Below are 55,853 nucleotides of genomic sequence, written 5' to 3'. Positions count from 1 at the left end.
AGCCGGCGAAGAAATCGGTGCACGGCCCCCCGCCGGGCTGCTGCAGGCGCAGCAGCTTCGGTTTCGATGACGGGGCTGAGCTCGGTCCTCATGGGCGCGACATGGCGGGGCTTGGGTTTCCTTCTAGCGCAGGCTCTGGCGAACGCGGGGGTCGAGGGTGGCGACGAGAAGATCGGTGAACAGCGTCGCCAGCACGTAGAAGACGGTGGTGACGAGGACCGTTCCGGTGACGATGGGAAAGTTTCGCACGATCACGCTGTCATAGACGAGCTTGCCGATCCCGGGCCTGGAGAACACGATCTCGGCGAACACCGCACTCGACAGCATGCTGCCGATGCCGATGCCGAGCAGGGTCAGCGTCGGCAGGATCGCCAGCTTGAGGGCGTAGCGGAAGGTGATCATCCGCTCCGGCAGGCCGAAGGCGCGGGCCATCTTGATGTGGTTCTCGCCCATGACTTCAAGCATCGAGGCGCGCACCATGCGGGCGATGTATCCGACCCAGCCGAGGCCTGCCGCCAGCGAGGGGAGCACCAGGTGATGCAATTGATCGAGAATGTCGCCGCGATCGCCGGCGCCGATGGCCGGGAACCATCCGAGCTTCACGGAGAAGGCGAGCATGGAATAGATCGCCACGACGAAGGACGGGATGGCGATGGTGCTCACCGACAGCACCCCCATCAGGTGGTCGATCCACGTGCCTTGCCGGATGGCCGCATAGCAGCCGAGCGGAATGCCGATCAAGATCGACCACGTCATGGCGCCGGCGATCAGCGCCAGCGTGAAAGGCAGCTGCTCCATGATGACGAGCGAGACGCTGCGGTTGCTCAGTACATCGCGCCCCAAATCGCCTTGCAGAACATTGGCGAAGAAATTGTACAACTGAACAACGAGCGGCTGGTCGAGCCCCATGCGGGCCCGGAAGGATTCGATCATCTGAGGCGTGGCCCTCGGGCCGAGGGCGACGGTCACCGGGTCACCCGGAATGACATAGATCATGATGAACAGGACGATCATGGCCGCGACCACGATCGCCAATGCTACGCCCAGTCGCTTGATCCCGTAGACCAGCATCAATCTGTCATCGCCGCCAGATCCTCGTCCTTGGTGAAGCGGGCCCGGCCTCCCGGTGAGGGAGACCGGCCAACGCGAGGTGCGTCCTAATTGGCCGTGAACTTGGAGAGCAGCGCGATCCCGTCCGGACGTATGGCGGCATTGATCTTGTCACTGGCGAGCGTGCCGACGGCTTCATGGGTGAGGAAGACGTAGTCGCCGGATTCCTCCATCAGGTCCTGCATCTTCTTGTACATGACGTCGCGCTTGGCATCGTCCGTCTCGCTGAGGGCGGCCACGTGCAATTCACCGAATTCGGGGCTGTTGAACCGCTCCCAGTTCCACACGCCGATCTGCTCGGGCGTGAACCAGGCGGTCGCGAAGCTTGGATCGGGCTGCATCGAGAAGCGGCCGATGATCAGCTGAATATCCTTCCAGGTGGTCCCGGTCTTCTCGTCGCCAAGCACCCAGAAGGTGCCGGAGTCATATTGCTGGATCGTCACAGTGATCCCGACCTCTGGAAGCTGTGCCTGCACGGCCTGCGCCGCGTTCACGAACTCCTGCTTGTTGAGGACGGAAAGCGTGAGCTCCATGCCGCCTTCCTTGCCCGCCTCCTTGAGGAGCTCCTTCGCCTTCTCCGGATCATAGCTGTAGAGGTTCTTCTCGCGATGACCGATAAGGCCCGGCGCGACGATCCCCGTGGAGGGTTCCGCCGCCCCGAAATAGGCGGCCTCGAGGACGGCCGGGACATCGATCGCGTGCTGGATGGCCCGTCGCACCTTCTGATCAGAAAGCGCTGGATTATCCTGGTTCATCCCCATCCAGACATAGGCAAGCGAGGGCTTTCGCACGAACTTCGCATTGGCTGGTGGTGATTTCAGATAGTTCGGGATGGCGCTGACACTGGTTGACGTGAAGTCGATCTCGCCGGCCTGGAAGCCGAGCTCGGCCGCCTTCTCGTCGTCGATCGGCATGATGACGATCTCGTCGAAAGCGGGCTTCTCGCCCTTCCAATCGGGGCTTGGCACCAGCACCAGGCGCTGCTTCGGCTGCCATTCCTTGATGGTGTAGGGGCCGGAGGTTGCCGGCGGCGAGGCCTCGAACCTGCCTCCGGCCTTGGTGACGGCTGCCTTCGACATGATGGCGCCGCTGCCGGAAGGAAGCGTGGAACTCCACAGCGGAGCGAACGGCTTCTTCAGGACGATGGTGCCCGAATATTTGTCCTTCACCTCGACATGGTCGAGATTGGCCCAATCGTCCTTGTAAGGAGATTCGGTCTTCGGATCGGCGATACGCTCGTAAGAGAATTTGACGTCCTCGGCCGTCATCTCCCCGAAGCCGTTGGTGAACATGATGCCGGGCTTGAGCGTGAAGTCGACGGTCGTGGGGCTCGTCTGTTCGATCTTCTCCGCGCCGTCCAATTCCCAGCCCCAGCTGTCGCCCGGCTTGAAGGAGATCAGGCGCGTATAGATCGCCTCCATCACGTCGCCCTCCGGCTGAGCCAGCCGGTAGGCGGGATCGAGAATTTGGATGTCGCTATAGGCGCGTGTCCTGAGAGTCTTACCCGTCTGTGCAAAGGCAAGGCGAGATCCGAAGGTCATCGCCGTCGTGCCGGCGGCCGTCAGTGCCAGCAGCTGCCGCCGTGTCAAACGTCCAATCATGTCCTCACCTCCCAAGGGCCAGCCTCCCTGAAGATGTTCCGGCCGTAGAATGGATACAATACCTTATGCGATCAAACATGATCGCGAGGCACATCTTCCGACCAATCCTGCGAAAAGGCCAGCTCACCATTTTCATAAGCATGCAGGCTGGCATCGATTTTGAAACTGTCGGCCTGCGCCTGCATGGTGATCTTGGTCACGGTGCGGATTTTGAAATCGCCTCGCTCATAGCGCTTCATCCACTCCACCTCGACGTGAGCCGACAGCGGGTCATTCGCCTTGATATGGTAGCGCTTATGGGCCTGCACCCCGACGCTCCAGTCGATGTCGTCATACCGGGTCATGCCCGAATTGCTCAGCCGTTCGACGGTGACCACGTCGGTGAGCAGATCCAGAATCTGCCGTGAAACATCGTGAGCGGGCTCGATCTGCGTGGTCCGCACGGGCTCCGACCATTCCGGCTCTGCGAAGGGCGTGAGCTGCGCATCATCCGCCCGCTCAGGTCTCACCGGCAGCAGCAGGGAGCTGGCGGCGCTCTCGATCGTCAGCGTCGCCGCCTCCGGCGAGGGCCAGATGATCGGCCAATAGCTGGTGGAGACCGCCAGCCTGATCCTGTTGCCCGCCTTGAAGCTGTGGGCGATGTCGTTGAGCGGGATGGAGACGTCATAGAACGTCCCCGGCTCAAGCGCCTCGAGCGCGGTGTCGCTGTTGCGATGGGTGAGATTGAGGATCCCATAGGTGATCCGCGACACCGCGCCATCCGGCAGCACCTCGCCGAGGGTGACGGCGACGACGGCATTGGGCTTATTCGAGGCGAGCTTCAACTTGAAGACGGTGGGTCCGAGGATCTCCAAGGTCGTGCCGAGCGGCGCGCTGTCGAAGACCAGAGACCCGCCGGCCTCGACGCGCTGGTCCCCCGCCTGGTCCGGCTCCAGCCCGTAGGGGCACCATCGCCCCGCAGCCAGACCGACCGTCTGCGGCGACGAGATCGTCAGAAGGGCGGCTGCGGGCTTTTCCCCCTCTTCGCCAATCAGACCCGCCCCCAAGGGACGGGTGCTGGTTTTGATCCGCGGTGACGGCCAGGTCTCTTCCGCGACCCAGCGTCCGGACCGCACTTCATACATGCGGCTCGGCGGATCGCTGTCCTCCATCCAGACCCGCAGCATGGGCTCGTCCATGATGCCGGTCTCGACATCCTTGAGCCACTTGTCCCACCAGCGCAGGGATTCCTGAAGAAACCCGATCTGCGGTCCCGGCTTGGCGAAATGCGGATATTTATGCGCCCAGGGCCCGATCAGTCCCTTGCGCGGGCCCTTCAGATTGGCGAGGACCCGGAAAATGGGATTGGAATACCCGTCGGCCCAGCCGCCGACCATGTAGACCGGGCATTTGACCGCGTCGTAATCTTCCGCGATCGAGCCATGCGTGTACAGATCGGTACGCCGCTGCTGCTTGTGCCATTCGAGCGGCCAGAGGCCTGAGCCCTTGAGCCGGTCCATCCAGATCTTGCGCCAGCTGTCGCCGACCAGCGCCGGATCCGGCGGCGTCGAGTTGATCGCGAACATGGTCGATCCCCATGTCAGCTTGTCCACCAACAGCGCGCCGCCCATGAAATGGATGTCGTCGCGATAGCGATCGTCGGTCGAGCACAGGGAAATCACGGCCTGGAGTGCCGAATGCTGTCGCGCGGCAATTTGCAGGCCATTGAAGCCGCCCCAGGAAATGCCGATCACCCCGACTCGGCCGGTCGACCATGGCTGCGCGCAGATCCAGTCCAGGATCTCCAGAGCGTCGTCTTGTTCCTGCTTCAGATATTCTCCGAGCAGAACCCCTTCGCTGTCGCCGGAGCCGCGGATGTCGACGCGCACGCAGGCATAGCCGTGGCCCGCAAAATAGGGATGGGTCAGCGCGTCACGGTCAGCCGTCCCGTCCCGCTTGCGATAGGGCAGATATTCGAGGATGGCGGGGACCTTGTCGGCCTCCGCATCCTCAGGAATCCAGATCTGCGCCGCCAGTCTGGTCCCGTCGGAAAGCGGGATGAAGACATCCCGGATGAGCTTTACCTTCCGCGGAAAATCATGGCGCACGGGCATGAACGACCTCTGGGTGGAATGAAATTTCAGCCTGAAACTTGAGGCTCATTAATCGAGCGTTCAACAGGAATGTCAAATCCGCGGCGAGATGTCCGCTACCGTGCAGAGCGGCTTGCAGGCGAGGAGAGGGCCTGGGCCGCCTCCATGACCAGGGGAGCGATGCGCTCCTTCGCATCCTTGAGCGTCCAGCGGGTGACGGGGACGGAGACCCCGACCGCGGCGACGGCGTCGTCCGCGAGTCCGAGGATGGGAGAGGCGATGTTGATGTCGCCGCGGAAGAATTCGCTGTCGGTGACCGCATATCCGGCGATCCGTGCCGCATCCGTCTGCGCGATGATCTCTTGCGGGTCAGTGAGAGTCATTGGCGTATAGGCGCGCAGCTCCGACTGCCGGATCAGCACATCGGCACGCGCCTTCGGCACGCCTGACAGATAGGCCCGCCCGGCGGCGCTGCAGAACAGCGGATAGCGGCTGCCCACGGGCAGCTGGACGGAGATCTGCCGATGCCCTGCAAAGCTTTGCACGAACACCATCTCGAGCCCGTCTGGTTCCGACAGATTGACGGTCTCTCCGAGCTTGATGTTCAGATCCAGCAGATAGGGATGGGCGGTCTCGATCAGCGGGCTGGTGACCATGTAGCGCATGCCCAGCTCGGTGACCCGCGGCGTCAGGGAGTACCGCTTGCTGCCGGCATCTTTGCGGAGATAGCCCAGCGCCTCAAGACTGTGGGCCAGCCGTTGCGCGGCACTTTTGGTGATGTTCGCCGCGACCGCCATCTCAGGCAGATTCATGCTCCGCCGCTCGATTCCAAAGGCCTCCAGGACCGCGAAGGCCTTTGCCAGAGACTGGTTGAACAAAGGCGACGAAGCATCCTGGGGCATGAAGCAGCATCTCAACAACATATCGCATTGCGATTTAACAATGCTGTTGCGCGATACGCAATCTTTTTGGATGATGGGGCAAATCTGATGGGGAGACTGCCATGCGGGCGAAGTTTGCGAGTTTTACGGAGCAGGAGCACAGGGCGCGGCTGGCCGAGGCTCGACGTCTGCTGAAGGAGCAGGGGATCGACCACTGCATCAGCATGGCCCCCGAATCTCTTTATTATTATGGCGGCTACGACAGCTGGGTCAGCGTGAACAGTCCCCAGGCTCTGATCTTCTCGGCCGACGACGGCGAGCCCACGATCATCCTAAGGGATACGGATCTGTCGCTGGCCTATGAAAGCAGCTGGGTGAAGGATATCCGTCATTACCGGCTGATGTTCGACGACGTCCCCGCGATCTTTGCCTCGATCGCGAAAGAGAAGGGTCTTCGCGGCGGCAAGGTGGCGATCGAGACCCAGTCTTATGCGCTCCCCCATTCCCTGGGACTGGCGCTCGCCAAAGCGCTCGCACCCGCCGAAATCGTCGACGCGACGGTGTTGCTCGGCATGCCGCGTCTGATCAAGTCGCCCTCCGAGATGGCGTATATGCGCAAGGCGGGCGAATACGCGCAAGCAGGACTGGAAGCGGCCCGTCGGGCCATGCAGCCGGGGATGTCGGAGATCGCTCTGGCCGGTGAGATCGAACATGCCATGCGCGCGGCCGGCAGCGACTATTGGTCGATTCCAACTGAGCTCGCGAGCGGCGAGCGCACCGCCGGTGGTCATGCAACCGCAAGGAACCGCATCATCGAACGCGGCGATCTTGTGCATCTGGAGTTTGCAGGCGTCGCGGCCCGTTACCATGCTACGGCGATCCACACCATGGCGGCGGGCGAACCGAGCATCCGCGCCCGCGAGGTCTATGACGCCGGACGCGAATCTCTTGCCGCAGGAATCGGCGCGATCCATGTCGGTGCGAACGTCACCGATATCGAGGAGGCCTCCCTCGAACCGCTGCGCAAGGCCGGGATGGAAGACGCCGCCGTCATGCGCTTCGGCTATGGCATCGGCGTCGCCTATCCCCCGATCTGGCTCGAACCCTTGCAGATCAGCCGTGGCTCGAACCAGATCATGCAGGCAGGAATGGTCTTCGTCCTGCACGCCTATCTCCAATTTCCCGATGAACAGCTCGGCATCATTCAGGGCGGCACCTATGCCCTGACCGAGCAGGGAGTGGAAATGCTCATCGGTGGCGGCGATGTCCCCCTCGAAGTGATCTAGCGATGCCCGTCGACATCGATCCCTTTCCTTCCGACGAAAGACTGCCGTCGCGTGCCGATGTCGTTGTCGTGGGGGGCGGCATCGTCGGCGTCTCCACCGCCCTCTGCCTGGCGGAGCGGGGCGTCAAGGTGGTGCTGTGCGAGAAGGGCGTGATTGCCGGTGAGCAGTCCAGTCGCAACTGGGGGTGGTGCCGCACCATGGGCCGCGATCCCCGCGAAGTACCGCTGATGCAGGAAAGCCTCCGGCTGTGGCGCAGCATGAATGAGCGGGTGGGTGCCGAGACTGGTTTTCGCCAGATCGGCACGCTCTACATCTGTCCCGACGAGAAGGCATTCGCCAAACGCGAGGCCTGGCTCCCCTTTGCCCGCGAGCATGGCGTCGACTCGCGCCTGCTGCGCGGAGCGGAGGTCAATCATTTGCTTGAAGGCTCGGCCGACAGCTGGGTGGGAGCGCTCTATACGCCCGGTGACGGCGTCGCCGAGCCGAGCATGGCGGTTCCGGCCATGGCGCTTGCGGCACGCAGACTCGGCGCGACGATCATGACTCACTGCGCCGTCCGCGGTTTGGATCTCAAAGCGGGGCGCATTGCGGGGGTCGTCACCGAAAAGGGGCGCATCGACTGCGACCGCGTGGTGCTGGCAGGGGGCGTCTGGTCGAGCCTGTTCTGCCGGAGCTCGGGCCTCCGCCTTCCGCAGCTGAAGGTCCTGGCCTCCGTTCTGCGCACGGCGCCGATCGCCAATGGACCCTCCACCGCGGCCTGGGGGCCCGGCCTGTCCCTGCGCAAGCGGCTGGACGGCGGCTATACGGTCTCCCACGGCAGCGTCGTCGCCGAGGTCGTGCCGGACAGCTTCCGCTATTTCAAGGAATTCCTGCCGGTCCTGCGCATGGAATGGTCCGGCATCTCGTTGAAAATCGGCAAGCCGTTCTTCGACGAATGGCAGTTGACCAAGGCCTGGTCACTGGACGAGACCTCCCCCTTCGAGACGCTCCGGACCCTTGATCCTTCGCCGGTCCAGGAGGATTTGCGCAAGGCGAGGGCCAATCTCGAACGGGCCTTCCCGGCCTTCAAGGGGGTTGCGACGGCCGGCAGCTGGGGCGGCATGATCGATGCGACGCCGGATCTGGTGCCGGTGATCTCGGCGGTGGAAAGCCTCGCCGGCCTGGTGATCTCGACCGGATTCTCCGGCCATGGCTTCGGCATCGGACCGGGGGCGGGCAGGCTGACGGCGGACATCGCCATGGGATCGGCACCTGTGGTCGACCCGACGCCGTTCCGCTTCAGCCGCTTCACCGATGGAACCGACATCACCCCGAAAGCGGGACTGTAATCATTCGCTGGAGGTCGCCCCGACCTCCGGCTTCTGTCGCAGTTGGGCGAGCAGCATCAGACCGGCAACGACCAGGGTGATCAGGATCAGGATTGTCGAGATCGCAGCAATCGTCGGGCTGACCTGATCGCGCAAGGACGTGAACATCTTCCGCGTCAGCGTGGAGGAGGGGCCTCGCGACACGAACAGCGCGATCACCACCTCGTCGAAGGAGGTGATGAAGGCAAACAGCGCTGCCGAGATCACCGAGGGCCGGATCTGCGGCAGGGTGACGGTGAGGAAGGCCTTGAGCCGCGAGGCTCCGAGGGAACGCGCGACCATCTCCTGTGCCATGTCGTAGCGCTGCAGCCCTGCGGCCACCAGGACAAACACGAAAGGCAGGGCAAGGACGCTATGCGCCAGGACCAGGCCGGTCAGCGTGTTGATCAGCGACATCCGGGCATAGAGATAGAAGACGCCGATGGCGATGATGATCACGGGCACGATCAGCGGCACGATGAGCAACGGCCGGACCGTCTTGGCGAAACGCGAATCCGAGACATGCAGGCCGTAGGCGGCGGCAACGCCGAGCGGAGTCGCCACGACGACCGTCAGGAGGGCGGCCTTCACCGACACCACGGTCGCGCTCATCCATTCGGTGCTGGAGAAGAAGGTTCGATACCACCGCAGCGACAGCTCGGACGGAGGGAATTCGAGGAATTCGCCCGGCGAGAATGAGATCGGGATGACGATCGCGATCGGAGCCAGCAGGAAGATGCTGATAAGGACCCCATAGGCATACAGCCACAAGCGCTGACGATGGGAGATGGTCGGATCTTCCATCATCTCAGGCGCGCCGCATCAGGCGTTCGACGGGAAGGATCTTCTGGATCGCCTTGAAAATCAGCAGCGTGACGACGAGGAGCACGACGCCCAGGGCCGACGCCGCCCCCCAGTCGGAATAGACCGTGGCGTTTTCGAGGATCTTCATCGACACGAGGTTGACCCGTCCGCCACCCAGGATCTGGGGTGTGATGTAGAAACCGAGGCAATAGATGAAGACGAGCAGCGATCCCGCCACCAGCCCCGGGATGGTCAGCGGTGCGAACACCGTGAAGAAGGCATGCCGCCGGGTTGCCCCGAGGCTGACGGCGGCCCGGACCAGCATCGGGTCCACGGACTTCATGGCCGCATAGAGCGGCAGCACCATAAAGGGCAGCATGATATGCACCATGCCGATGACGACGCCGGCGCTGTTATAGACGAGGCTCAACGGCTCTCCCGTGAGCCCGAGATTGACAAGCATCGTGTTGATCAGCCCGCGCCGCTGCAGCAGCACCAGCCAGGAATAGGTGCGCACCAGCGTCGAGGTCCAGAACGGCAGCAGGACGACGAGCAGCCCGAGGATCGCCATGGTGCGGGGAAGCTGCGACAGCAGATAGGCCAGGGGATAGCCGAGCGCGGCGGCGACGACAGTGACGATGAGGCTCAAGACGAACGTCGTCTGGAAGATGCTCAGATAGGCCGGATTCTCATAGAGTCGGATATAATTGACGGCCGTGAGGCCGTTGGGGCCGGTGAAGGAGAGCCAGAACAGCCAGCCCACCGGGATCAGCAGGATGATGGTGACGAGCAGCACCGCGGGCATGGAGAGCGCCAAGGTCCGCCACCGCTCGGCGCGGTCCGCGGCCTCCATCTCCTGCGCGGTATGGACCTTCATGTCGCAGCGTGCCTGGGCACGATGAGCGTGTCGCGGATGTGAAGCCCGACTTCGATCGGTTGTCCCCGCTGCGGCAGCGCAGCAAGCGTCTGCTGGTCGGTCGGCTGGCGCAGGAACACGGATTCGCCATTCTCCAGCGTGACGGAGATGAGCACGCTCTCTCCCTGGTAGACGCTGTCGCTGACGACACCGGCGAACCGGTTCCACTGGTCGTCGCTGCTGCCGTCGAGGATGCGCAGCTTTTCCGGACGCATGACGAGGAAGGCCTCGCCCACCGGCACGGCATGGCCGTTGCTGCGCACCGGATGGCCGTTCAACGTGCGGCCGCTTGCATCCCCCTGCAGGGCGATGACCGTGGCATCTCCGATGAAATCGGCAACGAAGCTGCTCCCTGGCGTCTCGTACAGAGTGCGGGGTTGCGCGATCTGCTCGAAGCGGCCGTGATTGATGACCGCGATGCGGTCCGACATGGTGAGGGCTTCGCGCTGGTCATGGGTCACATAGATCGTGGTGACACCCAGCGTCTCGTGCAGTCGCCGGATCTCGATCTGCATATGCTCCCGCAGCTTCTTGTCCAGGGCCGAGAGGGGCTCGTCCATGAGCAGCACGTCGGGCTCGAACACCACCGCCCGGGCGAGCGCCACGCGCTGGCGCTGGCCGCCGGACAGCTGGTCGATCGACCGGTCGTCATATCCATCAAGTTTGACCAGCGACAGCGCCCAGGCGACCTGTTCGCGGATCTTCGGCTTTGAGACGCCTCTGAGCTTGAGCGGATAGGCGACATTGGCGCCGACCGTCATATGCGGGAAGAGGGCATAGTTCTGGAACACGACGCCGATATTGCGCTTGTGCGGCTCCAGCATGGTCACGTCCTTGCCCCCGAAGCTGAGCGAGCCGGAGGTCGGGCGGATGAACCCTGCGATCACCATGAGCAGGGTGGACTTGCCCGAGCCGGATGGCCCGAGCAGGGTCAGGAATTCACCGGCCGCGATGTCGAGATCGACGCCGTCCAGGGCCTTGTAGGTGCCATAGGTCTTAACCAGGGAATTGACGTTGATCTGCAAGCCTGGGCGCGAGCTCGAGCCTTCTCGAAAAGTCATCTCATCCCTGTGAACGACGCCTGTTAGGTGCTGCGGGTTATGCTGACGTGGAAGGAGGAGTCGCGCAAGACGCCTCCTCCCGGCTTGGCATCACTGATTGATGAACGTCGCCCAACGCTCGCGGGCTGCGGCACCGTTCTCGCCCCACCAGTCGCCGCGCACCACCGCCTGCTTCTTGGCGTTCTCGGGCGAGGTGTTCAGGGACTTGGCCATTTCCGGCGTGATCTTGCCGGTATCATAGGCCTTCAGGTTGGCAGGTCCGTAATCGATATATTGCGGCAGGTTGGCCAGGATGTCGGCGGACACGGCGGTCGCCAGCGCCTTCATGGCGAGGTCCTTGTTCTTGACACCCTTCGGGATGACCAGGCAGTCGGCGATGAGCAGGCCCTGGTTGAAGGTGAAATCGAAGGGCGCGCCGGACTTCACGGCGGCACTGATGCGACCGTTCCAGGCACCGATCAGATCGACTTCGCCATCCGCGACGAGCTGTGCGGACTGTGCGCCCGAGGACCACCACACGGAGATATGCGGCTTGATCTTCTCCAGGCTCTTGAAGGCGCGGTCGAGATCGAGCGGATAAAGCTGATCGGGCGCCACGCCGTCGGCGAGGAGGGCGGCCTCCAGCACTTCAGCCGGATCGTTGCGCAGCGAGCGGCGGCCGGGGAACTTCTCGACGTCCCAGAAGTCCGCCCAGCTCTGCGGGCCGTCCTTGAACTTGTCTTTGTTCCAGCCGATGACGTTGGAGTAATAGTTCAGGCCGATATAGGTCTTCTGGACCACGGCGGGATCGAAGCCGTCCTTGTTGATGACGCTGTAGTCAAGGTCTTCGAACAAGCCTTCTGTCTGGCCCTGGGCGCAACCGTCGATCGTGAGCTCCGTGATGTCCCACAACACGCTGCCCGACGACACCTGGGCGCGGACATCCGCAAGCCCGTTGGTCGAATCTTCCAGGATCTTGATGCCGAGCTTTTCGGCGGTGGGCTGCCAGACGGCCTTGGACAGGGCTTCCTGGTAGTTGCCGCCCCACGAGGCGATGGTGATCTGGTCTTCGGCGAGGGCGGGCGTTGCGAGCAACGCGGCACCGGCCACGAGCAGGACAGCCCTCCGCGAGGCGCGAGACAGAATACCGGATCGAAGCATGGTCGAGACACTCCCCATTGATGATCCCGCCCTATTGATTTCTCACCCTGGGCACGTCGGATCGCATATCAATTCACGTTATCCGCTCGGCCAAGCAGGTCAACCGGGATATTGTAGCATGACAAATTGTCAGGTGGTCCAGATCTGATCCAGCACCCGCAGATAATTGCCGCTGTAGAAGGCGTTGATATCGGCGGTGCTCCAGCCCTTCGCGACGAGCAGATCGGTGATCTTGCCCAATTCGGCGTGTGAGCCGCAGTCGGAGGGATAGCGCGTGCGGACGTCGTTGCCGAAGGCTTGGGCGTATTTCGTGATCGCGGTCGGGTAGCGGTCGAGGGTCATTTGAATGACCGACGCGACGGAATCGAGGTCCGTAACGGCGGGAAAATCGGTCCCCATGGCCACGTGTTCGATGCCGACCAGGCCGACAATGTGCTCGAGCTGGCGGTAGAAATCCTCCAGGGCGGGCCGCCGCGAGGGATCGCCGTTCCAGCACATCGGACCATAGACGCTGGCTCCGATGAGACCGCCGGTGTCGGCGACCGCCTTGATCAGCGCGTCATGCTTGTTCCGCGGCGCGTCGGTGATGGTCTTGGAATTGGCATGCGTCAGCAGCACGGGGCGCGCGCTGAGGGCGGCCACGTCCATGGCGGTGCGATGGCCCACATGGCTGAGGTCGATGGCCATGCCGACTTTGTTCATTTCGGCGATGACCCTGCGGCCGAACAGGCTCAACGCCCCGTCCGCCGGCTCCAGGCAGCCGTCCCCAATGAAATTGCGTTCATTATAGGTGAGCTGCATCAGCCGCACGCCGAGCCGATGGAAGAAACGGATGCGGTCCAGCCGGTCGGCGATGCCGCGCATGTTCTGCCAGCCCATGATGAGGCCGATCTTGCCTGCCGCCCGCGCGGCATGGATGTCGGCCACCGTCTCGACGATGTGCCAGGGGCTGCCGGGCGCAGCGACCCGGGCGAGCCAAGCCGCGATGTCGTCGCTGACGCCCTCGAAATCCGCATTGAAGTCGGACACGGTGATGTTGACGGCCGAGACATTGCCGCGCCGCAAGGGTTCGTCGCTGTCGCAGCGGAACACCAGGCCATCGATGATCAGCGCCTGCTCGTGGATCCCCTTGGCGTTCACAGCACGGCCTCCGCCTTCGTCTTCGCGCGTGTTTTGAAATGTGGCATGACGTGCACCGCAAAGCGCTCGAGGGCGCCCATCACATCTTTGTGTGACGCACCGAAATCCATGTTCACCTGGATGTCGTCGATGCCCAGCGCATCATAGTGAGCGATCTTGTCGACGCATTCCTGCGCCGATCCGATGATCAGGCTCTTGCGGATGTCCTCCAGCGTCTCAGGCACGTCCAGCGGGATGATCGCGCCACCTTCCACGGTGCCCGGCGTGTCGAAGACATTGACGAAGCGGCGATGGTTCTCGAGCGCCAGCTGGAGCTTGTTCTGGGTATCGGCCTCGTTTTCGGTGACGAAGCCCATGCGCAGCATGGAATGCTTCTGGTTCAGCGGATTTCCGGCCGGCAAGGCGTTCAGGAACGCATGGGCTTGCTTGCTCGCCGCCTCGAAGGGATCGCGCAAGGGTGTCGTCATGACGTTGAAGCCGCGCTTCACCGAGGCATTGATCGAAGCCTCCGCCAGGGCTGCGACCCAGATCTTCGGGAAGGGGCTCTGGAAGGGCTTCGGCACGATCGTGATCGGATCGAACTTGTAGTACTTTCCGTCCCAGCCGACCTCTTCCTCCGTGAGCAGCTTGATCAGGATGTTCAGGCTTTCGTCGAAGCGCTCGCGGCTTTCCTCCACGGGGACGTTGAAGCGGTCGAACTCGTAGCGGAAGGCGCCGCGACCGACGCCGATCTGGATGCGCCCCTCGGTGAGACAGTCCGCTTGCGCAATCTCTCCAGCAAGCCGGCGGATGTCGTAGAAGGGCAGGACCAGCACGGCGCTGATCAAGGGGATCGACTTCGTCTCCGCGGCCACCCTGACGGCGGTGAGCAGGGGGCTCGGATGCACCAGGTAATTGATGAAGTGATGCTCCGGGATCGTCAGCGAGATGAAGCCGAGCTCCTCGGCGAGCTTGGCTTCCTCGATCATGTCCCGATAGAGCTGGGCTGCGGGATAGGAGAGGTCGGGATAGTAGCAGGGAAGGTAAAAGCCGAACTGCATGGAAGCCTCCGCGCTCGGCACCGTGAGGGACGGAGGGTGCTCGCAGCGAATTTGTATTGCGTTTGAACCTATGATCAACGAGATTTGCATGTCAATTTCAACATTGTCATGCCACAAGCCGCCCCTTCTGATGTGGACACCCGACTACAAAGGCCGCCACGGCAAGCTCTACGTCGCCATCGCTGACGCTCTTGCGGAGGATGTGGCGCGCGGCCGCCTCGCGCCCGGGGCTCGGCTGCCCACCCATCGCGAGTTGGCCTGGCAGCTGAAGCTCTCGGTCAGCACCATCAGCAAGGCTTACGCCTTGGCCGAGCGTCGGCATCTGATCGAGGGGGAGGTGGGTCGCGGCACCTTCGTGACCTCGCGGCCATCGGACCTGCCGCGCCTGGAGCCGAACCGCGTCCAATCGGATTTGATCGATCTGAGTTTCAACAGCCTGGTGGTTCTGCCCAGTCACCACGCCGCGATCGCGGATGCCATGCGCAAGGTCGCCGACAGTGGCAGGGTCGAGGCATTGGTGCCCTATCACCGCCCGTGGCTCGGCATGCCGGAACACCAGAATGCCGCGGCCAAATGGTTGTCGGGACTGGGTGTAACGGCCCAGCCCGAGGACATCGTAATCGTCAATGGCGCCCAGCAGGCGACGGCCGCCATTCTCAATGCGCTGACCGAGCCGGGCGACACCATCCTGCTGGAAGAGCTGACCGACCCGGGGATCCGTTTTCTCGTGGCCAACCGGCATCTGACGCCCAAGGGCGTCGCGATCGATCATCACGGCGTGATTCCCGACGCGTTCGAGGCGGCCTGTCGTTCGGGCCCGGTGCGCGCTCTGTTCTGCATCCCGACCCATCACAGCCCGACGCTGACCGTCATGCCCCTCGAACGGCGCAAGGAGATCGCCGAGATCGCGGACCGGCACGGGGTTGCCATCATCGAGAACGATGTCTGCGGCGCCTTGATGGACAAGCCGCTGCCCCCGATTTCGACCTTTGCCACAGAGCAGGGCTTTTATGTCACCAGCCTGTCGAAGATCGTCTCGGCCGGTCTGCGCATCGGCTTCATCGTGGCCCCGCCCGGGCGGGCGAAGGACCTGCTGCCAGGGCTTGCCTCGACAACCTGGATGGCCTCGCTCTTCGCCGTCGAAATCGCCTGCCGGCTGATCGAGGATGGGGTCGCGCGGCAACTGGCGGACGAACAGCGCGAGGAATTCCGCAAGCGACAATCCTTCGCGAATGACATCCTCAGCGGCTTCCAGATCGCCTCCCTGCCCACGGGACTGCATCAATGGCTGACGCTGCCGGAGAGTTGGCGCGCCGAAGGGTTCGTCTCGGCTGCCAATGCGCGCGGCGTGGCCGTCACGCCGGCCGAGGCCTTCGTCGTCGGGCATGGACCCTCGCCGCAGGCGGTGCGCCTCAGCCTCGGCGGCGCCACGGCCTCACGCGGTGAGCTGCAGCAGGGGTTGGAGGTGCTGGCCGAGTTGCTTCGCGGCAAGCGCCCGGCCGCATCGTTTCTGGTTCTTTGAGAAGGGGAATGGAATGTACGAGTTGAGGCACTACGTGCCCGCACCGGGAAAGGCGAAAGAGCTTCGCGACCGCTTTGCGAACGGCACCATGAAGCTGTTCGAGAAGCTCGGCTTCGAGGTGGTGGAATTCTGGGAGCATGCCGACGGCTCGGGTGAGCTGTGGTATGTGATTGAATGGCCCGACGAGACGACCATGCGTGCGTCTTGGGACGGGTTCCGGAAGAATGAGGAGTGGCAGGCCCTGAAGGCAAGCTCGGAAGCCGGGGGGCCGCTGACCGCCTCGATCACCTCGATCCCGCTGCAGGACGTGGATTTCTTCCGCCGATCCTGAGGACGATCCCACGCGCCTTGAGATCATCATCGACAAGGGCGCAGGGGAAGAGGGCGAGCGCTGCTGGGGCATGGTTTCGAAAGCGTCTTGCTGCTCTAATGATTGACAAGGCGAGGGCCGCCCCGGCAACCTGCGCCGCCGATGAGAAGCGAAGGGGAGGACTATGAGCGTTTCGTCAAAATTCCAGCCGATCGATTCATCCAAGATACCGCGTTACGCTGAGGTCGCGACCTTCATGCGCGCGGCCAAGGTGGAGATCGAAAAGCCGTTGGACATCGCCCTTGCGGGTGTGCCCCTCGATCTGGGTGCCACCTATCGCGTCGGCGCCCGTCACGGCCCCGCCGGCGTGCGGGAGGCCTCGCGCCTGATCCGTCAGGTTAATCCGACCACCGGGGTCGCACCCTATCGTCTCTGCAATATCGGGGACGTGGGCGATGCGCCGACCCATCCCTTGAGCGTCGAGCTCAGCGTCGATATGATCGAGGAGTTCTACAAGCGCATCCACGCCATCGGCGCGGTGCCGCTGTCGGTCGGCGGCGACCATGTGGTGCCCTTGCCCATCCTGCGGGCGATTGCCAAGGAACGGCCCGTGGGGCTGATCCAGATCGACAGCCATGCCGACACCTTCGACACCTTCATGGGCACGAAGATCAATCACGCGACCTTCGTCCGCCGCGGGATCGAGGAAGGGCTGTTGGATCCCAAACGCATCATCCAGATCGGACTGCGGGGCACCCGCTACGGCGACGACGACATCAACTACGGCAACGAGGCCGGCATTCGCATGATGTCGATGGATGAGTATGAAGACCTGGGCCGTGCGGCGGTGATCGACGAGATCAAGCGCGTGATCGGCGATGGTCCGACCTACATCACCATCGACATTGACGGCCTCGACCCGCGCGACGCGGCGGGCACCGCCGTGCCGGAACCGGGCGGCATTTCCATGCGCGACCTGCAGATGATCCTTCGCAAGCTTACCGGCGCGAACATCATCGGCGGCGACATCTGCGAGGTGGTGCCAGGGCTCGACCCGTCGGGGATGACCTGCGTCAATGCCGCGAACTTGCTGTTCGAGATGACCTGCCTGGCGGCCGTGGCGCGCGGGAAGTAGGCTGGCCGCCCCGGGGCAAGGCTTACCTCGTCCTTCGAAACGGCCCTTCGGGCGTCCGCAGGATGAGGTAAGCTGCTGCGGCGGTTTACAGCTTTGCCAAAATGGAAACCCTCATCCTGAGGAGCAGCTGCAAGCTGCGTCTCGAAGGATCCGTCGCGACTGTCAAGGGACGTTCAGGGGAGCTGACTTCCCCTTCGTCGCCGTCGGATACCCCCGGACGATCGCCTCGCGCTCGGCATGCGGGAGCACGAGGTTGACGTCCTCGAAACCGGCGGGTGCGAGTTTTTCCACTGCGTCGATGACCCGCTCCGGGCCGCCCTTGCGGTTGAGATGGACGATCTCGGCCGTTTTCGGCAGCCGCTCGCGCTCATACTCGTAGAGGCCCTGGCGCGGATGGCTGGAACGGGCCAGGGCATCGGCCAGTGCGCGGGCATCGAGGATCGCCTGCGACGCTCCATTCGAGCCCACCGGATACATGGGATGGGCGGCATCGCCCAGCAGTGTCACGCGTCCGAAGGTCCAGCGCGGCAGCGGATCGCGGTCGCACATGGGATATTCGAAGATCTGCGATGTCGCGGCCACCAGCCCCTCGATATCGACGCCGGGGATATGGAAGCGGCGGGCGAAGGACATGACCTCGGCGCGCGGTGCCGGCCGTGACCAGCTGTCCTTCGGCGGCGGTGAGACGGCGGCGTCGGCCAGCTTCACATTGACCACCCAATTGGTGAGCACCCGGCCGTCTTGCGGGGACGCGATCGGATAATAGACGAACTTCGCGCCCATGCCGCCGCCGATGGCCATCGTCTCTCCGTCCTGCCACACCGGCCACTCCGCAGCGCCGCGCCACATGATGACGCCGTTCCATTTGGGCGCCCCCTCGTCGGGATAGAAAATCCGTCGCGCGACCGAATGGATGCCGTCGGCACAGACGAGGATGTCGCCCCGCGCGACTTCGCCCGTGCCGCCTTTGAGGCTGTCGACGAAATGCGCGGTGATCCCGCCCTCGTCCTGCATGAACCCCGACAGCGAGCGGCCGAAATGAAACGCGTCCGCCCCGAGGCGCTCCAGGGCGGCATCAAACAGCAGCTTCTGCAGGCGGCCGCGATGGATGGAATATTGCGGCACCGGATGGCCCGCATGAAGTCCACGCAATTCGCGCCAGACCTCCTGGCCCTGGCGATTGAGATAGATGAGCTCTCGTGTGCGCAGGCCGACCCTGTCCAGAGCGGGCAGGAGCCCCAGCGCCGACAATTCGGCGATCGCGTGAGGCAGGGTGTTGATGCCGACCCCCACTTCCCGGATCTCCGGTGACTGCTCAAAGAGCTCTACGTGAATGCCGCGCGCATGCAACATCAAGGCAGCCGTAAGACCGCCGATCCCGCCGCCCACGATCATGACCTTCATGGAGTATCCTCGTCTCAGTTCCTCAAGCGCGAGCACGGCGGTCGAAGGGTGACCGCTGAACCATGGAGCTCATGCGTCCGGCGGCGGCAGGAAATCGACCTCGTGCTTGGCGGAGACGGCGACGACTTCGGCCGGATTGGCCTGCGGGCCCAGATTGTGGAGGGCCCAGAACAGGTCGAACAGGCGGCGCGACGGCGCGACCCAGAACAGGCATTTCACCTCGCCGCGCGTACGGTTGAAGATGCCGTGCGGCTGTCCCATGGGCAGGCGCACGAGATCGCCGGGCTCCGCATACGCTTCCTCGCCCGACAGGACGAAGTCGAAGCGCCCCTCGAGGATATAGAGGAACTCGTCCTGATGCGGATGGATATGCGGTGGCACGAAAGTCCCGACCGGGAAGGTCGCGTGCCAGGAAAACGAGTTCTCCGACAATTGCTTCGGGACGTAGATCTGGCCGAGGATGTTCCAGCTGATGCCTTCGATCCCTGTTTCGGCTTTGGTGATGCCGGCGGTCATCTTGGTCATGGGGCGTCTCTTTCACACATGCAGGAAGCGGGCTTTGACGTGCGGGTCGTCCATCAGTGCGGCACTCGATCCGGTCCAGACCACGCGGCCCTTCTCGATCACCACGTGACGGTCGGCGAAGCGGGCGAGCTTGTCCACATTCTTGTCGATCACCAGGATCGCCTCTCCCTCTCGTCGGATCTGGCTGAGGCAAGACCAGATTTCGTCGCGGATCAAGGGGGCGAGTCCCTCGGTCGCTTCATCCAGCACCACGAGACGGGGATTGGTCATCAACGCCCGGCCGATGGCGAGCATCTGCTGTTCGCCGCCGGAGAGCTGGTTGCCCATGTTCCCCCTGCGCTCCTTGAGGCGCGGAAAGAGGCCATAGACGGAAGCCAAGGTCCACTTTCCAGGGCCGCGTGGCTGGCGAGCGGTCGCGATGAGATTTTCCTCCACCGTCAGGGTGGGAAAGACCTGCCGGCCTTCGGGAACCAGGCCGATCCCGCGTTGCGCGATCCTGTGCGGTGGGGCGCCTGAGAAATCCTCGCCGTCGATGAGGATGCGGCCCTTCAGCGGCCGCAGGAGGCCGAACAGGGACTTGATCGTCGTGGTCTTTCCCATGCCGTTGCGGCCGAGCAGGGTCACGGCCTCGCCGGCCTCGACGGCAAGGTCGATGCCGAACAGGATCTGGCTTGTCCCATAGGCTGCCTCCAACCCCTCGATCCGCAGCATCAGGCGACCTCCTCCTCGCCGAGATAGGCGGCCCGCACCTCCGCATTGGCCCGCACCGCCTCCGGCCGGTCCGTGGCGATGATGCGGCCATAGACGAGAACGCTGACTCTGTCGGCGAGCGAGAAGACGGCGTCCATGTCGTGTTCGATGAGCACGATCGCATGGGCGCCCTTGAGGCCCCGCATCAGTTCGACGAGAAGGTCCGATTCCTCATGTCCCGTTCCGGCGAGCGGCTCGTCCAGCAGGAGCAGCCTCGGCTTGGTGGCCAGCGCGATGGCCAGCTCCAGCTGGCGCTTCTCGCCATGGGACAGGCTGCCGGCGACGGCATCGGCACGCATGTCCAGGCGGACGGCGCCCAGAGCCTCCATGGCCTCCTCGTTCAAGGCGGCCTCGCGTGAGGCGGCGCGAAAGAACCGGAAGCTGGAGCCCGACCGGGCCTGCACCGCCAAAGCGGCATTCTCCAGCACGGTGAAGTCCGGCAGGATCGAGGTGATCTGGAAGGACCGCGCAATGCCGAGGCGGACCCTCTCGGGAAAGGACAGGCTTGTGATATCGCGCCCGTCGAAATGGACGCTGCCGCTGGTGGAGGTCGCAAGACCAGACAATTGCTGGACGAGCGTCGTCTTTCCGGCCCCGTTGGGGCCGATGATGGCATGCATCTCGCCGGGCTGGACATCGAAGGAGATGTTGTCGGCGACTTTCAGCGCGCCGTAATTCTTGTTGAGATCGCGTACTGAGAGGAGGGGCGGGGTCATGCTCGGGCGCTCCCCATGACGCGGCGGTAGAAGCCATAAAGGCCGCCGCGCGTATAGAGCACGATGAGCACGAGGATGACGCCGAAGCCGAGCTTCCAGTGCTCCGACAGCGCGGGCAGCCATTCTTCCAGCAGGATGAAGCCTGCAGCCCCGAGGATGGGGCCGATGAGGGTGCCGGTGCCGCCCACGACCACCATGGCGATGAGCTCGCCCGAACGCTGCCAGGACATATAGGCCGGCGATACGAATTCCGCCTGATTGGCCAGCAGCACACCGGCCACACCGGCCATGGCCCCGGAAATGGCATAGGCGGTGAGCTGGTAGGGAAACGGCGAGAAGCCGACCGACTGAACCCGGATCGGGTTCTCCCGCGAGGCGCGGATGACGCGACCGAAGCGGGATCGGGTGAGGGCATGCGAAAGGAAATAGAGGCCCACCAGGCAGGTCAGCACGACGTAGAAGAACGCGAAGTTGTTCGCAATGAGAGGGGCGCCGAAGAGGGTCGAGCGCCCCGGCAGCGTGATTCCGTCATCGCCGCCATAGGCGGCCAGCGACACCATGACGAAGAAGGCCATCTGTCCGAAGGCCAGCGTGATCATGATGAAATAGACGCCTTTGGTTCTCAGCGAGATGGCACCGGTGGCCAGGGCGAAGAGGCAGGAGGCGACGATCGCGATCAGGGTCTGAGCGAAGAGATCGGTAACCCCGTGGGACGCGGGGATGGCCACTGCATAGGCGCCGATGCCGATGAAGGCGGCATGCCCGAAGGAGACCATGGCGCCATATCCCAGGATGAGATCGAGGGACACGGCGGCGATTGCGAAGATCATCACCCTTATCGCGATCACCAGGAGGAACGGCTCTCCGGCGAGCAGGAACAAAGGCGGCAGGACCGCGAGCAGGCCGAAGACGGCGATGGCGAGAGCGGTGGGCGTTCTCACCTCAGCCTCGCGTCCGAAACAGGCCGGAAGGGCGGAAATACAGGATGGCCGCCATCAGGATGTAGATCAGCATGGGCGCGAGCGTGCGCCCGGTCTGGGCCGCCGCACTGGGATCCAGCAACAGGCGCAGGACGATCGGCCCGAAGGTGCGCCCCACCGTGTCCACGAGGCCCACCAGGATCGCGGCGACGAAGGCACCGCGGATCGAGCCGATGCCGCCGATGACGATGACCACGAAGGTGAGGATGAGGACGCTGTCGCCCATGCCGGGATCGACCGACAGGATGGGCGAGACCATGGCGCCGGCAAATCCCGCCAGCATGGCGCCGAAGCCGAAAAGGATCATGAACAGGCGATGGATGTCGACGCCCAGCGCCGAGACCATGGGGCTGTTCGAGGCTCCGGCTCGGACCCGCATGCCGATGCGGGTATGGTTGATGAGCAGATAGAGGCCGAGAGCGGTCGCCAGCCCTGCGCCGATGATGGCGAGCCGGTAGATGGCATAGCGCAGATTGCCGATGAGCGGCAGCGAGCCGGACAGGCTGTCCGGGATGGGCACCGACAGGGGTGCGGCACCCCAGATGATCTTGACGCCCTCATTGATGATCAGGATGACGCCGAAGGTCGCCAGCACCTGGTCCAGATGATCCCGCTCGTAGAGCCTCCGAAAGATGAGGAATTCGAGCAACAGGCCGAACATCAGGGCCGCGGGAAGGGCGAGCAGCAGGCCGAGATAAAAATTGCCCGTATAGGCGACGAAGGCGGCCGCGAGATAGGCGCCCACCATGTACTGAACGCCATGGGCGAGATTGATGAAGTTCATCACCCCGAAGACGAGGGTGAGCCCCGCAGCGACGAGGAACAGCAGGATGCCGAACTGGATGCCGTTCAGGACCTGCAGGAGGAAGAGGTTGAGCATGAATTCCCGCCCCTTTTCGTCATCCTCGGGCGTGACCCGAGGATCCAGGATTTCGGGGGAAGAATGGTGCCGGTTGTCCTTCATCCTCGGGTCGAGCCCGAGGATGATAGTCTGACCGATGTTTACTTCATCTGGCATTGCGCGGCATAGGAATCGGCGTAGTCGGTGAAGATCGTCTCGACGATCTCCGTCTGATACTTGCCGTCCGGGCGCTTGGCGGCCTTGACCAGATAGAAGTTCTGAATCGGGTAGTGATTGGGGCCGATCTTGAAGTCGCCGCGCAAGGACTGGATGTCGGCGGCCTCGAGCCCCTTGCGGATCCCGTCCGCATTGGTGAGGTCGCCATTCACGGATTTGACCGCGGCGTCGATCATCAGCGCCGCATCATAGGCCTGCATGGCGTAGGTCCCCGGGACCTTGCCGTACTTCGCCTCATACGCCTTCACGAACTCCTTGGACTGGGCGACGTCCAGATCCGGTGCCCAATTGGCACCGCCGAAGAAACCGACGGCGGCATCCTTCGTTGCGGGCAGCGTGGTCTCGTCCACCGTGAAGGCGGAAAGGAAGGGGATGTTCTCGAGTCCCGCCTGGCGATATTGCTTCACCAGATTGACGCCCATGCCGCCGGGCATGAAGGCATAGACCGCATCGGGCTGCGCGGCTGCGATCTGGGCCAGTTCGGCGGAGAAGTCGAGCTGCCCCATGGGCGTGAAGATCTCTTCGACGACTTCACCCTTGTAGGAATGCTTCACGCCGGCGATCGCATCCTTGCCCGCCTGATAATTGGGAGCCAGCAGGAAGAGCTTTTTATAGCCCTTGTCCTGAGCATACTTGCCCAGGACCTCGTGGACCTGGTCGTTCTGATAGGACGAGACGAACAGATTGGGATTGCAGTCCTTGCCCGCGAAGTTCGAGGTGCCGGCATTGGGGCTGATTAGAAACTTGCCGCTATCGGTGACCGGTTTGGCGATGGCCTGCAGAATGTTGGAGAAGATCGGTCCGACGACGAAATCGACCTGATCGCGCTCGACCAGCTCCCGGGCGCGGTTGACCGCGACATCCGGCTTCTGCTCGTCGTCGATGACGATGATTTCGGTGTCCAGCCCGCCGAGCTTGTTCTTGAGGATATCCGCAGCCAGCAGAAACCCGTCGCGACCCTGTTCGCCGAGGACGGCAGCGGGTCCCGACAGGGTGAACATGAGGCCGATCTTGAGCGGCTTGTCGGCCGCAGCCTCCGCCGTGACGGCTCCACCAAAAAGGATAGCGGCCATGCCGATGGCCATCATGCGACGCAGCGTCATTCCCGAAGCCTCCCAATCATTCGGATTGTGGCGTGCCTCGTCTGTGTCTCAGACGATATGGAGCCGCATTATCCGGAAATTTTTCCCCTCTTTCCCTTTGCACAGAACGCGGGAGGTCGCAAGACGGCGATGGGATTGTGCGTGGCGCACTGAGGTGAAGGGAGGCTCTAGCGCGCCATGTCGAGAACGGCTTGATGCAGCGTGCTGCCGGACCTGCAGAGGGTGCGCAGGATGGTGAAGTGATCATCCTCCGGCGTCACCATGAGCGTGCTGCGGCTTCCCGACCGGCGCCAATCGGCATCCATGATTTCGGTCTGCCGCAGGAATTCCGTCGTCTCGCTGGCTCCGGCAGCAAAGAGGGCGGCTGGCATCGGGTCTCTCTGCCGACCGACCACCGAGCGCTGCCGGGCATTATAGGGGTCGAGCTGCAGCCGCTCGTTGAGGGATGTTTCGATCAACGGCAACAGATCATAGACACCACTGAGCCCCACGATGCCGAGGACGCCGGGTGTCTCCGCCATCTCCACCACCAAATGGGCGCCTGCGGAATGGCCGACCAGAAGGGTATTGCAATGGAGACCATGGTGGTGGCGCAGGTGGTTTTGCACTGCCGCAGGGCTGGACTTCACCATTTGCACGAGCTCGCAGAAGGTGACGTCGGGACAGAGAGGGTAATTGACCAGCGCCACGGCAAGGCCGGCCTTGACGAAGGGCTCCGCGATGAAGCGGAATTGCGACTTGTCGCGGCTCTGCCAATAGCCTGCATGATAATAGCAAAGGACCGTGGTCGCCTCACGGTCCCGCGGCAGGAACAGGTCGAAGACCTGACGCTCATGCTCGCCATAGGCGATGTCCCGCTTCGGCGCGAGGCCATCCGTCGCCTGCAGGCTTTCCGCCTCGAAGTCGGCGATAAGCTGCGGATGGCCGTCCCGCCTTTGCCCGGTCAGATACTCGTTCTCCATCGACATGGGACGAGTTTTGCCCCGTTACGGACGAGTTGCAAGAGACCGCAACGTCACGCCTCTGGCTGGGGGGCGCCGCACCCGATCGAGCAGGAAGCCGAGATCGAGTGCGAAAAAGGGAACATGTCCCCCATCCTGGGACCGGCCCTGTGTTAGAAGAAGCCAAGCAATTCAGCCTCGTAATCACGCTCTTCCGGCGGCACGACCGGCTCCGGCTGCTGCACAGCCACTGGCTCCGGCGTCATCACGGGCCCTGGGCCTCTCACGGCAGGTATTGTTTTCGGAGTGACTCCGAACAACTCGTCTAAATTGATCTTGTCGATGCTCTGGGTGACCTGATCCAGCAGATGGCTTTCGGCCTTCCACTTGACACCTTTGAACTGTTCCAGCGTCGAGCGATAGAATTCGGGATCGATCTCGATCCAGTTGGCGCTCGCGATGCTGATCACCGCACCGAACGCGGCATTGGACTGAAAGTGGCCTCTGGTGAAATCCTCATTGCCGTTGGTCATCCACAGCTCGATCCGATCCTCGCCAGGACGAAAGTTCTGGACATATTGGTCGGGGGCGTTGAGCTGATCAGCGATGATGACCGTGTCGTTCTTGGTATTTTTGCAATCGACCACCAAAACGGCAGGAACGCCATCTGCTTTTCCATAGAACTTCGCTGTGTTTCCAGCGGCTTCGTAGGCCTTTATCAGCAACTGAGTGTTAGCGTGATCTAGGACGCGGGTGTCGGAAGATTGGTCCGTCATTTCATGCTCCCTCTATGTCGCCCCACATGTGGCGAGCGCAGGAGGAAGCTGGAGCAATATCGTGCGCCCAAGCGGGCCGAAAAGCTGCGAAATCTTGTTCAAGATACAACTGCTCTTGTATTTGTGGGCGCCAGCTGCTCCTCCGGCCAAATGTGCTGATCCATCCGAGCGTGAACGCTGAGAAGTGCTTGCCGCCCGCTGCGTCTCCACGATGGAGAGAAGAGGACATCTTGAATCTCGTGGAACACCGGATGATCCACACTACTGCTCAGCCCCAAGAAGGTTTCTTCTCGCTGAATTGTTGGTGCTATGTCGACATCTTCAGTTCGGGCGCGTGCGGACGTATTGAAATCTTATGAATGAAGTAAATGTAAAGAAAATTTATGTTGTGCCGAGAATTGGAGATGAGTATCATAGATATTATGTGATTGAGCATCAATGACCCGGTCCGCGCCGATATCTTTCAAAATGAAATATAGGATTCTTGTCGCGGAAGGGATCGGCGTCTCGTTTGCAATCGCCGGGTGAGTGTAACCAGCATTAAAGTGGGCGATTTTTTGGATGTTCGCTGGTCTCGGAGTAAATCCGACGGGTGTTTTTTTACGAAGACGACGTTAGGCGCTGGCTTTTCCAGTTTTTTTGAATTATGTGCTGGCGCAGAGAGAACTTAGGAGAATTGAATGTCGGAAATGACGCAAAGCGGCTTTTTTGTCGAGCTTACTGCAAACATCGTATCAGCTTACGTGGAAAAGAACTCTGTTCCGGCCGGTGATCTCGCAAGCCTGATCGCCTCTGTTCATGGGGCGCTTAATGCTCTGGGGCAGGAAAAGCCGGCGGAAAGTTCCGTTCCACTCACACCGGCAGTATCGATTCGGAAGTCCGTGACGCCCGAATACATTATTTGTCTTGAGGACGGTAAAAAGTTCAAATCCCTCAAGCGGCATCTTAATGCGCATTACGGCATGAGCCCCGAGCAATATCGTGCAAAATGGGGTTTGCCGTCGGATTACCCGATGGTCGCTCCTTCTTACTCGGAAGCGAGATCAAATCTGGCGCGCTCGTTGGGTTTGGGGCGCAAGCCTGCGGCCAAGACCGCTGCTGATTCAGCGAAGATCGCGTCCAAGCCCGCGGCCGCACCGGCAAAGAAACCGGCACGGGTCAAGGCGGCGTCTGCAGAGGCCGGAGATCCGGTCAAGCGCGCTCCCCGCAAAGCCAAGATCGCTGAGACGGTCTGATTTAATCCACCGGCAACAAGTGATCGGGCCACCGGTCACTTCTCTTGCTGAAGGGAGCGTGTGGGAAGGCCGTCGCGGCCTTGACCTGGCTCGCGCCTTTCATGCACTCTCGAAAGCCAGGACGTCGGTGATGCCGAAATCATGACCGGGGAACAGGCGTCCTTGGCAATCGATTAGACCTGCTTAGTCATGAGGGCCCATGGCGGCTCCATCAGCCTCCAAGAAGGTGGTGTATGCAGCTCTGATCGGCAATTTGCTGATTGCGGGCACGAAATTTACCGCGGCTGCCTTGACCGGCAGCTCCGCAATGTTGAGCGAGGGTGTCCATTCCCTCGTCGACAGCGGCAATGAACTCCTGCTTCTCTACGGCCTGAAGCGTGCGGCTCGACCTCCCGACGCAGCACATCCTCTCGGCCATGGTCGAGAGCTTTACTTCTGGAGCTTCATCGTCGCTCTCCTGGTGTTCGCCCTCGGCGCGGGCGTATCGCTCTATGAGGGTGTCATCCACATGATGGCCCCGGAGCCCAGCACCTCGCCTCACGTGAACTATGCGGTACTTGGCATCTCGGCCGTCTTTGAGTTCGGAACATGGTGGGTCGCACTCAAGGAGTTCCGCCGCAGCAAGGGAAGTCTGGGCTACTTCGCTGCAGTGAGACGCAGCAAGGATCCAACGACATTCACGGTCTTGTTCGAGGACACTGCGGCACTGTTGGGCCTGGCAATCGCCTTTATCGGCATTGCAGCCTCCGACTACTTCGAAGCCCCCGAACTCGATGGCCTTGCCTCCATCGGCATTGGTCTCCTGCTGGCGGCCACGGCGATGTTCTTGGCGCGCGAATGCAAAGGGCTGCTGATTGGCGAGCCGGCCTTGCCTCATGTCGAGGAGGAGACGTTACGGCTTGCGGCAGCGGACCCTGCCGTTCAGCGCGCCAACGGAGTTCTCACCATGCATATGGGTCCCCAACAGATCGTGGCCCTGTTGAGCATCGAGTTTCACGATAATCTGACGGCGCCCGACATTGAAGCCTGCATCGAACGGCTCGAAGCTCGGCTAAAAGAACGGCGTCCCGAACTGACGACGATATTCGTCAAACCGCAGACAACGGGCGTCTGGTCGGCACGGCGCAAGGCGATCCTCGATGCGGATCAGGACGAATGATCGAAAGGGAAGGGGACGGTCGGTCGTGGTCTCGCTCTTCCCGATGCGCGAAGGGTTGCCGAACCGGTAAGGTCTCCTGTATCTCGGCACGGTTGAAGGAGACGCCATGTCCGGTTCCCGAGAGTTCGACCCGCAATGGGTCCCGCCATTCCGTGTCGGTGAATCGTTCAAGCGCCAGCTGACTTTCGACGCCGACTCGATCCGAGCCTTTGCCGTGATGGCTCATGACGTAAATCCCCTGCACACGGATGAGGAAGTCGCGAACAGGAGCCGTTTCGGCGGTCTGATCGCCAGCGGCACACATTCGATGTCGTGGCTCATGGGAGAACTCGCGGAATTCATAACTGGTCGATCTGCGTCCGTCGGTCTCCAATTCAACATTACCCTGCGTCGCGCCGTGCGGGCAGGCGAGGTGATGAGTGCCGAGTGGACGGTCGACAAGCTCTATCCCAAGGAGAGCCTCGGAGGCCATCTCATGGAGCTGACGGGGCAGTTGATAAACAGTGACGGTGAGCCGGCTGTGATCATCAAAGGCACCAGCTTGGTCATGCCTGGTAACCCGGAATAGGCCCACAAGAACAATCAGCAGTAGAATTTTCCTCCTTGCTTCGAATCAGACGGCTTTGTCGCGCCAACCGATCTGCATTGCATCGAAGTTGAGATGATTTAAATAATGTTGCTCCCGGCACAGTGTTGCTGGAACTTAATTGACTTTATGTTCGTTAAAGCCTGACAAGTGCACGGATGTCTGCAGGGGCGGACCGGAATGGTCGAAGACATCGTGAGAATTCTGGCAGTTGAGATCTCAACGTTGCTGGCAAGCAGCGTGAAGAGTTAAAGCGAGAGGGATGAAGATGGACGAGACGAATGACGAGCCGCAAGTCGAGTTAACGGCTCAAATTGTGTCGGCCTATGTGGCGAAGAACTCGGTCCAGCTCAATGATCTGCCGAGCCTTATTGCGTCCGTACACAAGGCTTTATCTGGTTTGTCCACCGATGGAGCGGCTGAGCCTGTGACGCTCACACCGGCGGTTCCGGTGAAAAAGTCGGTCACCCATGAATTCATCGTCTGCCTGGAGGATGGCAAGAAGTTCAAGTCCCTGAAGCGGCACCTGAGCACCCATTACAACCTGACGCCTGAACAATACCGTGCGAAATGGCAATTGCCGCCGGACTATCCCATGGTGGCGCCGGCCTATGCCGAGGCGCGATCCAACCTCGCTCGTGCGCTCGGACTGGGCCGCAAGCCCAATCCGACCAGTGAGGCTTCGACGCCCACTGCGGCTAAGTCCAAGAGCAAAGCTGCTGGTGCGACCAAAGACGCGAATTAACGCGCTGAGGGCTGAGACAGGCGCCCCGGGGGCCGTTGCAGGTCGTTGCTAGGTGACGACCTCCGTATCGGGCCTGTCGCTGCCTCGGGCGACCTCTTGGTGCCAGCGGCCATTCTCATCTTCATACTCGATGATTTCCGTCTCACCAGGGACTCGCTGCTCAGCGGCGACCCTGCGTGCGGCGGCTATGGCCGATTCTCGGCTGGGAAACGTCTCGGAAAACACGTCGTCCAGCTTATAGGCCCAGCCGCCATCATGTTCGACGACTTGGTAGACGATCCCGGTCATGAATGCCTCCTTCTGCATGTCGACAATGAACTGCAATCGACGGAGTTGGTTGCGCCACTCATCGTGGCGTCGCAATCATGTCCCCGGGAACGCGGGCATTACCTCTGAGATGAAGCGCTGCAGCGAGGCCTTCTTGCGCTGGAATGACATTCCGCTGTCGATCCAGATGCTGAACTGGTCATACCCCAGCGCCTCGTAGCCGCGAACCCGGTCCACGACGGTGCCGGCAGTGCCGATGACCAGATTCTTGATCATGAGCTCAGGGCTGACCATGGGATTGGCCTCGATCTCCGCCTCGGTCAGCGGTGCAATGAACCCGCGCTCGACCGGCCTCGTATTCTTGAACCAAGCGCCGAAATACGCATAGAAGCGGGCGAGTTCTCGGGCGCCCTGCTGCACGTCGGCTTCGTCGGAGGCGACATAGGTGTGTTGCAGGAGCATGATCTTCGGCCTCGGAATCTCCGGATGGGCCGCACAGGCATCCTTGAATCTCTGCATGAGCGAGGCGACCTCCTCGTCGCCGCTCGACAGAGGTGTCACCTGGACATTGCATCCTTGCGCGACGGCGAAGTGATGCGAGTTCGGATCGCGAGCCGCTACCCAGATCGGAGGACCCCCGGGCTGCGCCGGCGCAGGAACGCTGGTGGTCGCGGGGAAGGACCAGTACTGGCCCTCATGGGCGTAATCACCGCGCCACATCTGCTGAACGGCGGGAATAAGCTCGCGCATCCGCAGCCCCGCTTCCGTGGCGTCGAGATTGTCGCCCAGGCGTTGATACTCGAAGGAGTAGGCGCCGCGGGCGATCCCCACATCGAGCCTGCCGCCCGTGGCGATATCGGCCATGGCGCACTCGCCGGCCATTTTGACGGGGTGCCAGAAGGGCGCGATCAAGCTGCCCGTGCCCAACCTCACCCTTTCCGTTTTCGCTGCGAGATAGGCGATGTTGATCAGCGGGTTGGGCGAGATGGTAAACTCCATCCCGTGATGCTCCCCGATCCAGACCGCATGCATGCCGCCGCGCTCGGCGATCTGGACCAATTCCGTAAGCTCGTCGAAGAGCTGGGCATGGGAAACATCCGGCTCGTTTCGTTCCATATGGACGAAGAGCGAGAATTTCATGGCTGCATCACTTGTTGAGGTTCGCTGGTGGACAGCAGATTGACCGAACCCCGGTCGACATTGCCCACATAGACCCCGAACACATCTTGGCGGCGCTCGCGGATATAGCGCTGCAGCATGGCGCGGTTGGCCCGATCCGGGATCCGGTCGAAGGGGATGTCCTCGAAAGCGATGAATTGCTGCCGCGCCGGATCGCGCACCTCGCTGGCTTGGCCGCGATAGAAGATGTTGTGTTTGCCGGTATCGGGATCTTCGAAGACTGCGAAGAGAAATGACAGCTGAGCATCCACGCCTTGCGCGGCCAGGACACCCAGGAGACTGTCGGCTTCGGATTTGGGGCCCAGCCTGTCGGCGACCGGCAGTTCCAGAGCATGCGTGGCCGGGTCTTCGAAGAGGAGGATCGCACCCTCTGCCTCGATGATCGCCCCGATCTGCGCCGTCCCGGGGAGCTCCGCGGCAGCGATCGCCTGCGACGCCAGCCCGAATGTGACATAGGCGCCGCGGCAATATCCCAGCGGACTGCGGCCGGAATAAGCGTAATCGACCACCGCGCCGACGAGAATGACGTGGTCCCCCGCGTCGATGCGTTGATGCATGGTGCAATCCAGCCAGGAGGTCGCGCCATCGATGATCGGGCTGCCGGTCGTGTGGCCGGTCCAGCTCACGGAATCGAACTTCGCACCCGTTCTCGATGCGAAGGCTCCGGAAACGTCCTTCTGGTCCTCCGCGAGGATGTTGATCGCGAATTGATCGGTCGACATGAATGCCGGATAGCTCGATGCCGAGCGCGCCAGGCAAACCAGGACCAGGGGCGGGTCCAGGGAAACGGAGGAGAATGAATTGGCCGTGAACCCGCGGGGCTGGCCCTCGGCGTCCATCGTGGTCACGACTGTAACCCCGGTGGCAAATGTGCCGAAGGCGTTGCGCAGATCCCGCTGATCGATCGTCGAGCTACTCACGATAGGCTTTCCCTTGAATCTATCGGCCAAGCGTGCGGCTCCAAAGTCCGCCCGAATGGATACATGGGTAGCCTTTGACGAAGCCCGGCGCAATATGCGTGGGGATCAAGTGTGCGGAAGAAGCAGGCTTCAGGCAGCGCTGCGCACGCTGCGCGCTTGCGCCAGAGAGAGGACTCCTGGCGGGACGCTACCGGGGACTGCGGAGCCGATGACGCTGCGCCCCTCAGCGAGCCCCTGGGCAAGAAGCGTCAGGGCAGCGACGCACTGCTCGGCACGCTCTGTGCTGGCATCGGCCAGAGAGCTGCCGGGGGCCAGAATGAGCCGGTCCAGACCCAGCTGAATGGCGAGCCCGTCGAGGTCCTGCGGAGCTGATCCGAGGTCCGTTGGCCAGGGGTTGGTCCGGAGGCCTGAGGCGATAGCCAGTCCCCGCTGGAAGGCCGCCGCTTCGAGACGCGGAAGCAGGGCACCGATATCGGTTTGGTCCCGGTCCTTTGCATCTACCAGGCCGAGGGAAAGATAAAGGCCGGCGGGCGCATCGACGACCACGTCCGAAAACTGGTCGCCACGTCCCGTACAATCGACATGCAGGCCCGCAATCGGGAGCGACACGGCAAAGCGGCGGTTCTCGCCGAGTGATCCCCGCCCGGCATTGACGAGAATTTTCAAGGACGGTGTGGCCTCGGCGATCGATTGATAGAAGCTGAGGAGACGACCCCTGGCCGCATCGTCGAGGGGCACAGTCAGGCAGAACTCATCCACCTGCACCCAGTCGGCGCCGGCGGCCGCTAGGTCTTTCAGACAGGCGCGGGTCTCTGCGACACCGAGCCGGGCAGGGCCGCTCAGGGGAGACACGACCACGGGCCGTGTGTGGACGCCATCCTGCTTGGCCGCTTTGAAGGCCTGCACGGGGCAGTCATGGGGCGAGTTGCTCGGGATATGGGTGACACCCAGCTCCCTCTGGCGATGCCAGCAATCAGCGCTGCCACGATCGTCTGTGGATGGAAAACCGAGCGTGCTGACGATGATGGGCATGGCGCAACCTCTTCTGACGGTGCTGGCGCGTATCTGCGCTTCTCACGCCAGGATCGACCGCAATAGGGGTGAAGTCAATAACCAAATAACGATATGCAGATAACTTTATATGAAAAGGACGGCTGGGCTCGCAGACGGTGTCTGCGCAGGTCCTGAGCCCGCTCGGCCTATTTCCTCTTGGCGAAGAAGGCCGCGACCGCTGCCTTCATTTCCGGCGATCGCCCGGCAATGCCCTGAAGGTCGCGCTCCAGATCAAGGCTCTCGTCCAGACCCGTATCTGCAGCGGCCGTGATCAGCTGTTTGGTGGCGGCCAGCGCGTCCGGCGCAAGCGACGCCAGCTTGGTGGCGATCTTGTTCACTTCGATCTCGAGGGCATCATCCTCAAAAACCTTCCAGACCAGGCCCCAGGATTGAGCCTCCTCAGCACTGATTCGGTCCCCCAGCATCATCATGGGCGCAGCCCGCACCCTGCCCATGAGCCGGGGCAGGAACAGCGTGTTGCCGGCATCCGGAACGAGGGCGATGCCGACGAAGGGCTCGTAGAAGAAAGCCGACTTGGCCGCCATGATGATGTCTCCGGCCAGTGCGAGACCGACGCTGGCACCGGCGCAGGGACCGTTGATCTGGGTGATGATCGGCAGCCGTGAGTGGCGCATGCTCCGCACCACCGGATTGAAATGTTTCTCCAGGACGACCTCGAGTTCGAGGGTCTCATCAGGCCGCACGGTGCCCAGATCATAGCCGGCCCCGAATCCGCGGCCGGCCCCCGTGAGGACCAGGACGCGCACCGATGGATCGGCCTCGATCACGCGCAGCGCCGCCTGGAGCTCGTCGCCCGTCTCATTCCGCAAGGCATTGAGGCGGTTCGGTCGATTGACGGTGATCCGGGCAATGCCGTCGGCGACCGAGACGATCAGATCCTCATACGCGCTCATGATGAATTCCCGATATCGTGAAAGCTGTTGGGCCGGACCCTAGATTTTCGGTGACGGCACGGTCAACCATCCCCCATTGCCGAAATCTTGCCTTTGTCACAAAATGAGTGCGATCGATCCCGAGAATTCGAGAGAAATGAGGCGCTGAACCATGACCACGGCTGCGGCTGACGCCCGCCGCGCAGTGCTGCTTTCGGGATCGATGTCAGCCTTGGCAGGCTATGTGGATGCCCTGGGTTTCATGAGCCTGAGTGGCTACTTCGTCTCCTTCATGAGCGGAAACTCGACGCAATTGGCCATCAGCGTCGCCTATATGGACGGACATGCCGTCGAAGTGGCGCTCTCGATCATCGTGCTTTTCGTGGCGGGTGTCGTGATCGGCTCGCTGCTCGGCCAGTTCGCGGCAAGCCGCAAAAGTGCCAAGCTCCTCCTCGCGGTCGCTCTCCTTCTCGCCACGAGCGCCGTCCTCCAGGGGGTTGGACAGACGCAGATAGCGATAGCCGCCATGATCCTGGCCATGGGCATGGAGAATACGACGTTCGACAAGGCCGGAAACGGGGTGACGAGCCTCACTTATGTCACGGGAACCCTCGTCAAGCTCGGTCAGGCGACTGCGGCACGGCTGATGGGAGGGGCCCCTGCTGGCGGACTGCGTCTCTTCTCCCTCTGGCTTGGATTGGTCGGCGGTGCGGTTCTTGGCGGTCTCACCTACCAGTGGATGGGCCTGCATGGGCTGTGGATCGCATCGGGATTGGCGGCACTCCTCTCCCTCGCCGCTGCCGTGATAAGGCCAGGGGAGACCAAGGAGGCGTGAGCTCATGACCCTCAGTTTCACGAAGATGCACGGCTGCGGCAATGATTTCGTCATGATCGACGGGCGCAATGGCGTGCCGGTGACGGACCTGGAGGCCCTTGCTGCCGCCCTCTGCGACCGGCGCCGCGGGCTCGGCGCCGACGGAATGATCGTCTTGCAACCCTCGTCCGGCGAGACGGATTTTTCGATGCTCTATATCAACGCATCCGGCATGCCGGGGGAGATGTGCGGCAACGGCGCCCGCTGCGCCGTACGCTTCGCCTTCGACCTGGGGGTGGCCGGGCGTTCGATGACGTTCGCGACGGCGGCAGGAGATGTCCTGGGCCTCGTTGCGCCTGACCATGTCACCATCGAGATGCCGCCGCCCCGGGATGTCCAACTGGACATGGATCTGGATCTGGGTGAGGAGCGCCTGCTCGTGCATTTCGCCTTGGTGGGCGTGCCCCATGCGGTGGTGCTCGTCGATCAGGTGGCCGCCTATCCGGTGGAGCGGCTGGGTCCTTTGCTCCGCCACCATCCGGCCTTCTCCGCGGGATGCAATGCGAATTTCGTCACCCTCGCCGAAGGCGGCATCGCCATGCGCACCTATGAGCGCGGTGTCGAGGCGGAAACTCTCGCCTGCGGCACTGGAGCGGTGGCCTGCACGGCGATCTGCCATATGCTGGGGCTCTTGCCCGCTTCGGCCACCGTCCATACACGCGGCAACGATCTGCTTGAGGTCCATCTCGAGCGCAACGACCAGGGTTTCAGCAAGGCCACGTTGAGTGGTCCCACCGAGACGGTCGCGCAAGGCGAAATCGACGTCACGTTTCTCAGGGACCGGGGCTTGCTGCCCCCACGCTGACCGCCCCGCCGGCCCAATGCCGGCGAGGGCGCCATTGTGAGGCAGGTCAGATCGTCGGCTGAGCCGACTTGGGCGCATCTCCGGTGACCAGGGCGGAGGGCTCTTCGCTGAGCCAGCGATAGAGAATGCCGCCCACCGCGCCGCCGACCAGAGGAGCCACCCAGAACAGCCAGAGCTGCGCCAGGGCCCATCCGCCGGCGAACAGGGCAGGTCCGGTGCTGCGCGCCGGGTTGACTGAGGTGTTGGTGATGGGAATGCTGATCAGGTGGATCAGCGTTAAGCCGAGACCGATGGCGATCGGCGCGAATCCTGCGGGCGCCTTGCCATGGGTGGAGCCCATGATGATGAACAGGAAGAACATCGTCAGCAGGAACTCGGCGAGCAGCGCCGCCGTCAGGCTGTATTTGCCCGGCGAATGGTCGCCATAGCCATTGGCCGCGAAGCCGCCATCAGGATTGAAGCTGGGCGATCCGCTGGCGATGACCCAGAGCACGGCGGCAGCGATGATCGCGCCCACCACCTGTGCGACGATGTAATGGACCACCTGATTGGCGGGAAACCGGCCGCCGGCCCACAGGCCCACGGTGACAGCCGGATTGAGATGGCAGCCTGAGACGTGACCGATGGCATAGGCCATGGTCAGGACCGTCAGACCGAAGGCGAGCGAGACACCCATGAGGCCGATCCCGACATCGGGAAAGCCGGCAGCGATCACGGCGCTGCCGCATCCTCCAAAGGTGAGCCAGAATGTTCCTATTGCTTCAGCGGCCAGCTTTCTTGTGTCCATGCGAATTCTCCCGCAAAAAGGACAATAGCCAAGTGCGACTCACAACAAACGCAACAACGCCGGTAGCGCCGAATACTATACACTACTTGTGAGCGCCCGACCTATGCCAATTTTCCGCGCGGCGGGAGCCTTGGACGATCGGCAGCCTCAGGAATGCTGGCGCGCGTTCCGGGACGTGAGCGCCGCCTGGATCCCCAGATAGCCGAGGAAGATGATGACGAGGACCGCAGGGAAACCGTTCGGGCCGAACAGTGCGATCGCGAATCCGACCAGCACCGATCCGACGAGGCTGCCAAGCCCCCAGACCGCCGCGAAGGTGGCGGTGCCCGCGATCAGGTCGGGGCCGGTGAACTCGTCACCGAGGATGGCAAGGCCGAGAGTGTAGATGCCGAACCCGGAGGCGCCCATGATCAACACCAAGGGCCAGAGCAGCACGGTGTTGATCAGGGCTGGCAGGAGCGCCAGGCTGATCGCCGCGGTGGCGAAGCAGGTCAGCATCATGCCGCGGCGCGAGGTGTGATCCGCGATCCAGCCGATGGGCACCTGGAAGAAGACATTGCCGAAGGCCAGAACGGTGAGGGCCAAGGCCGCAGTGTTGAGATCGAGCCCCATGCGCACGCCGTAGATCGACAGGAAGCCCAGCATGCCGCCGTCGAAGACGGCATGGATCCCGATGGCGAGCACGAGCAGCGGCGCCTTGCGAGCGAAGGCTACGATCGAGACCTGGCTGTCATCCGAATGTCGCGGCGGCTCCGCCACCATGCCCATGGGGATGATCGCCATGAGCAGCACGGCCGAGCCGATCACGAAGGGCAGATAGCCGTCAATGCCGGCCCAGCTGACCACGGCCGCACCCAGCCCGAACGTTGCAGAGATGCAGGTCGCATAGATGCCGACAATGCGTCCTCGATATTTTCCATGGGCATAGCTGAGCACCCAAGATTCACTGAGCGCAAAAAGCGCCGCCACGGCCATGCCTTGCAGCAGCCGCAGAGGGAACCAGGCGAGGACGGACGGGAAGGTGGGATAGGCCAGGATGACGGCGGCTGTGACTAGGACCATGCAGATGGCCAGCCGCTTTGCCCCGAAGGCATGGGCAAGCTTCGGGATGAACATGCCGGCCACAAGAATGCCCACCGGCGCCATGGCGGAATTGATCCCGATCACGTCGGCCGGCGTTCCCCAGCTTTCCATCTTGAGCGACAGCAGCGGATACATCTCGCCCAGGGAGAAGCTGAAGACGCTGACAGTGGCGCAGGCCGCAATGAGGTTGCGCCAATCAATGCCGCTGGCGGCCATGACGTCGTCTCCGTGGGATCGGGATGTGAGAGGATCGATTCGCAGGCTGGAATGTAAACACTCCTAATCGCCTGGTCACGATCCCGGCGACATGCCGCAAGCGTGGAGCGACCGAATCCTCCGGGCTCCGGTTGACAGGACCCGCCGACGAGACTATCTCTCCGGCTCGAATGAGACGGCTCCTCGCGACGCTGTCCTCCAGGCGTTTTCCGAGACAGGTGTCGACATGAAGATCCGTAACTCTCTCCGCTCGCTTGCCAAGCGCCATCGCGATAACCGCATGGTGCGCCGCAAGGGCCGCATCTACATCATCAACAAGACCAATCCTCGCTACAAGGCTCGCCAGGGCTGATCCGGCTGTTTTTGCGAGGCTGAGCCGAACCGGAGTGCTGTCACGCAACGGTGACGATGCCGCATGGACAGCACTCTTTTCATGCGGACCGGCATCTCGTAAATTAAAGGCCATGATCCCTATGACCGGGCGGTCCTTTGGCTGGTTCCTCATCGCTGCGATGATATCATTCGCAGGCGCAGCATCTGCGCAGGATGCAAACCGGCTCCCATCCGATCCCGACTTCGTGCAGCCGCAAAACCCGGGGGCCTCACGTCAACCGCTTCCTGGCACCGAGAGCCCGGCTCCCCAGGCTGCCATGCCGCCGACTCCCCAGGAGACTGCTGAACAGCGCTCCGACCTCCTGGATAGCCTTTTCGCCCGCCTCCACACCGCCCGCGACGCGAGCAATGCCGAAGTCCTTCAGGAGGCGGTCTGGCAGCTCTGGATGCGCTCGGGCAGTCCCACCATCGACGTCCTCGTCGGCCAAGCGGGCAGGGCGATGACGGCCAAGCAGTACCAGAAGGCGCTGACGATCCTGGACACCGTGGTCGAGATCGATCCGGATTTTCCCGAGGGCTGGAACAAGCGGGCCACGGTCCTCTATTTGCTGGGAGACCATGAGCGGGCGATCGCCGATATCGAGCGCGCGCTTGACTTGGAGCCTCGGCATTTCGGCGCATTGGCCGGCCTGGGCATGATCCTGCGGTCCGAAGGCGACAAGAAGGGTGCACTCGACGCATTCAAACGCGCCCTGGAGATCAACCCGTTCCTCGATAGCGCCAAGGATGCGGTGAGGATCCTCGACAAGGAAGTCGGCAGGGCGATCTAGCGGTCCCGCGGTCAGTCTCCCTTGCAGGCAGTCGCCCTTTTATCAGTCACTCTTGTCTACGAAGGCGATGCGGAGCAGGTTCGTCGCTCCCGGCGTCCGCAGCGGGACGCCCGCGGTGATGATGACTCTTTGCCCAGCCTCAGCAAAACCTTCTCGGTGAGCGATGCGCGTGGCGCGGGCCACCATGTCGTCCAGTGTCTGCGCATCTTCCGTCAGGACGCAATGCAGGCCCCAGACCAGCGCCAGTCTTCGGCCGGTCGCCGCGATCGGCGTGAGCGCGATAATCGGCGTAGCCGGTCGCTCCCGCGCCGCGCGAAGTCCCGTGGCGCCCGACGAGGTGTAGCAGACGATCGCAGCCGCATTGAGGGTTTCACTGATGGTCCGGGCGGCCGCACTGATGGCGTCGGCGCTGGTCGGCTGCGGCTCGGTACGCTGGGCATGGATGATGCCGGCATAGAATGGATCATGCTCGACCGATTGGGCGATCTTGTCCATCATTGCGACCGCTCCATCGGGATAGGCGCCGACGGCGGATTCCGCGGACAGCATGATGGCGTCGGCGCCCTCGAACACGGCGGTGGCGACGTCCGAGACCTCGGCCCGGGTGGGCACGGGCTCGTGGATCATGGATTCCAGCATCTGAGTGGCAACCACGACCGGGCGTCCGGCGGCTCGCGCTGCTCGGGTGATCTGCTTCTGCCGGCCGGGCACCTGCTCGATGGGTAACTCGACGCCGAGATCGCCGCGCGCCACCATGATGCCATCGGCAAGCTCGAGGATCTGGTCCAGATGTGTCAGGGCGGCCGGCTTCTCGAGCTTCGCCATGATGAGCGCTCGATTTCTCGCCATCTTCCGGGCTTCGGCGACATCCTCCGGGCGCTGCACGAATGACAGGGCGATCCAGTCCACGCCCACATTGACCGCATGGTCGAGGTCGGCGCGATCCTTTTCCGTCATGGCGCTCATGGGAAGCACCGTGTCGGGAAGGCTGATTCCTTTGCGGTCGGACAAGGTGCCGCCATAGATCACGCGGGCAAGGATTCGGCTCCGGCTCGCCTTTTCGATCTCGAGCTTCAACCGTCCGTCATTGAGCAGCAGGCAATCGCCGGCCGCTGCGGTCGCGAAGATTTCGGGATGCGGCAGCAGCACGCGCGTCTCGCTGCCCGGTTTGTCGGACAGATCGAACGTAAATTGGCTACCCTCTTCTAGTGTCACCGAGCCCTTGGCAAATGTCCCGATGCGAAGCTTGGGCCCCTGCAGGTCCGCGAGGATGGCGATGGGACGTCGGTTTTTGTCCTCAACCTGCCGAATCAATCCATGCAGCCGCGTCATCTCGGCATGCGAGGTGTGGCTCATGTTGATCCGGAACACATCGGCGCCACTGTCGAACAGGCGGCTGATGACGTCGAGGCTGGAACTGGCGGGTCCGAGAGTGGCGACGATTTTGACCCGTCGCTGACGCCTCATTGCGTTGTACTCGGCGGAGTTGCGGCGGGACCGGTGCGTCCCTGGCTGGTCGATCCGGATGCATTGCTCTGCGCATTCAGCGTGACTGTCCAGTCCGGTTCCTCGGTCGTGTCCACTTCGAAGAAGCCGGTGCGCTGATACCCACGATCCTCGCAGGATTCCAGTCCGCGAATCGTGAACAGCTTGTCACGCGTGCACATGACCGCCTTGCCGCCCCACGAACCGCCGCGGTCGTAATCCACTGCATAGACGTAATAGTAGCGCGCGATGAGGTCACCCTTGAGCAGGGTCTCGCAGCTGCGGGGGCCGATGTTCCACCAACCTTCGCTCACCCAGCCCTTCGTATCCTTGTATCCCAGCGCCACACCGACGCGTGAATCGGTATCATTGCATACCTTGAGGTCGGCATGGGCAGGCGCGCTGGCAAACAGCAACAAGATGAACAATGCTGATCCGATCAGCCGACGCGCCACTGCCATCGATAAGTATCCCTCACGAAGAACTCATGCTTAATAACATGCATAGCCGATTTCGTCAGTCTCGACAGCCGTCGCTCTGTCACCAAAAGATAACAGCTGTCTGTCCGAGCGTGTGGCTCCACCCCCTTGCCGCGACAACATGTCGAAAAGATGAACCGACCCCTGTGATCGGTGGCTCCTTGGTTGGCGCGATGATGCATGCATCGGTATAGTGGAATGATGCGAAATCCTTCACATGACAATTCCGTGCCGGCCCCACACTGCGTCGAATGGGAGGGGTTCGAACCCTGCTTCGAGGTTGACGGCAATTGGGGCCAGAGCCTGCTGCTGCTCTGCGACCATGCACGCAACACGATTCCATCGCATCTCGGCACTTTGGGCCTGCCCGACAGCGAGTTGGAGCGCCACATCGCCTATGACATCGGCGCCGAGGCGGTCACGCGCGGGCTGGCGGCTCGGCTGGGTGTGCCCGCCGTGCTCAGCGGTTTCTCGCGACTGTTGATCGATCCCAATCGGGGCGAAGATGATCCGACACTCATCATGCGCCTGTCCGATGGCGCCGTCATTCCCGGTAACGCGCGCGTCGATGCCGCCGAGCGCGAGCTGAGATTGAATCTTTGCTATCGGCCATATCACCGGGCTGTCGCCGGCGCGCTCCGGCGGATCCGCGACGGCGGCGTGATGCCCGTGGTCTTGTCTGTTCACAGTTTCACGCCCAATTGGAAGGGGCTGCCCCGTCCATGGCATGTGGGAATGCTGTGGCACGAGGATCCGCGCCTCTCTCGTGGCCTGATTGCAGCGCTCGAGAGGGAACCGGGACTGATCGTCGGGGACAACGAGCCTTATTCCGGCGAGCTGGAAGGGGACACCATGAATGTCCATTGTACGCGGGAGGGCATCTCGCATTCGCTGATCGAGATCCGGCAGGATCTGATCAGGGACGCACCGGGACAAGAAGAATGGGTCGATCGGCTGGCGCGGATTCTGCCGCCTTTGCTCGCTGACCCCGCAGTCACAGAAAGGTTTGGACCACGATGATCGACGACAAGACCAATACCGAGCTCGAAGCGGCGGCCTTCCGGCGGCTGGTCGAGCATTTGCGCGAGCGTGCCGACGTCCAGAACATCGATCTGATGAACCTGGCCGGCTTCTGCCGCAATTGTCTGTCCAACTGGTATCAGGAGGCAGCGAAGAATCGGGGGATAGAAGTCTCGCGGGATGAGTCCCGCCAGCATATTTACGGTATGCCTTACGAGGAATGGAAGGCGCGCCATCAATCGGAGGCGGGTCCGGAGCAGCAGGCGGCATTCCGGGCAAGCCACAAGCACTGAGTTCGCATCGCGGGGAAATAATGGACGAGACGACATCATTCGCCCAGGGGCAGCTGCGCAGTCTGGTCGAGCGCATCGAGAAGCTGGAAGAAGAGAAAGCGGCAACCGCCGCCGATATCAAAGAAGTCTATGCCGAGGCCAAGGGCCATGGCTTCGACACCAAGATTTTGCGCAAGGTGATATCCCTGCGCAAGAAGGACCGCGCCGAGCGTGAGGAAGAGGAAGCCATCCTCGACCTGTATCTGAGCGCTTTGGGGATGCTGTCGGGAGGCTCGGAGGCGGCGTGAACTGAGCCGCAGGCAAGAAAGAAAAATGCCCGGCGTGATCCGGGCATTTTTGCTTTAAAAGCGGGTGGTCTTCGATCCGCCCTATTCCTTGAAGGCGATCGGCTCCGGTTCGTTGGACCGCGCGCGGGCCATATTGACCGGACCGCTGCTGAAGCTGGCGGTGCTGACCAGATCCTCCATCGAGGCCAGATCCATGCGCGGTCCCTTGGCGGCACCGTTGATGGTCGTCTGGACGTGATGCGACATCAACAAATTGCCCTTGTCGGAGCGGTTGATCTCGGGTCCTCCGGCCTGTGCCTGACCGTCATCAGCGACCTCGACCGAGGCCGTCTCGAAGGGCAGGAACAAGCGCGTCAGCTCGCTGAGCACGGGCGGCAAGAACGAGTAGCTGCTCGCCGGCGCCGCTTCCTCGATAGATAGGTTGACGACCCGATTGCTCGGCTTCGAGTCAGAGGGATCGCCATTGGCGGAATTGAAGAAATGGGGCTTCAACGAGAACTTGAGGTTCTGCTCTTTCCAGAACTCGTCGTTGCTGATGCTCGCCTGCGTCGCAGCGGCGATGGGCAGAGGCCGGGACATGGCCCCCGCCACGGGATGAGCACTGCCGCCAAGCGATGTCTTCGCGCCTTCGCTGCCAAAGGGGCGGGCGAAGGATTGTTGCTCAGGTGCCGGCGCTGAGGCGGGTGCGACCTCGATATCGGCGGCGGCCGACGCCATGATCACGAGGCCACGTTGCGCGGCATTCTCGAGTTCTTTGGCTTTTGCCGGGCTAGCATCGGCAACCACCGTCTCCTCGACCGGTGCCACCGGCACGTCAGGCTTGGAAGAGGGCACGACCGGCGCCTTTGCGGACGCCAGCACCACCGGCAATTCGGGCTTCATACGCGGCCGTGGCACATCTGCCGCGGCGACGACGACGCTCTCGGCCTTTTTCTTGATGATCTTGGCAGGCTCGGGCTGCGGGGCCGCCTTTGCGGCCTCTTCCTCGGCCGGCTCCGCTTCCGCGACCATGATCTGTGCGGGAGCGGTGTCGCGCTTCGCCTTCGCAGGCGCGTTGCGCATGATCGAGGCAAACTCCTGGTTCGGAATGGCGGGCCAATGCCGGACGCGGCCGGAATCGACATGCACGAAACCATTGGGACCCGAGGACGCGTAATAGCCGACGCCGCCAACCTGATGCACGAGGGCATGGTTGCGGAGCTTCTTCGAGGACACGTCGGGGAAATAGATGTCGATCGCCTGACCGCGCGTATGCATGCTGGTCTTCGCGACATTCCGCCCGATGCCCTTGAGCATCTTGTTCGTCGCTTCGTTCCTGTAGCCGCAAATGATGTGGACAGGTTTCTTCGAGCCGAGCTCCTCGTGGAGCTCCCACACGAGGTCGATGACCTCGGGATCGATCTTTATGATCTCATTCTTGCGCCAGTCCCGCAGAAATCTATTCAATTCCCGCAAGGCCGAAGGAATGTAACGACCATCCTTTTTATAGGTGATCGTAATGCTTTCCTTCGTATGCACCTGATACATCGAGATCGTGCGGGTGTCGCTGACAGCGGAGAGTGAGCTCACGTCAGAGCTCAACACCGCGGCAACACCGACGGTCGACAACAGGCATGTTACGGCAAAGCGTCGTGCTTTGAGTCGCAATGAGCTCTTCCGTCTTGATTCAGAAGACGCGTTAAACGCCACTACAGTTACTCGGGAACCCCGCTTGAGGCTTTCGTCCCCGCTCCTCAATAGCCAATCATTATCCGCCGACGATCCGGAGCACAAGAGGTAGACGTCAGAAAACCTCCAGCCACCATTACGCGAGGCGACCCTACACACTCGCACTGTGCGCGTTTAGGATTAAGCGGGCGTTAATGAAACAGGGAGGATTCGTAGTTTTTTGGAAAGATCCGTCCGGAGACGGAGAGGTTGGGAGGCGGTGCCGCTTTGTCGCACCGCCTGCTCCTATACACCTCTATTGGAGGGCCACTCTTTCGCCCCCGGCCAAAGCCTGTGAGAGCTTGGCGTCTCTACCGTAGACGTCGTCATGGTAGTGAATGGCCCCATCATTTCCGGGCCATGCGGTCAAATAGGCGAGATGGACTTCGACTTTCTGCTTCAGCCGAACACCATTATTGGAGCCGCCGGCGATGGCGCGTTCAATCCGCTCACGGCTCCAGCCTTCACGCTCCAAAATCGCTTCCGCCAGATCACGAGGATTCTGGACGCGGACACAACCATGGCTGAAGGCCCGCGCGTCGCGGCCAAACAAGCTTTTGGAAGGTGTGTCGTGCAGATAAACCGCGTGGCTGTTGGGAAACAGGAACTTCATCTCGCCCAAGGCATTGGATTTTCCCGGGGGCTGGCGGACGCTGATCTGGCCGCCATTTCGGGTCACCTCATAGCCATTGCGGGAGAGGTAGCTGGGATCGCGACGCTGCTTCGGCAGCATCTCCTTATTGATGATGGAACGCGGGACGTACCAATAGGGATTGAATTCGATCGTCTCCATGACGTCGTTGAAAGCGGGCGTCTGGTTCACCTTGGTACCGACGACGACCCGAGTCTGGAAACTCGAGACATTGTCTTCGATCAGATTCAGTTCGAAGGCCGGTTGGTTGACGAGCACATAGCGTTTGCCGAGATCCCTTGGCATCCACCGGGCGCGTTCCATGTTCAGGAGGATCTTCTCGATCTTGTCGGCGTCGTTTTCCTGCTCGAAGGCGGCAACAGTGCGCACCCCCGCGATGCCGTCGGCGGACAGCCCCTGCTGCCTCTGGAACGCCCTGACCGCATCCACGACCTTTTGGTCGTACAGAGTGGAATCGATTGTGCCGGCATCGCCGACGCTGGCCACTTTGACGGAGCCCGTAAGCTGTGCCGATACGGGGATCGCCTCGATCGCGCTGTCGGATTCGCTTGGGTCCGGATCCGTCTGCGACAGATCGGCGACCAGCATGATGTCCCGACTGGGTGCGGCGCCCGTCGCAAGCGCTCCTGCTCGCGAAGGGCCAATCAAACCCAGTGACGAGAGATGGGCCCGGAGCACAGTGACACGTTCATCCCGCATTCCCAGTTTGAGGGCTGGGCCCGAGCCGATCGGCGGCAATGCTTCGGCCGTCGCGTTCGCTTCCCGAAGCCGCTTCAGCTCATTCTTAAGCGCGGTGAACCCTATGCTGGTGGGGTTGAGCGAAGCGAGATAGGCGCCCGGGTCCCGTGTGGCATTGAGCTGGGCCAGGGCCTCTGCAGGCTCCAACTTCGGTGGAGTGAGATCATTGAAGCGCGTGATCTTGTTGGGGTCCACCCGCCCGCTCATGGCATCCCGGGCATATTTGAGCGCCATGACGGTCATCTGCAGATCGAGCGAGGCTAGCGCCTTCGGATCATTCTTAAGATTTGCGCCGGTGTCGGTGAAACCGGTGAGGGACGGCGGCAAATACTGCTGCGCCTGCAGACCCTCGTCATCCGCCGCAGCGAGCGTCTTGAGCATGGTGGCGGCCCGACCGTTCAGACCGGAGACCCCCGTCCAGGCCGGTATGAAGTCGCGATCCTTGTAGAAGGCGAGGATGGCGGGCTTCGCATCAGCGGGAACACGCAGGGCAGGGGCCACACCGTCCCGCAGTCCGGCTAGGATTGCCGCTGATACGGGGTCCGTAATGTCGTCACCCGTGAGGGCCTGGTCGGTCAGGGGAACCAGCGGCGCGGGAACATAGAACGCGATGTCGGGCGCGACGCGGACGGCAGGTTCGGGATCACCCTCCGGATCGACATTGTCTTCACGCCGCGGCTGGACCACGTTTCGTGTCCGCTGCTGTTGCTGGCGGTAACGCTGGGCAGGCCCCTGGGCGCCCGGCTCGCTGAAAAAGTTGTCCTGGGGCGGCGGCGTATCAATGTTGAACAGGCGCTCGAAAAAGTTCCGGGCGGTAAAGTTTTGGCTCCGTCCGGTGATTTCTGCGGAAGCTTCCGCTATGGGCAATGCCACGAGCATAGTACACGCCAGCACTCCAAGCCTCACGCCAGCCTTCTTCACATCACCCTCCGGTACCCTGATTGCGGCAGACGCTAGTCTCGGATAACTGCCTGAGCAAGCGCCCGAACCTCCGCTCCCGTGAAACAAAATGACTGTTACATTTTCGCCTCAAGGCCCAAATCGCGGACCTTTCGGTAAAGTGTCGACCGTCCAATTCCAAGCTTTCTAGCCACTTCTGACATCTGGCCCCGATAACGTTCCATTGCCAGCCGGATCATGTCGGCTTCGACCTCTTCAAGCTTTCGAATATGACCACCAGAGGTCACCGCCGAGATGCCAAGAGCCACATGTCCTCCAACAACTTGACCCGGCGGAACGTTCCCGCCGTCCTGTCCAGCAGCGGCTGCGATTTCCGGTTTCCCCGGGGTCGCCGCAGACGGCACGGATGGGATCCGCGGTTCGTAACCGTCGACTTGCGCAGCGATCTGCGGAAAGTCGTCGATCTCGAGCCGGTCGGTCTCGCAAAGCACGATGGCTCGGAAGACAGTGTTCTCAAGCTGGCGTACGTTACCAGGCCAGGAATAAGCCTGGAGCATTGCTAAAGCGTTAGGAGCGATGCCTCGAATCTTGCGTCCCTCCTCCGCGGCGAAGCGCACAATAAAGTGATCCACCAACGGCGGGATGTCTTCCAACCGGTCGCGCAGCGGCGGCACCATGATGGGGAACACGTTCAGTCGGTAATAGAGGTCTTCCCGGAACGTACCGCGCTTCACCATTTCGATCATGTCGCGATTGGTGGCGGAGATCAGACGGATGTTGACCTTGACCGGCTTCCGCGCGCCGACGGGATCAATCTCGCCCTCCTGAATGGCGCGCAGCAGCTTCACCTGGATGTCCGAGGGAAGTTCGCCCACCTCGTCCAGGAACAATGTGCCACCATTGGCCTCCAGAAACTTTCCCGGATGCTTCTGTACGGCGCCGGTAAAGGCACCTTTTTCGTGACCGAACAGGATGCTCTCCACCAGGTTCTCGGGGATGGCACCGCAATTGACCGTGACGAAAGGCTTGCCCCTTCGGTCGCTTTCTCCCTGGATGGCGCGGGCGATCATCTCCTTGCCGACCCCGCTCTCGCCCTCGATCAGGATGGGGATGTTGGAGGCCGCTGCGCGCCGGCCGAGACGCGAGACATTGGCCATCCCCGCGCTGGCGGCGATCAACCCGTCAAAGGTGAGGGCGCCGGTCGCCTTGGCGTTCAGGCGCTTGACCTCTTCGGTCAGCGCGCTGACCTTCAGCAGGTTCTGGATCGAGACCTTGAGGCGCTCAGGGTTGACCGGCTTGACCACGAAGTCGTCGGCTCCGGCGCGCATCGATTTGACGACCGTTTCGATCGACCCGTGGGAGGTCTGGATGACGACCGCGACATCCTTTCGGTGCGATCCGAGATAGCCCAGCACCTCCATGCCGTCGATATCCGGCATCACAAGATCGAGAACGATGAGACCGACCTCCTTACCTTTCGGTCCGGCGAGAAAATCGAGCGCCTCACGTCCGCCCTGGGCCGTGAAAGTCTCGTAACCGAACCTGCGGATCATCTCCTGGAGGATCCGCTGCTGCACTGGATCGTCGTCGACAACTAAAACTGCCTGCGCCATGGTCATGTTCTTTCCGCGACACTCATTGGTGCCGTTTTTTTGCCCTGTTAGAATCGCACACCCTCAAAGGTGCCCGCCAGATCTGTGCCTTCGGGAAACTATTGAGCGCCCGAACAGCAAGACGCCGATGTTAGTGATTGTCGATGTGAACAACAAAAAAAGCCTTAAAGCCCATCATTTATCAAATTCGTAGGCCGGGAGTCCTGCGTCGTGATTACCGAAGTGGTTGCGTCCCCGCGTGAGAGGTCACATATGGCGCTGATATTAGGCTGACGCACGGGGTCCGCCACGTTAAATGATTTACACATTCGAAAGGTATTTTCACATGGACGGCTCGAAATCTTCGGAAAGCACCCAGTTTGGAGCACTGCCAGAGTGGAATCTGGATGATCTCTATTCATCCCCCGAGTCTCCCGAACTAGCGGCCGACCTCGATCGGGCCGCTGCAGAATCGCGGTCACTCGCCGAAGAATATCGCGGCAAGCTTGCCGACGGTGCTGAGGGCGGTGCTTTTCTGGCAAAAGCCGTTCGCGCCTATGAGCAGCTGTGCGAGCTTGTCGGCCGAATCTCCTCCTACGCCTCACTCTACTACGTCGGAGATACGACCGATCCGCAACGGGCCAAATTCTACGGCGATACCGGCGATCGTCTCACCGAGATCACGACCGACATCATCTTCTTTACGCTTGAGTTCAATCACATCCCCGACGCCGTAATTGAAGATGCGTTGAAAGACGCGCAACTGGCCCACTACGCCTCCTGGATTCACGAAACGCGCAAATGGTTGCCGCATCAGCTGAGCGATGAGTCGGAGACCCTGCTGCATGAGATCGACCAGACGGGTCCTTCGGCGTGGAAGCGGCTGTTTGACGAGACCCTGGCGAGCCTCACCTTCGAGGTTGGCGGTGAGGAACTGCGGCTTGAGCCGACCCTGAATCTCCTCTCGAGCCCCGACGCCGCTAAGCGCAAGGCCGGCGCGGATGCTTTGGCGAAGACCTTCAAGGCGAATCTGCGGCTGTTCACGCTGATCACCAACACGCTGTCCAAGAATCTGGAAATCGGCAACCGGTGGCGGAAATTCCAGGATATCGCCGACAGTCGGCATCTCTCCAACAGTGTCGAGCCGGAGGTCGTCGAGGCCCTCGTCTCCTCCGTGCACGAAGCCTATCCCCGTCTGTCGCATCGCTACTATGCGATGAAGGCCAAATGGATGGGCGTCGAGCGCCTGAATTTTTGGGACCGCAATGCGCCGTTGCCGGACCAGGACAACCGTGTCGTCGCCTGGGACGAGGCCCGTGAGACGGTTCTGTCGGCCTATGGGGAATTTGCCCCGGCCATGGCGGACACGGCCCGGCAGTTTTTTGACAAGTCCTGGATCGATGCGCCGGTGCGTCCCGGCAAGACCTCCGGCGCCTTCGCGCATTCGACGGTGCCCAGCGTCCACCCCTATGTCCTGCTGAACTACCAGGGCAAGCTTCGCGATGTCATGACCCTCGCCCATGAACTTGGACATGGGGTCCACCAGGTCCTCGCCGCGCGCCAGGGCCTGTTATTGTCGCAGACGCCGTTGACCCTCGCAGAGACCGCGAGCGTCTTCGGCGAAATGCTGACATTCCGGAAAATCCTGGCGGAAACGCAGGATCCCAAGCGGCGCAAGGCGTTGCTGGCCTCCAAGGTCGAGGACATGCTCAACACGGTGGTCAGGCAGATCGCCTTCTACACCTTCGAGCGCCGGCTTCATGCGGAGCGGCAACAGGGCGAACTGACAGCGCAGCGGCTGGGCGAGATCTGGATGGAGATTCAGTCGGAAAGCCTCGGGCCTGCCATTGCCTTCACGGATGATTATGCGGCCTTCTGGACCTACATCCCGCACTTCATCCACTCACCCTTCTATGTCTACGCTTACGCCTTCGGCGATTGCCTGGTGAATTCGCTCTATGCCCTTTATGAGGAGGCGCATGAGGGGTTCGTTGAAAAATACTTCGAGATGTTGAAGGCGGGTGGATCGAAGCATCACACCGAACTTCTCCGTCCGTTTGGCCTTGATGCTTCCGATCCGGCGTTCTGGAACAAGGGCTTGTCCATGATCGAGAGGCTCATCGACGAGCTCGAGATCGCTGATCAGGCGAGCTCTCCCGGATGATGAGGGCGGACGATCAGCCGGTCAGAGGCGTTTGGGGTGCTTCGTGAGTAATCAGGACGAGGAAGCCAATCGACTGTCCGGCCGCATGCTGCGCTACGCCCGTGTCGGCACGGGCGTAGGCTCGGTGGCCGCACGCCTCGCCAAGGTACAGCTCTTCGGCCGTGGCCAGAACAACGGCGACAATGCGCGCCTCTTTCGAGAGGCTCTGGGAAATCTGCGTGGACCGCTGATGAAGGTGGCCCAGCTGATCTCGACGATTCCGGATGCCTTGCCGGCGGAATATGCAGCCGAGCTTGCCCAGTTGCAGTCGAATGCCCCGCCTATGGGATGGCCCTTCGTCCGCCGCCGCATGGCCGCGGAGTTGGGGGCCGACTGGCAACAAAAATTCGCAAGTTTTGACCATGAGGCGGCGGCCGCGGCCTCTCTGGGCCAGGTCCATCGGGCAAGGACGCATGCGGGCGAACAGGTCGCTTGCAAGCTGCAATATCCGGAGATGCAATCGGCCGTGGAGGCGGATCTTCAGCAGCTCAAGTTGATTTTCGCCATTCATCGTCGGATGGACCCGGCCATCGACACGAGCGAGATCGGCCAAGAGATCGCCGCAAGATTGCGGGAGGAGCTCGACTACGGTCGTGAAGCCCGCAATATCGCCTTCTATGGTGAGATGCTGTCGAGCATCAGCACCATCAGGGTCCCCAAGGTTCACGCGGAATTATCGACCCATCGGCTTCTGACTATGAGCTGGCTCGAGGGCCGGCCGATGCTGGACTTCAAGGATGACAGCCTCGAGACCCGCAATCTTCTGGGGCGGCATCTGTTCAATGCTTGGTGGCTTCCCTTCTGCCGCTTCGGCGCCATCCATGGCGACCCCCATCTGGGAAACTACAGCGCCATGATGGACGAGGCCGGCAAGCCCGTTGGCCTCAATCTCCTGGACTATGGGTGCATCCGCATCTTTGAGGCCCGGTTTGTCGGCGGCGTGGTCGATCTCTATCACGGGCTTCTGCATGATGATCAGGCACGCATCGTGTCGGCCTACGAGACCTGGGGGTTCCGCGGCCTCTCCAAGGAGTTGATCGAGGCGCTGAACATCTGGGCCCGGTTCATTTATGGACCGCTGCTCGACGATCGCGTGCGGCCCATCGCGGAGGGCGTGCCTCCCGGGCTCTATGGCCGCAAGGAAGCCTTCACGGTGCATCGGACGCTGAAGGAGCGTGGGCCGATCAAGGTGCCGAGGGAGTTCGTCTTCATGGATCGCGCTGCCATTGGCCTGGGGTCGGTCCTGATCCATCTCCAGGCGGAAATGAACTTCTTTCGCCTCTTCAATGACGCGATTGAAAACTTCTCCATCGCCGAAGTGGAGAAGCGTCAGTCGGCAGCCCTGCACAGAGCAGGCATAATCGCCCCAAAATAAGCCTCCGAATCGCCCTCCAGCGACACGCATCGCCTTGCGGCGCTCGCCTCAATGGGCTAAGCCGAAATCAATTCGTTTGACCGCCAAATTTGGGGATCAAGAGATATGGCAGACGATACGGCCCCTCAGGTCGATATGCAGTCGCATGTGCAGACCTATCATGCTGTACTGAAGGGCGCGGCGGCGCTCATGTTAAGCACGATCTTCGTGCTGGTCGCGTTGACGATGTTCGCTTTCGGCAGTGGGACCTCGGCGACAGTATACGGCTTCCTCGGCCTCATCTTCGGGACGGTGGGCCTTGTGGTCGACTCCCGGACGGGCAGCGGTCGCTGGACGGTCTCTCTGATCATTTTGGCATTGTTCGTCGCCGTCACCTTGATGAAGGTTGCAGCCTGACATGAAGCTCGCGGTCCTGGCCGAAGGTGCCTCCGGTGAGACCCGCGTCGCGGCGGTTCCAGACTCCGTAAAGGCGCTCGTGAAGAAGGGGCTGGACGTCGTCATCGTGACCGGCGCCGGAGCAGGGTCCTTTTTTTCCGATGCGGCCTATGAGGCTGCAGGGGCCAGGATTGCCGGCAGCAATGCCGAGGCGGTGCAGGATGCCGACATTGTTCTCGCCGTCCGTCGTCCGCCACCAGACCTCGTTCCCAGTCTCAAATCTGGAGCCGTGGTGGTCGGCCAGCTCGATCCCTATGGCGCTCGCGAGGAACTCGATGCACTCGCGAGGCAGAATACAATAGCCTTCGCCATGGAGCTGATGCCCCGCATCACCCGGGCCCAGTCGATGGACGTGCTGTCGTCCCAGGCGAACCTTGCCGGCTACAAGGCGGTCGTCGATGCCGCCGCAGCCTTCGGTCGGGCGTTGCCGATGATGATGACGGCGGCCGGGACCGTTCCCGCCGCCCGCGCCTTCATCATGGGGGCCGGCGTTGCCGGTCTGCAAGCGATCGCGACCGCGCGCCGGCTGGGTGCGGTGGTCACGGCGACGGACGTGCGTCGCGCTGCGGCCGAGCAGGTGCAGAGCCTGGGTGCGAAATTCGTGATGGTCGAAGCCGACGGCGAGGATTTGGAGACGAAGGGCGGTTACGCCAAGGAGATGAGCGAGGACTACAAGCGCCGGCAGGAGGCGCTCGTGGCCGAACACGTGAAGACTCAGGACATCGTCATCACAACCGCCCTCATTCCTGGCCGCCCGGCACCGCGCCTCATCACGGCCGCCATGGTGGAGAGCATGAAGCCCGGCTCCATCATCGTCGATCTGGCGGCCGAGCGAGGGGGCAACGTCGAGCTGGCGAAACCCGGGGAAGTCGTGAACCACAACGGCGTCACCATCATGGGGCACCTCAATCTTGCCGGCCGCATCGCCGGGAACGCATCACCCCTTTATGCCAAGAACCTGCTGAACTTCCTCGACGTGATCGTCAAGGATGGGGTGCTTGCGATCGATTGGAATGACGACATCATTAAGGGAACGGCGCTCACCCGTGATGGACAGTTGGTCCATCCGGCACTTTTGAGCTGATCAGGGGGGACGACCAATGGAAGGCCTAACCGCCCAACAAGCGGCCGATGCGGCGCGAGAGGCCGCGGCGCGTGCTCTCGATTCGGCCGACCAGGCTCAAGCCTTTGCCGATGCGGCCCGTCTGGCGGGTGGCGGCATCGAGGCCATCGGCGCGGCGGTCGGCATCGATCCCTTCGTGTTTCGCCTGTCCATCTTCGTGCTGGCCATCTTCGTCGGCTATTTCGTGGTCTGGAGCGTCACTCCGGCCCTTCACACCCCACTGATGTCGGTGACCAACGCCATCTCCTCGGTGATCGTGGTGGGGGCCCTGATTGCCGTGGCGGGCGGCGCGATGCCCACCATCGCGGAGGCGAGCGCTGCATCCCAGTGGCTCGGTTTCGGCGCTCTCATCCTGGCCTCCGTGAACATCTTCGGCGGCTTCCTCGTCACCCAGCGGATGCTGGCCATGTATCGCCGCAAGGGTTGAGGGAAGCGCAATGTCGGTCAACATCGTAGCGACCCTCTACCTCGTCTCCGGCGTGCTGTTCATCATGGCCCTGCGCGGCCTGTCTCACCCGGAAAGCTCACGCCGCGGCAATCTCTACGGCATGGTGGGCATGGCGATTGCCATCGTCACCACGCTGGCCTATGCGCCCCCGCGGGAATTCGGCACCTGGGCCATGGTGATCGGCGGCATCGCCATCGGCGGGGGTATCGGCGCGGTGATCGCGCGCCGCATCCCCATGACGGCCATGCCCCAACTGGTCGCCGGTTTTCATTCGCTGGTCGGTCTTGCGGCTGTTTTGGTCGCCGCTGCGGCTCTCTATGCCCCCGCGGCCTTCGGGATCGGCACCCATGATCACGTCCATATGGCGAGCCTCGTGGAGATGTCATTGGGGGCAGCGATCGGGGCGATCACCTTTACCGGATCGATCATCGCTTTCACGAAGCTGCAGGGACTGGTCTCCGGGGCACCGGTTTCATTCCCTGGCCAGCATATGGTCAATCTGGGCCTCGGCATCCTGCTTGTCGTGCTGCTCATCGCCTTCGCCGCAACCGGAAGCCACACCCTGTTCTGGCTGCTGACCATCCTGGCTCTGGTGCTGGGTGTTCTGATCATCATTCCCATCGGCGGCGCCGACATGCCGGTGGTGATCTCGATGCTGAACTCTTATTCCGGCTGGGCGGCCGCCGGCATCGGCTTCACCCTCGGCAACACGGCCCTCATCATCACCGGCGCCTTGGTGGGATCCTCCGGCGCCATCCTCTCTTACATCATGTGCAAGGGGATGAATCGCTCCTTCTTCAACGTGATCCTCGGTGGTTTCGGTGGGGAGACTGCCGCAGCCGGTGGAGCCGCAGGCGGCGAACAGCGGCCGGTGAAGCAGGGTTCGGCGGAAGATGCAGCCTTCATGCTGAAGAACGCCTCAAAGGTCATCATCGTGCCGGGCTATGGCATGGCGGTCGCCCAGGCTCAGCACGCCTTGCGCGAGATGGGCGACTCCTTGAAGAAGGCCGGCGTCGAGGTCAGCTACGCCATTCACCCTGTGGCGGGCCGGATGCCCGGGCACATGAATGTGCTGCTGGCGGAAGCGAACGTTCCCTATGACGAGGTCTTCGAGCTTGAGGATATCAATTCCGAATTCACGAATGCCGACGTGGCCTTCGTCATCGGTGCCAACGATGTCACCAATCCCTCGGCCAAGGAGGATCCCTCCTCTCCGATCTATGGCATGCCGGTTCTCGAAGTGTGGAAGGCGGGCACGGTGATGTTCGTGAAGCGCTCCCTCTCCTCCGGCTATGCCGGCATCGACAACTCGCTCTTCTATCGGGACAACACGATGATGTTGTTCGGCGACGCCAAGAAAATGGTCGAGCAGATCGTCAAGGCGATGTAACGCCAGGTCATCCTGAGTGATTTGAGTGCGGGGCCGGGTCCGAAAGGATCCGGCCTTTTCCATGTCTGAGGCTTGGCGGCATCTCCACAGCCTCGACGGGAATCATTTGATTATACAACCATATATTCCTAAAAGTGGTGCTATGGGCGGCGGACCTACTATGGATTGTATATCCGTGTGCCGGTGGGAGCGTCGTGCTCATGCTGATGCCACTGAAGGAAAATTTCGGTAAAACCACTCAAGTGCGGTCGACGTCCTCGTCCGCGCCACCGCTCGCCTTCGACGCAGAACTGGGTCAGCCGCAGCGCCTGGATAGCCGAATCGCTGACTGGCTTCGAAATCTCATGTCTCGACAACGACTGGGTGAGGGGCTCAGCATAGTCATCCTCTGGACCCTCAAATGGTTTCAACCGGATCTCATGTCGGCAGCGCTGGCGCCCCATACGGTGCTGCAGATCGGATGGCGCGGTGTGCTCCTGGCCGCGGCACCGGGCGAGACCTTGCCGGTATCTTTTGCAGCGCTCAGGCGGAGCGGCGAGCTGGACAGGCCCGGACCGGTATCGGCGGAACTCCTGCTGGCCGTCATCCTCGGGCTGCAGCTGCCGAAACTCTATCGAATCGAGTTGCGCTTCGGCGTCGAGGCTCAAGCGGATCTGAATCTCGGCCTGGGCGTCCTTTTGAACATGGCGCTGCAGGATTTGCGTGTCCAAGAGATGCCGCCACCCATGGTGTTCACATGGCTACGGCCGGATGGAAGGGTCGTTCTCGCGCTCCGCTTCTGCACTCAAGTCCAGGACTATCGTGCGGTGGCCATGGCGCTCAAGTCTGAAGCCCATGCTCAATTGGCGGCGGTGGGAATCGAGGTGCCCTATCCCGAGCGATCCCTTCATGTCGTCCGTGAGTTGACGTACGAGAACTTTACTCTGGGATGAGGAGCGGCTGGAACGCCCTGACGCGGAGCGGGCGCTTGTCGTGTGAGGCACGCTTCCGCTGTGGGCACTTGGCGACCCTCAAACGACAAAACCGATGCGAAGGGCATCGGTTTGTTCAGTATGGACAGGGCGTGTCCGTAGCTTGCGGCAGCCGAGCGGCCTGGCAGCCTCTAGCGGACCGGCTTCGGCTTC

56 protein-coding genes (2 of these 56 only partly in view) are annotated in these 55,853 nt (G+C 62.1%); 23 read left to right on the top strand and 33 right to left on the bottom strand.

The genetic code is table 11. From position 1 onward, the window contains the following. The 5 genes from FKM97_RS18350 to FKM97_RS18330 form a co-directional block, all read right to left on the bottom strand. On the bottom strand, positions 1-92 hold the 5' end (the start) of the coding sequence (locus tag FKM97_RS18350; protein ID WP_144293881.1) for an ABC transporter permease. It extends 814 nt beyond the left edge of the window; only the first 92 of its 906 coding nucleotides appear in the window; it begins with the start codon at positions 90-92; its stop codon lies off the left edge, out of view. A 31-nt stretch (positions 93-123) separates the two neighbouring features. Beyond that, a complete protein-coding gene (locus FKM97_RS18345) occupies positions 124-1,071 on the bottom strand; it encodes an ABC transporter permease (protein WP_144294026.1) in 948 nt (315 codons plus the stop codon). Positions 1,072-1,157: 86 nt separating this feature from the next. Then, on the bottom strand, positions 1,158-2,711 hold the full coding sequence (locus FKM97_RS18340; RefSeq protein ID WP_144293880.1) for an ABC transporter substrate-binding protein: 1,554 nt from the start codon (positions 2,709-2,711) through the stop codon (positions 1,158-1,160). Between the two features lie 71 nt (positions 2,712-2,782). Beyond that, positions 2,783-4,804: a CocE/NonD family hydrolase gene (locus tag FKM97_RS18335; RefSeq protein WP_144293879.1), complete on the bottom strand. Its 2,022-nt coding sequence runs from the start codon at positions 4,802-4,804 to the stop codon at positions 2,783-2,785. Positions 4,805-4,899: 95 nt separating this feature from the next. Beyond that, entirely contained in the window at positions 4,900-5,685 is a 786-nt protein-coding gene (locus FKM97_RS18330) for an IclR family transcriptional regulator (protein WP_170240988.1), read from the bottom strand. Between the two features lie 101 nt (positions 5,686-5,786). Between FKM97_RS18330 and FKM97_RS18325 the strand changes: the two genes are divergently transcribed. Then, complete coding sequence (locus FKM97_RS18325) at positions 5,787-6,950, top strand: M24 family metallopeptidase (RefSeq protein WP_144293877.1); 1,164 nt, start codon at positions 5,787-5,789, stop codon at positions 6,948-6,950. Between the two features lie 2 nt (positions 6,951-6,952). Beyond that, complete coding sequence (locus FKM97_RS18320; RefSeq protein ID WP_144293876.1) at positions 6,953-8,278, top strand: NAD(P)/FAD-dependent oxidoreductase; 1,326 nt, start codon at positions 6,953-6,955, stop codon at positions 8,276-8,278. On the opposite strand, the gene FKM97_RS18315 is transcribed toward FKM97_RS18320, so the two are convergent. The 6 genes from FKM97_RS18315 to FKM97_RS18290 all read right to left on the bottom strand — a co-directional run bounded on the left by FKM97_RS18315 (position 8,279) and on the right by FKM97_RS18290 (position 14,397). Further along, a complete protein-coding gene (locus tag FKM97_RS18315; protein ID WP_144293875.1) occupies positions 8,279-9,103 on the bottom strand; it encodes an ABC transporter permease in 825 nt (274 codons plus the stop codon). It lies immediately after the preceding gene. 1 nt (position 9,104) lies between these two features. Continuing rightward, on the bottom strand, positions 9,105-9,977 hold the full coding sequence (locus FKM97_RS18310) for an ABC transporter permease (protein ID WP_144293874.1): 873 nt from the start codon (positions 9,975-9,977) through the stop codon (positions 9,105-9,107). Beyond that, entirely contained in the window at positions 9,974-11,077 is a 1,104-nt protein-coding gene (locus FKM97_RS18305; protein ID WP_144293873.1) for an ABC transporter ATP-binding protein, read from the bottom strand. The genes FKM97_RS18310 and FKM97_RS18305 overlap by 4 nt, the downstream gene beginning before the upstream one ends. A 90-nt stretch (positions 11,078-11,167) precedes the next feature. Further along, positions 11,168-12,217, bottom strand: a complete 1,050-nt coding sequence (locus FKM97_RS18300; RefSeq protein ID WP_144293872.1) for an ABC transporter substrate-binding protein — start codon at positions 12,215-12,217, stop codon at positions 11,168-11,170. A 129-nt stretch (positions 12,218-12,346) separates the two neighbouring features. Next, positions 12,347-13,357: a dipeptidase gene (locus FKM97_RS18295; protein ID WP_144293871.1), complete on the bottom strand. Its 1,011-nt coding sequence runs from the start codon at positions 13,355-13,357 to the stop codon at positions 12,347-12,349. Further along, entirely contained in the window at positions 13,354-14,397 is a 1,044-nt protein-coding gene (locus tag FKM97_RS18290) for an LLM class flavin-dependent oxidoreductase (RefSeq protein WP_170240987.1), read from the bottom strand. The genes FKM97_RS18295 and FKM97_RS18290 overlap by 4 nt, the downstream gene beginning before the upstream one ends. An 88-nt stretch (positions 14,398-14,485) precedes the next feature. Here FKM97_RS18290 and ehuR point away from each other — a divergent pair, with 88 nt between their 5' ends. The 3 genes from ehuR (at position 14,486) to FKM97_RS18275 (ending at position 17,364) form a co-directional block, all read left to right on the top strand. After that, complete coding sequence (ehuR, locus tag FKM97_RS18285) at positions 14,486-15,919, top strand: MocR-like ectoine utilization transcription factor EhuR (RefSeq protein WP_170240986.1); 1,434 nt, start codon at positions 14,486-14,488, stop codon at positions 15,917-15,919. A 13-nt stretch (positions 15,920-15,932) separates the two neighbouring features. Further along, positions 15,933-16,250 carry an NIPSNAP family protein gene (locus FKM97_RS18280; protein ID WP_170240985.1) on the top strand — a complete coding sequence of 106 codons (318 nt, stop codon included), beginning with the start codon at positions 15,933-15,935 and terminating at the stop codon, positions 16,248-16,250. Positions 16,251-16,413: 163 nt separating this feature from the next. Next, positions 16,414-17,364 carry an agmatinase gene (locus FKM97_RS18275; protein ID WP_144293867.1) on the top strand — a complete coding sequence of 317 codons (951 nt, stop codon included), beginning with the start codon at positions 16,414-16,416 and terminating at the stop codon, positions 17,362-17,364. A 162-nt stretch (positions 17,365-17,526) separates the two neighbouring features. On the opposite strand, the gene FKM97_RS18270 is transcribed toward FKM97_RS18275, so the two are convergent. The 9 genes from FKM97_RS18270 to FKM97_RS18230 all read right to left on the bottom strand — a co-directional run bounded on the left by FKM97_RS18270 (position 17,527) and on the right by FKM97_RS18230 (position 25,637). After that, a complete protein-coding gene (locus tag FKM97_RS18270) occupies positions 17,527-18,768 on the bottom strand; it encodes a flavin-dependent oxidoreductase (RefSeq protein WP_144293866.1) in 1,242 nt (413 codons plus the stop codon). Positions 18,769-18,837: 69 nt separating this feature from the next. Next, positions 18,838-19,293 (bottom strand): cupin domain-containing protein, encoded by a 456-nt coding sequence (locus FKM97_RS18265; protein WP_144293865.1) that lies wholly within the window; start codon positions 19,291-19,293, stop codon positions 18,838-18,840. 12 nt (positions 19,294-19,305) lie between these two features. Further along, a complete protein-coding gene (locus FKM97_RS18260; RefSeq protein ID WP_144293864.1) occupies positions 19,306-20,004 on the bottom strand; it encodes an ABC transporter ATP-binding protein in 699 nt (232 codons plus the stop codon). Beyond that, on the bottom strand, positions 20,004-20,759 hold the full coding sequence (locus tag FKM97_RS18255; RefSeq protein ID WP_144293863.1) for an ABC transporter ATP-binding protein: 756 nt from the start codon (positions 20,757-20,759) through the stop codon (positions 20,004-20,006). The genes FKM97_RS18260 and FKM97_RS18255 overlap by 1 nt, the downstream gene beginning before the upstream one ends. Beyond that, positions 20,756-21,700, bottom strand: coding sequence for a branched-chain amino acid ABC transporter permease (locus FKM97_RS18250; RefSeq protein ID WP_246105152.1), 945 nt, complete (start codon positions 21,698-21,700; stop codon positions 20,756-20,758). The genes FKM97_RS18255 and FKM97_RS18250 overlap by 4 nt, the downstream gene beginning before the upstream one ends. Before the next feature lies 1 nt (position 21,701). After that, positions 21,702-22,619 carry a branched-chain amino acid ABC transporter permease gene (locus FKM97_RS18245; protein WP_144294025.1) on the bottom strand — a complete coding sequence of 306 codons (918 nt, stop codon included), beginning with the start codon at positions 22,617-22,619 and terminating at the stop codon, positions 21,702-21,704. Positions 22,620-22,741: 122 nt separating this feature from the next. Then, complete coding sequence (locus FKM97_RS18240; RefSeq protein ID WP_144293861.1) at positions 22,742-23,920, bottom strand: ABC transporter substrate-binding protein; 1,179 nt, start codon at positions 23,918-23,920, stop codon at positions 22,742-22,744. A gap of 167 nt (positions 23,921-24,087) precedes the next feature. Next, positions 24,088-24,888: an alpha/beta hydrolase gene (locus tag FKM97_RS18235; RefSeq protein ID WP_144293860.1), complete on the bottom strand. Its 801-nt coding sequence runs from the start codon at positions 24,886-24,888 to the stop codon at positions 24,088-24,090. A 146-nt stretch (positions 24,889-25,034) separates the two neighbouring features. Next, positions 25,035-25,637, bottom strand: a complete 603-nt coding sequence (locus FKM97_RS18230; RefSeq protein ID WP_144293859.1) for a hypothetical protein — start codon at positions 25,635-25,637, stop codon at positions 25,035-25,037. 680 nt (positions 25,638-26,317) lie between these two features. Between FKM97_RS18230 and FKM97_RS18225 the strand changes: the two genes are divergently transcribed. The 4 genes from FKM97_RS18225 (at position 26,318) to FKM97_RS18210 (ending at position 29,362) form a co-directional block, all read left to right on the top strand. After that, the gene (locus FKM97_RS18225; protein ID WP_144293858.1) at positions 26,318-26,872 is read left to right on the top strand and encodes a Ros/MucR family transcriptional regulator; all 555 of its coding nucleotides are present in this window, start codon (positions 26,318-26,320) and stop codon (positions 26,870-26,872) included. 199 nt (positions 26,873-27,071) lie between these two features. Beyond that, positions 27,072-28,031: a cation diffusion facilitator family transporter gene (locus FKM97_RS18220; protein WP_144293857.1), complete on the top strand. Its 960-nt coding sequence runs from the start codon at positions 27,072-27,074 to the stop codon at positions 28,029-28,031. A gap of 106 nt (positions 28,032-28,137) precedes the next feature. Next, positions 28,138-28,599 (top strand): MaoC family dehydratase, encoded by a 462-nt coding sequence (locus FKM97_RS18215; RefSeq protein WP_144293856.1) that lies wholly within the window; start codon positions 28,138-28,140, stop codon positions 28,597-28,599. Positions 28,600-28,879: 280 nt separating this feature from the next. After that, on the top strand, positions 28,880-29,362 hold the full coding sequence (locus tag FKM97_RS18210; protein ID WP_246105151.1) for a Ros/MucR family transcriptional regulator: 483 nt from the start codon (positions 28,880-28,882) through the stop codon (positions 29,360-29,362). 48 nt (positions 29,363-29,410) lie between these two features. On the opposite strand, the gene FKM97_RS18205 is transcribed toward FKM97_RS18210, so the two are convergent. The 5 genes from FKM97_RS18205 to FKM97_RS18185 form a co-directional block, all read right to left on the bottom strand. After that, positions 29,411-29,650 (bottom strand): DUF2188 domain-containing protein, encoded by a 240-nt coding sequence (locus FKM97_RS18205; RefSeq protein ID WP_144293855.1) that lies wholly within the window; start codon positions 29,648-29,650, stop codon positions 29,411-29,413. Positions 29,651-29,725: 75 nt separating this feature from the next. Beyond that, a complete protein-coding gene (locus tag FKM97_RS18200) occupies positions 29,726-30,769 on the bottom strand; it encodes an LLM class flavin-dependent oxidoreductase (protein ID WP_144293854.1) in 1,044 nt (347 codons plus the stop codon). Then, positions 30,766-31,728, bottom strand: a complete 963-nt coding sequence (locus tag FKM97_RS18195; RefSeq protein WP_205015167.1) for a flavin reductase — start codon at positions 31,726-31,728, stop codon at positions 30,766-30,768. The genes FKM97_RS18200 and FKM97_RS18195 overlap by 4 nt, the downstream gene beginning before the upstream one ends. Positions 31,729-31,857: 129 nt before the next feature. Beyond that, positions 31,858-32,760, bottom strand: a complete 903-nt coding sequence (locus FKM97_RS18190; RefSeq protein ID WP_144293853.1) for a hypothetical protein — start codon at positions 32,758-32,760, stop codon at positions 31,858-31,860. A 167-nt stretch (positions 32,761-32,927) separates the two neighbouring features. Continuing rightward, positions 32,928-33,695 carry an enoyl-CoA hydratase-related protein gene (locus FKM97_RS18185; RefSeq protein WP_144293852.1) on the bottom strand — a complete coding sequence of 256 codons (768 nt, stop codon included), beginning with the start codon at positions 33,693-33,695 and terminating at the stop codon, positions 32,928-32,930. A gap of 151 nt (positions 33,696-33,846) precedes the next feature. Between FKM97_RS18185 and FKM97_RS18180 the strand changes: the two genes are divergently transcribed. Beyond that, entirely contained in the window at positions 33,847-34,509 is a 663-nt protein-coding gene (locus FKM97_RS18180; RefSeq protein WP_144293851.1) for a YoaK family protein, read from the top strand. Between the two features lie 4 nt (positions 34,510-34,513). Continuing rightward, the gene (dapF, locus tag FKM97_RS18175; protein ID WP_144293850.1) at positions 34,514-35,353 is read left to right on the top strand and encodes a diaminopimelate epimerase; all 840 of its coding nucleotides are present in this window, start codon (positions 34,514-34,516) and stop codon (positions 35,351-35,353) included. A 46-nt stretch (positions 35,354-35,399) separates the two neighbouring features. On the opposite strand, the gene aqpZ is transcribed toward dapF, so the two are convergent. Together aqpZ and FKM97_RS18165 are read right to left on the bottom strand one after the other, a co-directional pair. Further along, positions 35,400-36,140 carry an aquaporin Z gene (gene aqpZ, locus FKM97_RS18170; RefSeq protein WP_144293849.1) on the bottom strand — a complete coding sequence of 247 codons (741 nt, stop codon included), beginning with the start codon at positions 36,138-36,140 and terminating at the stop codon, positions 35,400-35,402. A gap of 147 nt (positions 36,141-36,287) precedes the next feature. Then, a complete protein-coding gene (locus FKM97_RS18165) occupies positions 36,288-37,439 on the bottom strand; it encodes an MFS transporter (RefSeq protein ID WP_144293848.1) in 1,152 nt (383 codons plus the stop codon). A 226-nt stretch (positions 37,440-37,665) separates the two neighbouring features. Here FKM97_RS18165 and ykgO point away from each other — a divergent pair, with 226 nt between their 5' ends. Together ykgO and FKM97_RS18155 are read left to right on the top strand one after the other, a co-directional pair. Next, positions 37,666-37,791 carry a type B 50S ribosomal protein L36 gene (gene ykgO / locus FKM97_RS18160; protein ID WP_144293847.1) on the top strand — a complete coding sequence of 42 codons (126 nt, stop codon included), beginning with the start codon at positions 37,666-37,668 and terminating at the stop codon, positions 37,789-37,791. 121 nt (positions 37,792-37,912) lie between these two features. Beyond that, positions 37,913-38,602, top strand: a complete 690-nt coding sequence (locus tag FKM97_RS18155) for a tetratricopeptide repeat protein (RefSeq protein ID WP_205015165.1) — start codon at positions 37,913-37,915, stop codon at positions 38,600-38,602. A 42-nt stretch (positions 38,603-38,644) separates the two neighbouring features. On the opposite strand, the gene pyk is transcribed toward FKM97_RS18155, so the two are convergent. Next, positions 38,645-40,069: a pyruvate kinase gene (pyk, locus tag FKM97_RS18150; RefSeq protein ID WP_144293845.1), complete on the bottom strand. Its 1,425-nt coding sequence runs from the start codon at positions 40,067-40,069 to the stop codon at positions 38,645-38,647. Beyond that, the gene (locus FKM97_RS18145; protein ID WP_144293844.1) at positions 40,066-40,548 is read right to left on the bottom strand and encodes a DUF1036 domain-containing protein; all 483 of its coding nucleotides are present in this window, start codon (positions 40,546-40,548) and stop codon (positions 40,066-40,068) included. Before FKM97_RS18145 ends, pyk begins: the two co-directional genes overlap by 4 nt. A gap of 219 nt (positions 40,549-40,767) precedes the next feature. Here FKM97_RS18145 and FKM97_RS18140 point away from each other — a divergent pair, with 219 nt between their 5' ends. The 3 genes from FKM97_RS18140 to FKM97_RS18130 are packed head-to-tail and all read left to right on the top strand — an operon-like array spanning position 40,768 to position 42,166. Beyond that, complete coding sequence (locus tag FKM97_RS18140) at positions 40,768-41,586, top strand: N-formylglutamate amidohydrolase (protein WP_428977920.1); 819 nt, start codon at positions 40,768-40,770, stop codon at positions 41,584-41,586. Further along, positions 41,583-41,879, top strand: coding sequence for a DUF1244 domain-containing protein (locus tag FKM97_RS18135; protein ID WP_144293842.1), 297 nt, complete (start codon positions 41,583-41,585; stop codon positions 41,877-41,879). Before FKM97_RS18140 ends, FKM97_RS18135 begins: the two co-directional genes overlap by 4 nt. 20 nt (positions 41,880-41,899) lie before the next feature. Then, positions 41,900-42,166 (top strand): DUF2312 domain-containing protein, encoded by a 267-nt coding sequence (locus FKM97_RS18130; RefSeq protein ID WP_144293841.1) that lies wholly within the window; start codon positions 41,900-41,902, stop codon positions 42,164-42,166. Between the two features lie 81 nt (positions 42,167-42,247). On the opposite strand, the gene FKM97_RS18125 is transcribed toward FKM97_RS18130, so the two are convergent. The 3 genes from FKM97_RS18125 to FKM97_RS18115 all read right to left on the bottom strand — a co-directional run bounded on the left by FKM97_RS18125 (position 42,248) and on the right by FKM97_RS18115 (position 47,776). Next, on the bottom strand, positions 42,248-43,735 hold the full coding sequence (locus FKM97_RS18125; RefSeq protein WP_144293840.1) for a peptidoglycan L,D-endopeptidase MepK: 1,488 nt from the start codon (positions 43,733-43,735) through the stop codon (positions 42,248-42,250). 394 nt (positions 43,736-44,129) lie between these two features. Beyond that, positions 44,130-46,184 carry a L,D-transpeptidase family protein gene (locus FKM97_RS18120; RefSeq protein WP_144293839.1) on the bottom strand — a complete coding sequence of 685 codons (2,055 nt, stop codon included), beginning with the start codon at positions 46,182-46,184 and terminating at the stop codon, positions 44,130-44,132. Between the two features lie 95 nt (positions 46,185-46,279). Further along, positions 46,280-47,776: a sigma-54-dependent transcriptional regulator gene (locus FKM97_RS18115; RefSeq protein WP_144294022.1), complete on the bottom strand. Its 1,497-nt coding sequence runs from the start codon at positions 47,774-47,776 to the stop codon at positions 46,280-46,282. Between the two features lie 325 nt (positions 47,777-48,101). On the opposite strand from FKM97_RS18115, the gene FKM97_RS18110 reads away from it, so the two are divergent. From FKM97_RS18110 to FKM97_RS18080, 7 genes are all read left to right on the top strand, one after another. Continuing rightward, a complete protein-coding gene (locus FKM97_RS18110) occupies positions 48,102-49,919 on the top strand; it encodes a M3 family oligoendopeptidase (RefSeq protein WP_246105149.1) in 1,818 nt (605 codons plus the stop codon). Between the two features lie 85 nt (positions 49,920-50,004). Continuing rightward, complete coding sequence (locus tag FKM97_RS18105) at positions 50,005-51,333, top strand: ABC1 kinase family protein (protein WP_144294021.1); 1,329 nt, start codon at positions 50,005-50,007, stop codon at positions 51,331-51,333. Positions 51,334-51,438: 105 nt separating this feature from the next. Next, complete coding sequence (locus FKM97_RS18100) at positions 51,439-51,729, top strand: hypothetical protein (RefSeq protein WP_144293837.1); 291 nt, start codon at positions 51,439-51,441, stop codon at positions 51,727-51,729. A gap of 1 nt (position 51,730) precedes the next feature. Beyond that, positions 51,731-52,852, top strand: coding sequence for a Re/Si-specific NAD(P)(+) transhydrogenase subunit alpha (locus FKM97_RS18095; protein WP_144293836.1), 1,122 nt, complete (start codon positions 51,731-51,733; stop codon positions 52,850-52,852). A gap of 16 nt (positions 52,853-52,868) precedes the next feature. Further along, entirely contained in the window at positions 52,869-53,318 is a 450-nt protein-coding gene (locus FKM97_RS18090) for a proton-translocating transhydrogenase family protein (RefSeq protein WP_144293835.1), read from the top strand. 10 nt (positions 53,319-53,328) lie between these two features. Beyond that, entirely contained in the window at positions 53,329-54,729 is a 1,401-nt protein-coding gene (locus FKM97_RS18085; protein WP_144293834.1) for an NAD(P)(+) transhydrogenase (Re/Si-specific) subunit beta, read from the top strand. A gap of 200 nt (positions 54,730-54,929) precedes the next feature. Further along, entirely contained in the window at positions 54,930-55,661 is a 732-nt protein-coding gene (locus FKM97_RS18080) for a hypothetical protein (protein WP_144293833.1), read from the top strand. A 170-nt stretch (positions 55,662-55,831) separates the two neighbouring features. Here FKM97_RS18080 and rpsU read toward each other — a convergent pair whose 3' ends face one another. Next, on the bottom strand, positions 55,832-55,853 hold the end of the coding sequence (rpsU, locus tag FKM97_RS18075; RefSeq protein WP_144293832.1) for a 30S ribosomal protein S21. Its footprint extends 209 nt past the window's final position; 22 of the gene's 231 nt are visible here — the last part of the coding sequence; the start codon falls outside the window, past its right edge; the stop codon is at positions 55,832-55,834.

Source organism: Rhodoligotrophos appendicifer (assembly GCF_007474605.1).
GTDB classification, from domain to species: domain Bacteria; phylum Pseudomonadota; class Alphaproteobacteria; order Rhizobiales; family Im1; genus Rhodoligotrophos; species Rhodoligotrophos appendicifer.
The sequence above is the reverse complement of the archived record's forward strand: the minus strand, read 5'-3'. Positions and strand labels throughout refer to the sequence as shown.

What these genes read in the sequence shown, in the direction of transcription:
- FKM97_RS18095 (WP_144293836.1), top strand. Translation starts at nt 51,731, where the DNA reads ATGAAGCTCGCGGTCCTGGCCGAAGGTGCCTCCGGTGAGACCCGCGTC.
- ehuR (WP_170240986.1), top strand. Translation starts at nt 14,486, where the DNA reads ATGTCAATTTCAACATTGTCATGCCACAAGCCGCCCCTTCTGATGTGG.
- FKM97_RS18180 (WP_144293851.1), top strand. Translation starts at nt 33,847, where the DNA reads ATGACCACGGCTGCGGCTGACGCCCGCCGCGCAGTGCTGCTTTCGGGA.
- FKM97_RS18145 (WP_144293844.1), bottom strand. Translation starts at nt 40,548, where the DNA reads ATGGCAGTGGCGCGTCGGCTGATCGGATCAGCATTGTTCATCTTGTTG.
- FKM97_RS18110 (WP_246105149.1), top strand. Translation starts at nt 48,102, where the DNA reads ATGGACGGCTCGAAATCTTCGGAAAGCACCCAGTTTGGAGCACTGCCA.
- FKM97_RS18305 (WP_144293873.1), bottom strand. Translation starts at nt 11,077, where the DNA reads ATGACTTTTCGAGAAGGCTCGAGCTCGCGCCCAGGCTTGCAGATCAAC.
- pyk (WP_144293845.1), bottom strand. Translation starts at nt 40,069, where the DNA reads ATGAGGCGTCAGCGACGGGTCAAAATCGTCGCCACTCTCGGACCCGCC.
- FKM97_RS18100 (WP_144293837.1), top strand. Translation starts at nt 51,439, where the DNA reads ATGGCAGACGATACGGCCCCTCAGGTCGATATGCAGTCGCATGTGCAG.
- FKM97_RS18315 (WP_144293875.1), bottom strand. Translation starts at nt 9,103, where the DNA reads ATGATGGAAGATCCGACCATCTCCCATCGTCAGCGCTTGTGGCTGTAT.
- ykgO (WP_144293847.1), top strand. Translation starts at nt 37,666, where the DNA reads ATGAAGATCCGTAACTCTCTCCGCTCGCTTGCCAAGCGCCATCGCGAT.
- FKM97_RS18300 (WP_144293872.1), bottom strand. Translation starts at nt 12,217, where the DNA reads ATGCTTCGATCCGGTATTCTGTCTCGCGCCTCGCGGAGGGCTGTCCTG.
- FKM97_RS18255 (WP_144293863.1), bottom strand. Translation starts at nt 20,759, where the DNA reads ATGACCCCGCCCCTCCTCTCAGTACGCGATCTCAACAAGAATTACGGC.
- FKM97_RS18340 (WP_144293880.1), bottom strand. Translation starts at nt 2,711, where the DNA reads ATGATTGGACGTTTGACACGGCGGCAGCTGCTGGCACTGACGGCCGCC.
- FKM97_RS18155 (WP_205015165.1), top strand. Translation starts at nt 37,913, where the DNA reads ATGACCGGGCGGTCCTTTGGCTGGTTCCTCATCGCTGCGATGATATCA.
- FKM97_RS18115 (WP_144294022.1), bottom strand. Translation starts at nt 47,776, where the DNA reads ATGGCGCAGGCAGTTTTAGTTGTCGACGACGATCCAGTGCAGCAGCGG.
- FKM97_RS18310 (WP_144293874.1), bottom strand. Translation starts at nt 9,977, where the DNA reads ATGAAGGTCCATACCGCGCAGGAGATGGAGGCCGCGGACCGCGCCGAG.
- FKM97_RS18135 (WP_144293842.1), top strand. Translation starts at nt 41,583, where the DNA reads ATGATCGACGACAAGACCAATACCGAGCTCGAAGCGGCGGCCTTCCGG.
- FKM97_RS18205 (WP_144293855.1), bottom strand. Translation starts at nt 29,650, where the DNA reads ATGACCGGGATCGTCTACCAAGTCGTCGAACATGATGGCGGCTGGGCC.
- FKM97_RS18290 (WP_170240987.1), bottom strand. Translation starts at nt 14,397, where the DNA reads ATGCAGTTCGGCTTTTACCTTCCCTGCTACTATCCCGACCTCTCCTAT.
- FKM97_RS18220 (WP_144293857.1), top strand. Translation starts at nt 27,072, where the DNA reads ATGGCGGCTCCATCAGCCTCCAAGAAGGTGGTGTATGCAGCTCTGATC.
- FKM97_RS18225 (WP_144293858.1), top strand. Translation starts at nt 26,318, where the DNA reads ATGTCGGAAATGACGCAAAGCGGCTTTTTTGTCGAGCTTACTGCAAAC.
- FKM97_RS18185 (WP_144293852.1), bottom strand. Translation starts at nt 33,695, where the DNA reads ATGAGCGCGTATGAGGATCTGATCGTCTCGGTCGCCGACGGCATTGCC.
- FKM97_RS18235 (WP_144293860.1), bottom strand. Translation starts at nt 24,888, where the DNA reads ATGTCGATGGAGAACGAGTATCTGACCGGGCAAAGGCGGGACGGCCAT.
- FKM97_RS18140 (WP_428977920.1), top strand. Translation starts at nt 40,768, where the DNA reads ATGCGAAATCCTTCACATGACAATTCCGTGCCGGCCCCACACTGCGTC.
- FKM97_RS18215 (WP_144293856.1), top strand. Translation starts at nt 28,138, where the DNA reads ATGTCCGGTTCCCGAGAGTTCGACCCGCAATGGGTCCCGCCATTCCGT.
- FKM97_RS18240 (WP_144293861.1), bottom strand. Translation starts at nt 23,920, where the DNA reads ATGACGCTGCGTCGCATGATGGCCATCGGCATGGCCGCTATCCTTTTT.
- FKM97_RS18320 (WP_144293876.1), top strand. Translation starts at nt 6,953, where the DNA reads ATGCCCGTCGACATCGATCCCTTTCCTTCCGACGAAAGACTGCCGTCG.
- FKM97_RS18210 (WP_246105151.1), top strand. Translation starts at nt 28,880, where the DNA reads ATGAAGATGGACGAGACGAATGACGAGCCGCAAGTCGAGTTAACGGCT.
- FKM97_RS18105 (WP_144294021.1), top strand. Translation starts at nt 50,005, where the DNA reads ATGCTGCGCTACGCCCGTGTCGGCACGGGCGTAGGCTCGGTGGCCGCA.
- FKM97_RS18275 (WP_144293867.1), top strand. Translation starts at nt 16,414, where the DNA reads ATGAGCGTTTCGTCAAAATTCCAGCCGATCGATTCATCCAAGATACCG.
- FKM97_RS18190 (WP_144293853.1), bottom strand. Translation starts at nt 32,760, where the DNA reads ATGCCCATCATCGTCAGCACGCTCGGTTTTCCATCCACAGACGATCGT.
- dapF (WP_144293850.1), top strand. Translation starts at nt 34,514, where the DNA reads ATGACCCTCAGTTTCACGAAGATGCACGGCTGCGGCAATGATTTCGTC.
- FKM97_RS18335 (WP_144293879.1), bottom strand. Translation starts at nt 4,804, where the DNA reads ATGCCCGTGCGCCATGATTTTCCGCGGAAGGTAAAGCTCATCCGGGAT.
- FKM97_RS18245 (WP_144294025.1), bottom strand. Translation starts at nt 22,619, where the DNA reads ATGCTCAACCTCTTCCTCCTGCAGGTCCTGAACGGCATCCAGTTCGGC.
- FKM97_RS18200 (WP_144293854.1), bottom strand. Translation starts at nt 30,769, where the DNA reads ATGAAATTCTCGCTCTTCGTCCATATGGAACGAAACGAGCCGGATGTT.
- FKM97_RS18330 (WP_170240988.1), bottom strand. Translation starts at nt 5,685, where the DNA reads ATGCCCCAGGATGCTTCGTCGCCTTTGTTCAACCAGTCTCTGGCAAAG.
- FKM97_RS18260 (WP_144293864.1), bottom strand. Translation starts at nt 20,004, where the DNA reads ATGCTGCGGATCGAGGGGTTGGAGGCAGCCTATGGGACAAGCCAGATC.
- FKM97_RS18165 (WP_144293848.1), bottom strand. Translation starts at nt 37,439, where the DNA reads ATGGCCGCCAGCGGCATTGATTGGCGCAACCTCATTGCGGCCTGCGCC.
- FKM97_RS18265 (WP_144293865.1), bottom strand. Translation starts at nt 19,293, where the DNA reads ATGACCAAGATGACCGCCGGCATCACCAAAGCCGAAACAGGGATCGAA.
- FKM97_RS18345 (WP_144294026.1), bottom strand. Translation starts at nt 1,071, where the DNA reads ATGCTGGTCTACGGGATCAAGCGACTGGGCGTAGCATTGGCGATCGTG.
- FKM97_RS18090 (WP_144293835.1), top strand. Translation starts at nt 52,869, where the DNA reads ATGGAAGGCCTAACCGCCCAACAAGCGGCCGATGCGGCGCGAGAGGCC.
- FKM97_RS18325 (WP_144293877.1), top strand. Translation starts at nt 5,787, where the DNA reads ATGCGGGCGAAGTTTGCGAGTTTTACGGAGCAGGAGCACAGGGCGCGG.
- FKM97_RS18280 (WP_170240985.1), top strand. Translation starts at nt 15,933, where the DNA reads ATGTACGAGTTGAGGCACTACGTGCCCGCACCGGGAAAGGCGAAAGAG.
- aqpZ (WP_144293849.1), bottom strand. Translation starts at nt 36,140, where the DNA reads ATGGACACAAGAAAGCTGGCCGCTGAAGCAATAGGAACATTCTGGCTC.
- FKM97_RS18130 (WP_144293841.1), top strand. Translation starts at nt 41,900, where the DNA reads ATGGACGAGACGACATCATTCGCCCAGGGGCAGCTGCGCAGTCTGGTC.
- FKM97_RS18230 (WP_144293859.1), bottom strand. Translation starts at nt 25,637, where the DNA reads ATGACGGACCAATCTTCCGACACCCGCGTCCTAGATCACGCTAACACT.
- FKM97_RS18270 (WP_144293866.1), bottom strand. Translation starts at nt 18,768, where the DNA reads ATGAAGGTCATGATCGTGGGCGGCGGGATCGGCGGTCTTACGGCTGCC.
- FKM97_RS18080 (WP_144293833.1), top strand. Translation starts at nt 54,930, where the DNA reads ATGCTGATGCCACTGAAGGAAAATTTCGGTAAAACCACTCAAGTGCGG.
- FKM97_RS18085 (WP_144293834.1), top strand. Translation starts at nt 53,329, where the DNA reads ATGTCGGTCAACATCGTAGCGACCCTCTACCTCGTCTCCGGCGTGCTG.